The organism is Streptomyces tamarix (assembly GCF_032423885.1).
GTDB classification, from domain to species: Bacteria; Actinomycetota; Actinomycetes; order Streptomycetales; family Streptomycetaceae; genus Streptomyces; species Streptomyces tamarix.
On the sequence record NZ_JAWCTQ010000013.1, the window covers coordinates 115343 to 158277 of the forward strand.

Genomic DNA, 42935 nt, shown 5'->3' on the forward strand with positions numbered 1-42935 from the left:
GCACCCCGAGGCGGGCGTCGGGGCCGGGCCGGAAGTCGCGGACGACCGCCGGCAGGTCGTCGACGCCCTCCAGGTACTCCACGACGACGCCCTCGACGCGCAGGTCGTCGCCCCACACCTTCTCCACCAGCTCGGCGTCGTGGCGGCCCTCCACGTAGATCCGTCCCGCCCGCGCCACCCGCGCCCGCGCGTCCGGCACGGCGACCGACCCGGACGCCGTGCGGGCCGGCCGCGCCGGCGCGGGGGCGGCCGGGCGGACCAGCGTCACCGGACGGCCCTCCAGCAGGAAGCCGCGCGGCACGAGCGGGAAGACCCGGTGCCTGCCGAAGCGGTCCTCCAGCGTCACCGTGCCCGCCTCGCACCCCACCACCGCCCCGCAGAACCCGGTGGCGGCCTCCTCGACCACCAGGTCGGGCCCGGCGGGCACCTCCGGCACGGGGGCCTGCTTCTTCCACCGCGGGGTCAGGTCGGGGTCGTAGGCGCGCATGCGCCAGACGCTACGACACAGCGAACCTGCGGGCCAGCTCCTCCCGTTGGGCGCGTACGAACGCGGCGTCCACCACCGCGCCGTGCCCCGGCACGTACGCCGCGCCCTCCCCGCCCAGCTCCAGCAGCCGGTCCAGCGCGGCCGGCCAGCGCGACGGGATCGCGTCCGGGCCCGCCTGGGGCTCGCCCGACTCCTCCACCAGGTCCCCGCAGAACACCACCCCGGGCGTGCCGTCCGCCGCGCCCGGCACCAGCAGCGCCAGGTCGTGGCCGGTGTGCCCGGGGCCCGCGTTCACCAGCAGTACCTGCCGGCCGCCCAGGTCGAGCGTCCACTCGCCGCACACGAGGTGGTGCGGGTGCACCAGGACGTCCACGGCCTCGCCCGCCTCGTCCTCGGCGACGCCCTCCCGCACGGCGTCCGCCCGCAGCGCGTCCCGCTCCCGCGTCAGCACCTCGTCCAGACCCACGGCACCGAACACCTGTGCGCCCGCGAAGGCGGCGGCACCCAGCACGTGGTCGAAGTGCGAGTGGCTCAGTGCGATGTGCGTCACGCGCCGCCCGCCCAGCAGCCCCTGGACCTGGGCGCGGATCTCCGCGCCCTCCCGCAGCGTGGAACCCGCGTCGAACAGCAGGGCGGCCCCGTCCCCGACGACCAGTCCGACCGTGGCGTCCCAGCCGGGGAGCCGCCTGCGGCCCACCCCGGCCGCGAGCCGCTCCCACCCGAACTCTTCCCAACCGACGTCCATACCGCGACGCTATCGGCAATGCCCGCGGCCGGCGCGCGATACGGTGATCGGCCGCCGGGCACCGCCGCGCTCCCCACGCCGCCCTTGCCAGGCATTGACCTCGGCGCCGTACACTGGCCGCGGGGATGATTGGCACTCGGACACGGCGAGTGCCAGCAGACGTCAGCCGACCGGAGCCAGCTGGAGGTGCGCGCCGTGCTCAGTGAACGCAGACTCGAGGTGCTGCGCGCGATCGTTCAGGACTACGTCGGTACGGAGGAGCCCGTCGGCTCCAAGGCGCTCACCGAGCGCCACAACCTGGGCGTGTCGCCGGCCACCGTGCGCAACGACATGGCGGTGCTGGAGGAGGAGGGGTTCATCGCCCAGCCCCACACCAGCGCCGGACGCATCCCCACGGACAAGGGCTACCGCCTCTTCGTCGACAAGCTCGCCGGAGTCAAGCCGCTGTCGCCGCCTGAGCGCCGGGCCATCCAGAACTTCCTGGACGGCGCGGTGGACCTGGACGACGTCGTGGGGCGCACGGTCCGGCTACTGGCCCAGCTGACCCGCCAGGTCGCGGTCGTGCAGTACCCGTCGCTGACCCGGTCGACCGTGCGCCACGTCGAGCTGCTGTCGCTGGCCCCGGCCCGGCTGATGCTCGTCCTGATCACGGACACCGGGCGGGTGGAGCAGCGCATGGTCGACTGCCCCGCCCCGTTCGGCGAGACCTCCGTCGCCGACCTGCGCGCCCGGCTGAACAGCCAGGTCGCCGGCCGGCGGTTCGCCGACGTGCCGCAGTTGGTGCAGGACCTCCCGGAGTCCTTCGACCCGGAGGACCGCGGGACGGTCTCCACGGTGCTCTCCACGCTGCTGGAGACGCTGGTGGAGGAGACCGAGGAGCGCCTGGTGATCGGCGGGACCGCCAATCTCACGCGCTTCGGACACGACTTCCCGCTCACCATCCGGCCCGTGCTGGAGGCGCTGGAGGAGCAGGTCGTGCTCCTCAAGCTGCTCGGTGAGGCGACGGACCCGGCCATGACCGTGCGCATCGGCCACGAGAACGCCCACGAGGGGCTGAACTCCACGTCCGTCGTCGCGGTCGGCTACGGTTCGGGCGACGAGGCGGTCGCCAAACTCGGCGTGGTCGGACCGACCCGCATGGACTACCCCGGAACGATGGGAGCGGTACGCGCAGTGGCACGTTACGTCGGACAGATCCTGGCGGAGTCGTAAGTGGCCACGGACTACTACGCCGTACTCGGCGTGCGCCGCGACGCGTCCCAGGACGAGATCAAGAAGGCATTCCGGCGGCTCGCCCGCGAGCTGCACCCGGATGTCAACCCCGATCCGAAGACGCAGGAGCGGTTCAAGGAGATCAACGCCGCGTACGAGGTGTTGTCGGACCCGCAGAAGAAGCAGGTCTACGACCTCGGCGGCGACCCCCTGTCGTCGTCCGGCGGGGCCGGCGCGGGCGCGGGCTTCGGCGCGGGCGGCTTCGGGAACTTCTCCGACATCATGGACGCCTTCTTCGGCACGGCGTCCCAGCGCGGCCCGCGGTCGCGCACCCGCCGCGGCCAGGACGCGATGATCCGGCTGGAGGTCGAGCTCGACGAGGCGGCCTTCGGCACGACGAAGGAGATCCAGGTCGACACGGCCGTCGTGTGCGCGACGTGCTCGGGTGAGGGCGCCGCGCCGGGCACCTCGGCGCAGACGTGCGACATGTGCCGCGGCCGCGGCGAGGTGTCGCAGGTGACGCGGTCCTTCCTGGGCCAGGTCATGACGTCCCGCCCGTGCCCGCAGTGCCAGGGCTTCGGGACGGTCGTGCCGACGCCGTGCCCCGAGTGCGCGGGCGACGGCCGGGTGCGGTCCCGGCGGACGCTCACGGTCAAGATCCCGGCCGGCGTCGACAACGGCACGCGCATCCAGCTCGCCGGCGAGGGCGAGGTCGGCCCCGGCGGCGGCCCGGCGGGCGACCTGTACGTGGAGATCCACGAGCTGCCGCACCCGGTGTTCCAGCGGCGCGGCGACGACCTGCACTGCACGGTGACGATCCCGATGACGGCGGGCGCGCTCGGCACGAAGGTGCCGCTGGAGACGCTCGACGGCATGGAGGAGGTCGACATCCGGCCCGGTACGCAGTCGGGCCAGTCGATCCCGCTGCACGGCCGCGGTGTCACGCACCTGCGCGGCGGCGGGCGCGGCGACCTGATCGTCCACGTCGAGGTCCAGACGCCCACGAAGCTGGACGCGGAGCAGGAGCGCCTGCTGCGCGACCTGGCGAAGCTGCGCGGCGAGGAACGGCCCACGGGCCAGTTCGCGCCGGGCCAGCAGGGGCTGTTCTCGCGGCTGAAGGACGCGTTCAACGGCCGTTAGCGGCCCCCGGCGGCGCGCCGCCGGATCCGGCCCCGACCCTCGGGGCCGGGGGTTCGACGGGGGCGCGGAGCGTGACACCATGCGTGCATGCCCTCCGCGCTGACCGATCTCTGCCGCTACCCGATCGTGCAGGCCCCCATGGCGGGCGGCGCCTCGTGCCCGCAGCTCGCGGCGGCCGTGTCCGAGGCCGGTGGCCTCGGCTTCCTGGCCGCCGGGTACAAGACGGCCGACGGCATGTACCAGGAGGTCCAGCAGCTCCGGAGCCTCACCGCGCGGCCCTTCGGCGTGAACCTGTTCATACCGCAGCCGGGCCAGGCGGACGCTGCCGCCGTCGAGGTGTACCGCCAGCAGCTCGCCGGTGAGGCCGCCTGGTACGAGACGCCGCTCGGCGACCCCGACGCCGGCCGGGACGACGGCTACGACGCGAAGCTGGCGATCCTCCTCGACGACCCGGTGCCGGTCGTGTCCTTCACGTTCGGCTGCCCCGCGCCCGACACGGTGGCGGCCCTCGCGCGCGTGGGCACCCGGACCGTCGTGACGGTCACCGGCCCCGACGAGGCGCGGGCCGCCGAGCGGGCCGGCGCCGACGCCGTGTGCGTGCAGGGCGTCGAGGCCGGCGGCCACCAGGGCACGCACCGGGACGACCCGGAGACCGAGTGCTCCGGCACCGGGCTGCTGGCGCTGATCACCCAGGTCCGCGAGGCCGTGGGGCTGCCGATGCTCGCCGCGGGCGGCCTGATGCGCGGCGGCCAGATCGCCGCCGTCCTCGCGGCGGGCGCCGAGGCCGCGCAGCTCGGCACCGCCTTCCTGGTCTGCCCGGAGTCCGGCGCCGACCCCCTGCACAAGCGGGCCGTGACGGACCCGCTGTTCACCCACACCGAGCTGACCCGCGCCTTCTCCGGCCGCCCCGCCCGGGGCCTGGTCAACCGGTTCGTGCGGGAGCACGGGCCGTACGCCCCGGCCGCGTACCCCGAGGTGCACCACCTGACCAGCGGGCTGCGCAAGGCCGCGGCCAGGGCGAAGGACCCGCAGGGCATGGCCCTGTGGGCCGGCCAGGGCCACCGGCTGGCCCGGGAGCTGCCCGCCGGGCAGCTCGTCGAAGTACTCCGTTCCGAACTCCGGTCGGCCCTTGAGGCGCCGGCCCTGAGAGGTGTGTCATGACCGCCCCCGTCTTCGTCGCCGACGACCTGACGGCCGCCGCGCCCGGCGCGGTGCTCACCCTGGACGGGCCGGAGGGGCGGCACGCCGTGTCGGTGCGCCGGCTGCGGACCGGCGAGGAGGTCGTCCTCACGGACGGCGCCGGGCGCGGCGCGTACGGCACCGTCGCCGCCGTGGAGGGCAAGGACCGCCTCGACGTGGCCGTCGCGGAGGTGCGGGACGAGCCCGTGCCCACGCCCCGCATCACCGTCGTCCAGGCACTCCCCAAGGGCGACCGGGGCGAACTGGCGGTCGAGACGATGACCGAGACCGGTGTCGACGCGGTCGTGCCGTGGGCGGCGTCGCGGTGCGTCACGCAGTGGAGGGGCGAGCGCGGGCTGAAGGCGCTGGCGAAGTGGCGGGCCACCGCCCGCGAGGCGGGCAAGCAGTCCCGCAGGCTCCGCTTCCCCGACGTCGCCGACGCGGCCGGCACCAAGGCGGTGGCCCGGCTGCTCGCTGACGCCGACTTCGCGGCCGTGCTGCACGAGGAGGGCGCCGAGCCGCTCGCCACCGCCCCGCTGCCCGCGACCGGTGAGATCGTGCTGGTCGTCGGCCCCGAGGGCGGCGTCGCGCCCGACGAGCTCGCCGTGTTCGCGGAGGCCGGCGCCAGGCCGTACCGGCTCGGGCGGAGCGTCCTGCGCACCTCCACGGCCGGCACGGCGGCGGCGGCGCTCCTCCTCGGGCGCACCGGACGGTGGTCCTGATCCGGCCCGACGGGCGGCGATAGGGTACGGACGTATCTGCCGTCCGAGTCGAGAGAGGGCTGCCAGCATGGCCGGAGAGCCGCGCAGCGACTGCCTGTTCTGCAAGATCGTGGCGGGGGAGGTGCCCGCCACCGTCGTCCGCGAGACGGAGACCACCGTCGCGTTCCGCGACATCAACCCCCAGGCACCCACCCACGTGCTGGTCATCCCCAAGGAGCACCACCCCGACGCCGCCGCGCTCGCCGCCGCCGCGCCGGAGGTCGCCGCCGACGTGCTGCGCGAGGCGGGGGAGGTCGCCGCGCAGGAGAAGATCGACGACGCCGGCTACCGGATCGTCCTCAACACGGGCGCGGGGGCCGGCCAGACCGTCTTCCACGCGCACGCCCACGTCCTCGGCGGCCGCGGCCTCGAGTGGCCCCCCGGGTAGACCGCGTGTCCGTACGAGAGCTCGTCGTGCTGGGCACCGCAAGCCAGGTGCCCACACGCCACCGGAACCACAACGGCTACCTGCTCCGCTGGGACGGCGAGGGGATCCTCTTCGACCCGGGCGAGGGCACCCAGCGCCAGATGCTGCGCGCCGGGGTCGCCGCGCACGACATCGACCGGATCTGCGTCACGCACTTCCACGGCGACCACTCCCTCGGCCTCGCCGGGGTCGTCCAGCGCATCAACCTCGACCAGGTCCCGCACCCCGTCACCGCCCACTACCCGGCGTCCGGGCAGCGGTTCTTCGAGCGGCTGCGGTACGCCACCGCCTACCGCGAGCGCGCCGACATCGTGGAGGCGCCCGTCGCCGCCGACGGGCCCGTCGCGCGGACGCCCGGGTACGTGCTGGAGGCACGCCGCCTGTCGCACCCCGTGGAGTCGTTCGGCTACCGGCTGACGGAGCCGGACGGGCGCCGCATGCTGCCCGAGCGGCTCGCGGCGCACGGCATCGAGGGTCCCGACGTGGGCGTCCTCCAGCGGGAGGGCGCCCTGCGCGGGGTACGGCTGGAGGACGTCAGCGAGGTACGGCCCGGCCAGCGCTTCGCCTTCGTCATGGACACCCGCCTCTGCGACGGCGTCCACGCGCTCGCCGAGGGCTGCGACCTGCTCGTCATCGAGTCGACGTTCCTCGACGAGGACACGGACCTCGCCGTCGAGCACGGCCACCTGACCGCGGGGCAGGCCGCCGCCGCGGCCCGCGACGCGGGCGTCCGGCACCTCGTCCTCACCCACTTCTCGCAGCGGTACGGCGACCCGTCCGCCTTCGAGCGGCAGGCCCGCGCGGCCGGGTTCGACGGCGAGCTGACCGTCGCCCAGGACCTCATCCGCGTCCCCCTCCCCAAGCGCCCCTAGGACCACCCCCGATGAACCTCCCCGAAGACCTCCCCAAGGCGGAACTCCACCTCCACATCGAGGGCACCCTCGAACCCGAGCTGGCCTTCGCCCTCGCCGCCCGCAACGGCGTCGACCTGCCCTACGCCTCCGCGGAGGAGCTGCGCCGGGCGTACCGGTTCGACGACCTCCAGTCGTTCCTCGACCTGTACTACGCGCTCATGGCCGTCCTGCGCACCGCGGACGACTTCGCCGAGCTAGCCGACGCCTACCTCGCGCGGGCCGCCGCGCAGGGCGTCCGGCACGCCGAGATCTTCTTCGACCCGCAGGCCCACACCGACCGTGGCGTCCCCCTCGGCACGGTCGTCGAGGGCCTCGCCGGGGCGCTGGAGCGCAGCGAGGAGCGGCACGGCGTCACCACGCAGCTGATCATGTGCTTCCTGCGGGACCGGTCCGCCGAGTCCGCGCGGGAGACCCTCGACGCCGCGCGGCCGTACCTGGACCGCATCGCCGGCGTCGGGCTCGACTCGGCGGAGGTCGGCCACCCGCCCGCCAAGTTCCGCGAGGTGTACGAGGCGGCCGGCGCGCTGGGCCTGCGGAGGGTCGCCCACGCCGGCGAGGAGGGCCCGCCGTCGTACGTCCGCGAGGCCCTGGACGTCCTCGGCGTCGAGCGGATCGACCACGGGCTGCGCGCCATGGAGGACCCGGAGCTGGTGCGGCGGCTGGTACGGGACCGGGTGCCGCTCACGCTGTGCCCGCTGTCCAACGTCCGGCTGCGCGCCGTGGACCTCCTGGAGGACCACCCGCTGAAGGCGATGATGGACGCCGGGCTGCTGGTCACCGTCAACTCCGACGACCCCGCGTACTTCGGCGGATACGTGGGCGACACCTTCCACGCCGTCCGTGAGGCCCTCGCCCTCACCGAGGACGATTTGCGCCGGCTCGCCCGCAATTCCTTCGAGGCGGCGTTCCTCGACCACGACGAGGACCTGCGCGCGCGGTACCTGGCCGAGGTCGACGCCTACACCTTCGACTGAGGGACGGGGACGGACCGGGACCGGGGGCGCGGCGGATCGGGCAGACTGGCGGGAGTCAGCGCCGCGCGACCGGGAGCCCGCCGTGACCACACCCGACCCCTTCAAAGGACAGCAGCACGAGCACACCGCCGGTGTCGACCCGCTCGGCACGCTGCGCACCCCCGCGGACCCCGACTGCGACGTGTTCCTGACCGGCACGGTCTTCCTCGACATCATCTTCACCGGCCTCGACAGCGCCCCGGCGAAGGGCACGGAGACCTGGGCGCGCGGCATGGGGTCCAGCCCCGGCGGCGTCGCCAACATGGCGACCGCGCTGACCCGGCTGGGGCTGCGCACCTCCCTCGCCGCCGCGTTCGGCGACGACCACTACGGCGAGTACTGCTGGGACGCGCTCGAACAGGGCGAGGGCATCGACCTGTCCCGGTCGCGCGTCGTGCCCGGCTGGCACTCGCCGGTGACGGTGTCCATGGCGTACGACGGCGAGCGCACGATGGTGTCGCACGGCCACGAGGCGCCGCCCCCCGAGGGCTCCGTCCCCGCCTGCCCGCCCCGCGCGCGTGCCGCCGTCGCCTCCCTCGCGCCCGGCCGCTCCGAGGAGTGGGTGGCGCAGGCGGCCCGCCGCGAGACGCGGATCTTCGCGGACGTGGGGTGGGACGAGACCGGCCGGTGGGACCTGGCCGCCCTGCCCGACCTGGACCACTGCGAGGCGTTCCTGCCCAACGCCGAGGAGGCCGTGCGCTACACCCGTACCGACTGCCCGCGCGCCGCCGCCCGCGCCCTCGCCGACAAGGTGCCGCTCGCGGTGGTGACGCTCGGCGCGGAGGGGGCGTACGCCGTGGACGGCCGCACGGGCGAGACGGCCGAGGTGCCGGCCATCGAGGTCGCCGCGCTGGACCCGACCGGCGCGGGGGACGTGTTCGTGGCCGGGTTCGTCACCGGCACGCTCGCCGGGTGGCCGCTCGCCGACCGGCTGGCCTTCGCCGGGCTGACGGCCGCGCTGTCGGTGCAGGAGTTCGGCGGGTCGCTGTCCGCGCCCGGCTGGGTCGAGGTCGCCGCCTGGTGGCAGTACGTGCAGGGCTGCCCCGGCCAGGACCCGGCCGCGCTGCGCCGGTACGGGTTCCTCGACGCGCTGCTGCCCCCGCCCACCCGGACGTGGCCGCTGCGCCGCGCGGTGCCGACCATCGGGTTCCGCCGGTCCGCCTGAGGCCGGGGAAAAGCCTTCTGGGTTGTCAGCCGTACGCCGTACCCTGGACCGTACAGAGGTTGTCGAGTGGCGAGAACCCTGCAACAGGAGGTATGCGCAGGCCAGAGAGCCGGCCCATGACTCAGCTACCCACAGACCAGGTACGAGCCCACTTCACCGTACCCGCCAAGCATCCGATGGTGACCGTGCTCGGCTCGGGCGACGCCCTGCTCCGTGTGATCGAGCGGGCGTTCCCCCGCGCCGACATCCACGTCCGGGGCAATGAGATCAGTGCCGTGGGAGAGGCCGCCGAGGTGGCCCTCATCCAGCGGCTGTTCGACGAGATGATGCTGGTGCTGCGCACGGGGCAGCCCATGACGGAGGACGCGGTGGAACGCTCGATCGCCATGCTCAAGGAGGAGACCGGGGGAGGGGCCGCCGAGACGCCGTCCGAGGTCCTCACCCAGAACATCCTCTCCAGCCGTGGCCGGACCATCCGCCCCAAGACGCTCAACCAGAAGCGGTACGTCGACGCCATCGACAAGCACACGGTCGTCTTCGGCATCGGCCCGGCCGGTACCGGGAAGACCTACCTCGCGATGGCGAAGGCGGTCCAGGCCCTGCAGTCCAAGCAGGTCAACCGGATCATCCTGACCCGGCCCGCCGTCGAGGCGGGCGAGCGGCTCGGCTTCCTGCCGGGCACGCTCTACGAGAAGATCGACCCGTACCTGCGGCCGCTGTACGACGCGCTGCACGACATGCTCGACCCCGACTCGATCCCCCGCCTGATGGCGGCGGGCACGATCGAGGTCGCGCCGCTGGCGTACATGCGCGGCCGGACGCTCAACGACGCGTTCATCATCCTCGACGAGGCGCAGAACACGAACCCCGAGCAGATGAAGATGTTCCTGACCCGGCTCGGCTTCGAATCGAAGATCGTCATCACCGGTGACGTGACCCAGGTCGACCTGCCCAACGGCACCAAGAGCGGTCTGCGGCAGGTGCAGGACATCCTCGACGGCGTCCCGGACGTCCACTTCTCCCGCCTCACGTCGCACGACGTCGTACGGCACAAGCTGGTCGGCCGTATCGTCGACGCGTACGAGAAGTACGACACCCGGAACGGGCGCTGACCATCCGAAGCGAGAGACCGAACAGCACCATGTCGATCGACGTCAACAACGAGTCCGGCACCGAGGTCGACGAGCAGGCGATCCTCGACGTCGCCCGCTACGCGCTCGCGCGGATGCGCATCCACCCCCTGTCCGAGCTGTCGGTGATCGTCGTGGACGCCGAGGCGATGGAGCAGCTCCACATCCAGTGGATGGACCTGCCGGGCCCGACGGATGTCATGTCCTTCCCGATGGACGAGCTGCGTCCGCCGTCGAAGGACGACGAGGAGCCCCCGCAGGGGCTCCTCGGTGACATCGTGCTCTGCCCCGAGGTGGCCGAGCGGCAGGGCCGCGAGGCGCCCACGCAGCACTCCATGGACGAGGAGCTCCAGCTCCTCACCGTCCACGGGGTGCTCCACCTCCTCGGCTACGACCACGAGGAGCCCGACGAGAAGGCCGAGATGTTCGGGCTCCAGGCGGCGATCGTCGACGGCTGGCGGGCGGAGAAGGGCCTGACCGGCCCCTCCCCGGCGCCGACCGTCTCATGAGCGGACCACTCGTCGTGGGGGCGGTCGCGCTGATCGTGGTGGCGTGGCTCGCCGCGTGCGCGGAGGCGGGCCTCGCACGCGTCTCCGGCTTCCGGGCCGCCGAGGCGGTGCGGTCCGGGCGGCGCGGCGCGGCCAAGCTCGTCCAGGTGGCCTCCGACCCCACCCGGTACCTGAACGTGGCGCTGCTCGTCCGGGTCGCCTGCGAGACGGCCGCCGGCGTGCTCGTCACGTACGCCTGCCTGGAGGAGTTCCGGGAGACGTGGAGCGCGCTGGTCGTGGCGATCGGCGTGATGGTGCTCGTCTCGTACGTCGCCGTCGGCGTCTCGCCGCGCACGATCGGCCGCCAGCACCCGCTGAACACGGCGACGGCGGCGGCGTACGTGCTGCTGCCGCTGGCCCGCGTCATGGGGCCGGTGCCGCAGTTGCTGATCCTCATCGGCAACGCGCTCACCCCCGGCAAGGGCTTCCGCAAGGGGCCGTTCGCGTCCGAGGCGGAGCTGCGCGCCATGGTCGACCTGGCGGAGCAGGAGTCCCTCATCGAGGACGAGGAGCGCCGCATGGTGCACTCCGTCTTCGAGCTGGGCGACACGCTGGTCCGCGAGGTGATGGTGCCGCGCACGGACCTGGTGTCGATCGAGCGGTACAAGACCGTCCGGCAGGCCCTCACCCTCGCGCTGCGCTCGGGCTTCTCGCGCATCCCGGTCACCGGGGAGAGCGAGGACGACGTGGTCGGCATCGTGTACCTGAAGGACCTGGTCCGCAAGACGCACATCAACCGGGAGGCGGAGTCCGACCTGGTGTCCACGGCGATGCGGGCGGCGACGTTCGTGCCGGACACCAAGAACGCCGGCGACCTGCTGCGCGAGATGCAGCAGGAGCGCAACCACTGCGCGGTGGTCATCGACGAGTACGGGGGCACGGCCGGGATCGTCACCATCGAGGACATCCTGGAGGAGATCGTCGGTGAGATCACCGACGAGTACGACCGCGAGCTGCCGCCCGTCGAGGAGCTCGGCGAGGGCCGCTACCGGGTGACGGCCCGCCTCGACATCGGCGACCTCGGCGAGCTGTTCGGGCTCGACGCGTACGACGACGAGGACGTGGAGACGGTCGGCGGGCTCCTCGCCAAGGCGCTCGGCCGCGTCCCGATCGCCGGGGCGACGGCCGTGGTCGACCTGCCCGACGGGCGGGCGCTGCGGCTGACGGCCGAGTCCCCGGCGGGCCGCCGCAACAAGATCGTGACCGTGCTGGCGGAGCCGGTGTCGCCGGAGGAGCCGGAGGAGCCGGAGGACGAGGCCGCGTGACCCCGGAGCAACTCAGGGCGTTCTGCCTGGGCTTCGAGGCCGCGGTGGAGGAGTTCCCCTTCGGCCCGGAGACCTCGGTCTTCAAGGTCGCGGGGAAGATGTTCGCGCTCAGCGCGCTCGACGCCCGGCCGCTCGCCGTGAACCTCAAGTGCGAGCCGGAGAACGCGGTCCGCCTGCGCGCCGAGCACCCGGACGCCGTCGCCCCCGGCTACCACATGAACAAGCGCCACTGGAACACGGTCACGGTCCCCGCCCTCCCCGCCGCCCTGGTCCGCGAACTGGTCGAGGACTCCTACGACCTGGTCGTCGCCGGCCTCCCCAGGGCCGCGCGCCTGCGCCTGGACCGCCCGTAAAGATATATCGGCGGCCGAATCCCGCCGGTGGGGGCTATCCTCACTGCGGCCCGCGAGGGTGGGGAGGGGGGGAAACCGTTTGCTCCCCGGAATCACTACTGATGGGGAGTCACGCTCTCATGCGTATCCGTATGCACCGTGGCGCCGTGGTGGCGCTCACCACGTCCGCCCTGTTCCTGACCGCCGCGTGCGGCGGCTCGTCCGAGAAGGACGACAAGCCGAAGGCCGCCGAGAGCGGCAGCAGCGCCGAGCAGAAGCCCGCGGTCCCGCTGACCGAGGCGCAGATGAAGGCGGGCCTCCTGGAGGTCGCCGACCTGCCGGCCGGCTGGAAGGTCGAGGCGACCGCCGCCTCGGAGGACCAGCCGAAGGCGGAGAAGCCCGAGTGCCAGCCGCTGGCGCTGCTGATGTCCGACAAGATCGAGGGCGCCACGATGGGCGGGAACCGCGACTTCGCCCGCGAGGGCGACAGCGCGGCCCTCGCCCAGCAGATCTTCACCTACTCCGACGGCGCCGCCGCGACGGCGTTCGTGAAGAGCGTGGCCGACGCCGTCGGCCCGTGCGCGACCTTCACGACCGTCCAGGACGGCGAGAAGATGACGATCACCACCGAGAAGCTGACCGTCCCGCAGGTCGGCGAGGAGGCCGTCGGCCTTCGGCTCGTCATGGACATCCCGCAGATCGGCATGAAGCTGGAGTCCGACGTGCTGGTCGCCCGCCAGGGCGCCGGCATGACGCGCCTGGCGTACGTCCCGATGGGCGAGAAGCCGGACCACTCGGCCTTCGAGGACCTGGCCGAGCGCGGCGGCGACAAGTTCGCCAAGGGCGCCCAGGGCTGAGGCTCCTGACGCACGGGGCGGCCGGGGTGTCCCCGGCCGCCCTGCTTATGCTCGGGGCATGACGCAGAGCACCGAACTCGACGCCGAGGACCGCAAGATCATCACGCTGGCGCGCAGCGCCCGTGCCCGCAACGGCGTGCCCGAGGGCGCGGCGGTGCGGGACGAGACCGGGCGGACGTACGTCGCCGGGACGGTCGCGCTGGAGTCGCTCCGGCTGAGCGCGCTGCAGACCGCCGTGGCGATGGCCGTGGCGAGCGGGGCGAAGTCCCTGGAGGCGGCGGCCGTCGTCTCCGAGGCCGCGGACGTCTCCGACGCCGACCGCGCCGCCGTGCGCGACCTGGGCGGCCCGGCCACCCCGGTCCTCCTCGCCGGGCCCGACGCGACGGTCCGCGCCCGGGTGACGGCGGGCTGACGGCGGCCCCGGCGGGCGCCGGACCCCGGCGCGGTACGTGACCCGTGCCGGGATCGGGGAGAATGGCCCCCATGAGCGTTCGTAAACCAGAAACCGAAGCGACCCACCGCGCGGGCTTCGCCTGCTTCGTCGGCCGTCCCAATGCCGGCAAGTCCACCCTCACGAACGCTCTGGTCGGTCAGAAGGTGGCCATCACCTCCAACCGGCCCCAGACGACCCGGCACACCGTGCGCGGCATCGTGCACCGGCCCGAGGCGCAGCTCGTGCTGGTCGACACGCCGGGCCTGCACAAGCCGCGCACCCTCCTGGGCGAGCGGCTCAACGACATCGTCCGGACGACGTGGGCGGAGGTCGACGTGATCGGCTTCTGCCTGCCCGCCGACCAGAAGGTCGGGCCCGGCGACCGGTTCATCGCCAAGGAGCTCGCGGGGATCAAGAAGACCCCGAAGATCGCGATCGTCACGAAGACCGACCTCGTCGACTCCAAGACGCTCGCCGAGCAGCTCGTCGCCGTCGACCGGATCGGCCAGGAGCTGGGCATCGAGTGGGCGGAGATCGTCCCGGTGTCGGCCGTCGGGGACAAGCAGGTCCAGCTCCTCGCCGACCTGATCGTCCCGCTGCTGCCCGAGGGCCCGGCGCTCTACCCCGAGGGCGACCTCACCGACGAGCCCGAGCAGGTCATGGTCGCCGAGCTGATCCGCGAGGCCGCGCTGGAAGGCGTACGGGACGAGCTGCCGCACTCCATCGCGGTGGTCGTTGAGGAGATGCTCCCCCGCGAGGACCGCCCCGCCGACAAGCCGCTGCTGGACATCCACGCCAACGTCTACATCGAGCGCCCCAGCCAGAAGGGCATCATCATCGGCCCCAAGGGCAAGCGCCTGAAGGAGGTCGGCATCAAGTCCCGCAAGCACATCGAGGCCCTGCTGGGCACGCCGGTCTTCCTCGACCTGCACGTCAAGGTCGCGAAGGACTGGCAGCGCGACCCGCGGCAGCTCCGGAAGCTCGGGTTCTGACGGGCTCCGGGCCGGCGGCCGGGAGGGCGCGCGTCAGGCGCCCTCCCGCAGCACGCGGGAGACCAGCTCCCGCTGCGCCCCGGTCAGGTGCGGCTCCGCGCAGCGGACCGTGCGGCCGTCGACCGTGATCTCGTAGCCGAAGCCGTCCGGCACCCCGGGCGCGCCCCGCGCCGCGCCCTCCGCTTCCTCTTCCGGGGCCGCCTCGGCCAGGACCGCCTCGGCCAGGGCCTGCCAGGCGTCCGCGTCGGGCCGGGCGGCGGTGTCCACCTCCGCCCGGCGTTCGATGCCCGCGAAGCCACCCGTACGCCGCACCTCGATACGCATGGCTCCTGTCTACCCCCTGGTGGGCACCCCCACCGTCGACCACGCCTTGAGCACCGCCTCGGCCTCCGCGCCGCCGTCGCCGAACCGCTCGCGCGCCGCCGCGACCGTCAGCCGGGCGAACGCCGCGAAGTCGGCCGTCTCCTTGAGCTTGCCGCCCGTCAGCACGTCGTACCAGATCTGCCCGGCCCGTTCCCAGGCGTGCCCGCCCAGCGCCGTGGCCACCAGGTAGAAGGCGTGGTTGGGGATGCCCGAGTTGATATGGACCCCGCCGTTGTCGGCGGCCGTGTCGACGTAGTCGTCCATCTTCGCGGGCTGCGGGTCCTTGCCGAGGACGTCGTCGTCGTACGCCGTGCCGGGGGCCTTCATGGAGCGCAGCGCCACGCCCTGCACCTGGTCCGTCAGCAGGCCCGCGCCGATCAGCCAGTCCGCCTCCTCGGCGGTCTGGCCCAGCGCGTACTGCTTGACCAGCGACCCGAAGACGTCCGACACGGACTCGTTCAGCGCGCCCGGCTGGCTGAAGTAGGCGAGGTTCGCGGTGTACTGCGTGACGCCGTGGGCCAGCTCGTGGCCGATCACGTCGACCGGGAGGGTGAAGTCCTTGAAGACCTCGCCGTCCCCGTCGCCGAACACCATCTGCTCGCCGTTCCAGAAGGCGTTGCCGTACTCCTTGCCGTAGTGCACCGTCGCGTCCAGCGCCAGCCCGGCGCCGTCGATGGAGTCCCGCCCGTAGGCGCGGAGGAACAGCTCGAACGTTGCTCCGAGTCCGGCGTACGCGCGGTTGACCGTCGCGTCCCCCGTGGGCTTCTCGCCCTCGCCGCGGACCTTCCTGCCGGGCAGGCGGGTGCGGCGCTCGGCGTCGAAGACCGTGCGGCGCGGCGTGCCCGGGGCCGCCGGCGCGTCGCGCGGGGCGGGGCGGACGCCGGTGACCGTGGTGAGGCGGCGGGCCGTGCGGTTCGCCTCGTCGGCGACGAGGGTGCGGCGGGCGGCCTCGGCGACGGCGGGATTGGCGGAGCGGGCCAGGTGGTCGAGGAGGTGCGGGGGGACGATCGCGCAGAACACCGGAGCGGTGGAGTGGGACGCAGTCATGTGTGGCAATGTGGCAGCGCGTCACCATCGTGTCACTGCTTGCGACGGGGATTGACGAAAAGGAGTGATTACTCACTGTTCGGTGGTTAACGGTCGGGGATCCCGCATACTGAAACGGCACCGCCGCCTCCGCCGCCCCTGGGCTACGCTGCTGCGCATCATGCGTTTCGGGCTGCTTCTCCTTAGCTGCCGCGGCGAGGGCCTGTAAGTCGTAGGCCGACCCCCTCCCCGCGGAGTCTGGTGCTGCTTCGAACCCGTCGGCCGTCCCTTCGCTGGACCCGAGGAGCCCTACGCAATGTCCCAGCCCACCGCTCAGCCCGTCGGCCGTCGCACGCCGGTCACCAACGCGACGCACGCGCAGAAGCCGTCCGGAATGCCGATCCACAAGTACGGCCCGTACGAGGCCGTCGACATCCCCGACCGCACCTGGCCCGACCGGCGGATCACCAAGGCGCCGCGCTGGCTGTCGACCGACCTGCGGGACGGCAACCAGGCGCTGATCGACCCGATGTCCCCGGCCCGCAAGCGCGCCATGTTCGACCTGCTGGTCCGCATGGGCTACAAGGAGATCGAGGTCGGCTTCCCGTCCTCCGGCGAGACCGACTTCGCGTTCGTCCGCTCCATCATCGAGGAGGGCGCGATCCCGGAGGACGTGACGATCTCCGTACTGACCCAGGCCCGCGAGGACCTGATCGAGCGGACCGTCGAGTCCCTGCGCGGCGCGCACCGGGCGACCGTGCACCTGTACAACGCGACGGCGCCGGTCTTCCGCCGGGTCGTCTTCCGCGGCTCCAAGGACGACATCCGGCAGATCGCCGTGGACGGCACGCGCCTGGTGATGGAGTACGCCGACAAGATCCTCGGCGACGAGACGGTCTTCGGCTACCAGTACAGCCCGGAGATCTTCACCGACACCGAGCTGGACTTCGCGCTGGAGGTCTGCGAGGGCGTCATGGACGTCTGGCAGCCCGAGGAGGGCCGCGAGATCATCCTGAACCTGCCCGCGACGGTGGAGCGTTCCACGCCGTCCACGCACGCGGACCGGTTCGAGTGGATGTCCCGCAACCTGTCCCGCCGCGAGTTCGTCTGCCTGTCCGTGCACCCGCACAACGACCGCGGCACGGCAGTCGCGGCGGCGGAGCTGGCCCTCATGGCCGGCGCCGACCGCATCGAGGGCTGCCTGTTCGGGCAGGGCGAGCGCACGGGCAACGTCGACCTGGTCACCCTGGGCATGAACCTGTTCAGCCAGGGCGTCGACCCGCAGATCGACTTCTCGCAGATCGACGAGATCCGCCGGACCTCCGAGTACTGCAACCAGATGGAGGTCCACCCGCGCCACCCCTACGCGGGGGACCTGGTCTACACGGCCTTCTCCGGCTCCCACCAGGACGCCATCAAGAAGGGCTTCGACGCGATGGAGGCCGACGCCGCGGCCGCCGGCAAGACCGTCGACGAGATCGAGTGGGCCGTTCCGTACCTGCCGATCGACCCGAAGGACGTCGGCCGGTCCTACGAGGCGGTCATCCGGGTCAACTCGCAGTCCGGCAAGGGCGGCATCGCGTACGTCCTGAAGAACGACCACAAGCTGGACCTGCCGCGCCGGATGCAGATCGAGTTCTCGAAGATCATCCAGGCGAAGACCGACGCCGAGGGCGGCGAGGTCACCCCGGCCGACATCTGGGCCGTCTTCCGGGACGAGTACCTGCCCAACCCGGACAACCCGTGGGGCCGCATCCAGCTGCGGTCCGGGCAGACCACCACGGACAAGGACGGCACGGACACGCTCACCGTCGAGGCCGTCGTCGACGGCGCCGACACGGTGCTGACCGGCTCCGGCAACGGCCCGATCTCCGCGTTCTTCGACGCGCTGAACACCATCGGGGTCGACGCCCGGCTGCTGGACTACCAGGAGCACACGATGAGCGAGGGCGCCTCCGCCCAGGCCGCCTCGTACATCGAATGCGCCATCGACGGCAAGGTGCTGTGGGGCATCGGCATCGACGCCAACACCACCCGCGCCTCGCTGAAGGCGGTCATCTCGGCCGTCAACCGCTCCGCGCGCTGACCCGGCCCGCCCCGGCCCGCCGAACCCCGTCCGCCCGCCGTGGACGGGGTTCGGCCATGTCCGTGGCGTTCTCATGACGAGGTGCTGACGCCGCATCACCGATGTGGCTAACATCACGTCAACGTCGGCAAGGTGGCCGAGGCGTCAGGAGGTACGACGTGCTGCCAGCGCGGGGATCACGCGAATCGAGTGGCCGGAAACTCCGCATGTGGTCCATCAACATCTCGTGGCACACCATCGGCGACGGCGAGTTCTTCTGCCCCGGCTGCGGCGGCGACCGCAACTACCGGCGCCGCACGGGCCGCCGCCGCCTCACCGTCCTCGGCGTGCCGGTGCTGCCGCGCGGACTGGCGGGCCCCGTCGTCGAGTGCGCCGCCTGCCACGACCGGTTCGGCACGGAGGTGCTGGACCACCCCACGACGGCGCGGTTCTCGGCGATGCTCCGCGACGCCGTGCACACCGTGGCCCTCGCGGTCCTCGCCGCCGGCGGCACGACGTCGGCCACGGCCGTGCGGACCGCCGTCTGCGCCGTGCGGGCCGCCGGGTACGAGGACTGCACGGCCGACAGCCTCACCGGCCTCGTCGAGGCGCTCGCCGCCGACACGGGCCGCTACCTCGCGGACGTCGACGGGCCCTGCGGCGTCGCCCTCGCCATCGAGCTGCACGAGGCGCTGGAACCGCTCGCCCCGCACCTGGCGGCGGCCGGGCGGGAGTCGATCCTCCTCCAGGGCGCCCGCATCGCCCTGGCGGACGGCGCGTACATCCAGGCCGAGCGGGACGTGCTCACCACCGTGGGCAGCGCCCTGCTCCTCCGGCCCGACGACACGGCCCGGCTCATGGAAGCGGCGCGCACCCCGTTCTGAGCGCCCCGCCGTGGCGGGGGCGTCAGGACGGGGCGCGCGCCCGCGGTCCCCGGGCCGCCCCGTGGCGGTCCGGGTCAGACCTCGACGCCGCTCGCCCGCAGCATCTCCTCGCGCTCCACGATCTTCACGCGCTCACGGCCCTCGGCCTCGCCGCGGGCCCGCTCGGCCGCGTCCAGCCGGTACCAGCCCTCCCACGTCGTGTACGCGACGCCCCGGCCCTCCAGGAACTCCACCACGGCGTCCTCGCCCGGCGCGTCCGGCACGTGCAGCCGGCCCTCGCGGTGGTCCTCCAGCAGGTTCGCGACGGTCTCGTTGGCGTCGCCCTTGGTGTGGCCGATCAGGCCGATCGGGCCGCGCCGGATCCAGCCGGTCACGTACGTGGACGTGACGTGCTCACCGCCCTGCACGACGCGACCGCCCTCGTCCGGGACGGTGCCGGAGGCGGGGTCCCACGGCAGCTTGGGCAGCTCCTCGGAGAGGTAGCCGACCGCGCGGTACACGGCCTGGACGTCCCAGGTGGTGAACTCGCCGGTGCCCCTCACGTTGCCGGTGCCGTCCAGTTCGGTGCGCTCGGTGCGCAGGCCGACGACCCTGCCGTCCTCGCCGAGGATCTCGGCGGGCGACTCGAAGAAGTGCAGGTACAGCTTGTGCGGCCGGTCGCCGACGTCGCGTATCGCCCAGTTCTCCAGGGTCTTGGCGACCATGTCGACCTGCTTGTTGGAGCGCCGCGCCTCGATGGACCCCTGGTCGTAGTCGATGTCCTCGGGGTTGACGATGACCTCGATGTTCGGGGAGTGGTCCAGCTCGCGCAGCTCCATGGGGCTGAACTTCGCCTGGGCCGGGCCGCGGCGGCCGAAGACGTGGACCTCCAGCGCCTTGTTGGCCTTCAGCCCCTCGTAGACGTTGGGCGGGATCTCGGTCGGCAGCAGCTCGTCGGCGGTCTTGGCGAGGACGCGGGCCACGTCCAGGGCGACGTTGCCGACGCCCAGCACCGCGACCTTCTCGGCCTCCAGGGGCCAGGTGCGCGGCACGTCGGGGTGGCCGTCGTACCAGGAGACGAAGTCGGCGGCGCCGTACGAGCCGTCGAGGTCGACACCGGGGACGTCCAGGTCCCGGTCGGCGTCGGCGCCCGTGGAGAAGACCACGGCGTCGTAGAAGGCGCGCAGGTCGTCCAGGGTGATGTCGGACGGGTAGGCGACGTTGCCGAAGAGGCGGACCTGCGGCTTGTCCAGGACCTGGTGGAGGGCGGTGACGATGCCCTTGATCCGCGGGTGGTCGGGGGCGACGCCGTAGCGGATGAGGCCGAACGGCGCCGGCATCCGCTCGAACAGGTCGATGGAGACACCCGGGTCGTTGGCGGCCTCGGACTTCAGCAGGGCGTCGGCGGCGTAGATGCCGGCCGGGCCGGCACCGACGATCGCGACCCGCAGGGGGCGGGGCATGGCAGGTTCCCTTCGACAATCAGCACTTCTCACCCGCCAGCCTCACAAGCACAGGGGTGGAGCGGTACCCGCTTCGGAGCTATGGCCACATAAGGCAGGCTTATGGGTAACCGAAGTCGGGGTTGGGGCACGCGGCCCGGTCGGGCCGTGTTCACCACCTTATGGGGCCCCGCCCGGAACCCCGCCCCGGGGTCCGGCGCCCGGCCGGCCCGGGACCGGCGGCGGCGTGCGGCGCGGCGCGGCGGGCCGGGACGGGCGGTCCGCCCGGTACGGGACAATGGGGCCATGAGTCTGTTCCGGGATGACGGCGTCGTACTGCGTACGCAGAAACTGGGCGAGGCCGACCGGATCATCACGTTCCTCACCCGCGGCCACGGGCGCGTGCGGGCCGTCGCGCGCGGGGTGCGCCGCACCAAGTCGAAGTTCGGCGCCCGGCTCGAACCCTTCTCGCACGTGGACGTCCAGTTCTTCGCCCGCGGCTCCGAGCTCGTCGGGCGCGGCCTGCCGCTGTGCACGCAGACGGAGACCATCGCCGCGTACGGCGGCGGCATCGTCACCGACTACGCCCGCTACACGGCCGGCACGGCCATGCTGGAGACCGCCGAGCGGTTCACCGACCACGAGGGCGAGCCCGCCGTCCAGCAATACCTGCTGCTCGTCGGCGCCCTGCGGACCCTCGCGCGCGGCGAGCACGCCCCGCACCTCGTCCTCGACGCCTTCCTGCTGCGCTCGCTCGCCGTCAACGGCTACGCGCCCTCCTTCGAGGACTGCGCCCGCTGCGGCATCCACGGGCCGAACCGCTTCTTCTCGGTCGCGGCGGGCGGCGTGGTCTGCGGCGACTGCCGGGTGCCCGGCAGCGTCGTACCCTCGGCGGAGGCCGTCGGTCTGCTCAGCGCGCTGCTGACCGGCGACTGGGAGACGGCGGACGCGTGCGAACCGCGCCACGTCAGGGAGGGGAGCGGACTCGTGTCCGCCTATCTGCACTGGCACCTGGAGCGCGGGCTGCGCTCGCTCCGCTACGTGGAGAAGTAGAGAACTAGGAGATGTGAGCCGCATGGCCATGGCACGACGCGGAATCCTCGGGCGCTCCAGGCGCCAGTACAAGGACCCCGAGCCGCATCCGTCCGGCGCGCGCCCGCCGAAGATCCCCGGCGAGATGGTGCCCGACCACGTGGCGATCGTCATGGACGGCAACGGCCGCTGGGCCAAGGACCGCGGCCTGCCCCGCACCGAGGGCCACAAGGTCGGCGCGGAGCGCGTCCTGGACGTGCTCCAGGGCGCGATCGAGATGGGCGTCGGCAGCATCTCCCTGTACGCGTTCTCCACCGAGAACTGGCGGCGCTCCCCCGACGAGGTGCGCTTCCTGATGAACTTCAACCGGGACTTCATCCGCAAGACCCGCGACCAGCTCGACGAGCTCGGCATCCGGGTCCGCTGGGTCGGCCGGATGCCCAAGCTGTGGAAGTCGGTCGCCCAGGAGCTCCAGATCGCCCAGGAGCAGACCAAGGGCAACGACCGCCTCACGCTGTACTTCTGCATGAACTACGGCGGCCGGGCCGAGATCGCGGACGCGGCGCAGGCCCTCGCGGCGGACGTGAAGGCGGGCAGGCTGGACCCGGCGAAGGTCACCGAGAAGACCTTCGCGAAGTACCTGTACTACGCGGACATGCCGGACGTGGACCTCTTCCTGCGGCCGAGCGGCGAGCAGCGCACCTCCAACTACCTGCTGTGGCAGAGCGCGTACGCCGAGATGGTCTTCCAGGACGTGCTGTGGCCCGACTTCGACCGCCGCGACCTGTGGCGGGCCTGCCTGGAGTACGCCCAGCGCGACCGCCGCTTCGGCGGTGCCGTGCCGAACGAGCAGCTCCTCGCGATGGAGGCCGCGATGCGCGGCGACGGGGTCCCCGCCGCCGCGGACTGACCCCGGCCCGGCCGCCGTGCGCGCGAAGGGCGCGGCTCCCCGGGAGCCGCGCCCTCCTCCACGTGCGTGTGCCGGCGGTCAGTCCCGGGCCGCCGCCGCCGCGCAGTCCGCGCACGTGCCGAAGATCTCGACCGTGTGCGCCACGTTCACGAAGCCGTGCTCGGCGGCGACGGACTCGGCCCACTCCTCGACGGCCGGGCCCTCCACCTCGACGGCCTTGCCGCAGCCGCGGCACACCAGGTGGTGGTGGTGCTCGCCGGACGAGCAGCGGCGGTAGACGGCCTCGCCGTCGCTGGTGCGCAGCACGTCGACCTCGCCCGCGTCGGCGAGCGACTGCAGCGTGCGGTAGACCGTCGTGAGGCCCACGGAGTCACCGCGGTGCTTGAGCATGTCGTGCAGCTCCTGCGCGCTGCGGAACTCGTCCACCTCGTTCAGTGCCGCCGCGACGGCGGCGCGCTGCCGGGTCGACCGTGCGCGTACGCCGGATCCTGCCGTCGCCACAGGTGCCTCCTTGCCCTCGGCCCGCTCACTCGTACGTCTCGTGCATCCGCTTACGTCGGGCCATTGTGCCAGGCCCCGCGCCGGGACCCCGCAGCCGTGACGCCGTCGTGCGACCGGATTCAGACCTTGACGTCGTCCGCCGTCCCCGGGGACGGCCGTACGCCGCCGTACGCCCCCGCACCGGTCCCGGCCGCCCGCGCGCGGCGCCGGGCCAGCGGCGCGGCCAGCGCGGCGAACACGACGAACACGGCGATGGCCAGCAGCACGATCGTCGCGCCGGGCGGGACGTCCTGGTAGTACGTGGTGACGGTGCCGGCCAGCGTCACCGCCGTACCGATGAGCACCGCCACCGCGAAGGTGGCGCGGAAGCTCCGCGTGAGCTGCTGGGCCGCCGCCACGGGCACCACCATCAGGGCGCTGACCAGCAGCAGCCCGACGACGCGCATGGCGACGGTCACGGTCACCGCGGCCGTCACGGCGACGAGCAGGTTCAACGCCCGCACCGGCAGGCCGGTCACCCGCGCGAACTCCTCGTCCTGGCTGACGGCGAACAACTGGCGGCGCAGTCCCAGCGAGACCGCCAGCACGAACGCCGCGAGCACGCCGATCGCGACCACGTCCTCCTGGGACACCGTCGCCAGCGAGCCGAACAGGTAGCTGACCAGGTTCGCGTTGGAGCCGTCCGGGGAGAGGCTGGTCAGCAGCACGCCGCCGGCCATGCCGCCGTAGAAGAGGAGGGCGAGCGCGAGGTCGCCGCGCGTGCGCCCGTACATGCGGATCAGCTCCATCAGGACGGCGCCGGCGATCGAGACGAGCCCGGCCACCCACACGGGGTTGGCCGACATCAGGAAGCCGAGGCCGACACCGGTCATGGCGACATGGCCGATTCCGTCGCCCATCAGGGCCTGCCGCCGCTGCACCAGGTGGATGCCGACGGCGGGCGCGGTGATGCCGACCAGGACGGCGGCGACGATCGCCCGCTGCATGAACGCGTGGTCGAGGAATTCCATGGTCAGGTCAGCAGTCCCGTGCGGAGCGGCTCGTCGGCCGCGTGCGGATGTACGTGGTCGTGGCCGGGCAGCGCGTGCTGGCCGACGGCCTCCGGCGGCGGCCCGTCGTGGACGACGCACCCGTCGCGCAGGACGACCGCGCGGTTGATCAGCGGCTCCAGCGGCCCCAGCTCGTGCAGGACGAGCAGCACGGTCGTGCCGTTCGCGACCTGCTCGCGCAGGGTCGCGGCGAGCACCTCCTGGCTGGCCAGGTCGACCCCCGCCATCGGCTCGTCCATGATCAGCAGCTCCGGCTCGGAGGCGAGGGCCCGGGCGATCAGCACCCGCTGGTGCTGGCCGCCGGAGAGCGCCCACACGGAGTCCTTCGCCCGGTCGGCGAGCCCGACCAGTTCGATGGCCCGGTCCACGGCCGCGCGGTCCGCCCTGGACAGCCGGCGCAGCCTCGCGCGCGAGAGGCGGCCGGACGACACGACCTCGCGGACCGTCGCCGGGACGCCGCTGGCGGCCGTGGTGCGCTGCGGTACGTAGCCGACGCGCGCCCAGTCGCGGAAGCGGCGCAGGTCGGTGCCGAAGAGGGAGACCGCGCCGCCGGTGAGCGGCACCTGGCCGATGACGGAGCGGACGGCGGTGGACTTGCCGGAGCCGTTGGCGCCGAGCAGCGCGACGACCTCGCCGCGCCGGACGGCGAAGTCGACGCCGCGCAGCACGGGGCGGGAGCCCAGCGTGGCCGTGGCCGCCCGGACGGAGATGACGGGCTCGCTGCTCACCGTGCCTCCAGGGGGTGTGGGAGAGGGGAGGGGACGGGTCACTTCGCGCCGAGGGCCTTCTGGAGGGCCGCCAGGTTGGACTCCATGACCTCCAGGTAGTCAGTGCCCTTGGAGCGCTCGGTGATTCCCTCCAGCGGGTCCAGGACGTCGGTCTTCAGGCCCGTGTCCTTCGCGAGGGTCCTGGCGGTCCGGTCGCTGGCGAGGGTCTCGAAGAAGACGGTGGTGACCTTCTCCTTCTTCGCGATGGCCTGGAGCTCCTTGACGCGGGCCGGGCTGGGCTCCGACTCGGGGTCGACGCCGGAGATGCCCTCCTGGTCCAGGCCGTACCGCTCGGCGAGGTAGCCGAAGGCGGAGTGGGTGGTGATGAAGGTGCGGGTGGAGGTGTTCTTCAGGCCGTCGCGGAACCGGGTGTCCAGGGCGCCCAGCTTCTTCACCAGCGCGTCGGTGTTCTTCCCGTACACCGCGGCGTTGTCCGGGTCGGCCTCGGCGAGGCGGTCGCCCACGCCCTTGGCGATCTCCGCGTACTTCACCGGGTCCAGCCAGACGTGCGGGTCGCCGCCGGCCTCGGTCTCGTGGTGGTGCTCCTCGTGGTGGTGCTCCCCGGCGTGGGACTCCTCGGCGTGGGCCTCGCCCTCGTGGCCGGTGTGGTCCTCGTGCGTGCCGTGCGCCTCCAGCGTGGTCAGGGTGGCCGCGTCCACCGTGTTCTCGACGCCGGCCTGCTTGATCGCGTCGTCGACGGCGGGCTGGAGGCCCTTGAGGTAGAGGATGAAGCCGGCGTCGCCGAGTTCGGCGATCTGGCGCGGCTTGAGTTCCAGGTCGTGCGGCTCGACACCGGGCTGTGTGAGCGTGGTCACGGAGACCTTGTCGCCGCCGATCTGTTCGGCGAGGAACTGCATCGGGTAGAACGACGCCACGACGTCCAGTTTGCCGTCTTTGCTCTTCTCCGCGCCCCCGGAGGAACCGGAACAGGCGGAGAGCGTGACCAGGCCGAGGACGGCGGCGCCGGCGACGGCGGTGGTGGATATGGAGCGTCGTACGTTCATGACACTCATTTTCAACTTTTCTGGAAACGATTGTCAACAAAGGGGCCAAGTGGTCCCCGCCACCCACCGATTTGATCCCAGGGGCTCGCGCGCCGCTAATCTGAGGCATTCGCCGTTCGTCATCGTCGTATGAAGAGAGCACCGTGGCCGCCGACAAGATCGACACCATCGTCAGCCTGAGCAAGCGCCGTGGCTTCGTCTACCCCTGCAGCGAGATCTACGGCGGCCAGAAGGCCGCCTGGGACTACGGGCCGCTCGGTGTGGAGCTGAAGGAGAACATCAAGCGCCAGTGGTGGCGCTACATGGTCACGTCCCGCGAGGACGTCGTCGGCCTCGACTCGTCGGTGATCCTGGCCTCCGAGGTCTGGGAGGCGTCCGGTCACGTCGCGACCTTCACCGACCCGCTCACCGAGTGCACCTCCTGCCACAAGCGCTTCCGCGCCGACCACCTGGAGGAGGCGTACGAGGAGAAGCACGGCCGCCTGCCCGCGAACGGCCTGGCCGACCTGAACTGCCCGAACTGCGGCAACAAGGGCCAGTTCACCGAGCCCAAGCAGTTCTCCGGCCTGCTCTCCACGCACCTCGGCCCGACCCAGGACACCGGCTCCGTCGCCTACCTGCGCCCCGAGACCGCGCAGGGCATCTTCACCAACTTCGCCCAGGTGCAGCAGACCTCGCGCAAGAAGCCGCCGTTCGGCATCGCGCAGATGGGCAAGTCCTTCCGGAACGAGATCACTCCGGGCAACTTCATCTTCCGCACCCGCGAGTTCGAGCAGATGGAGATGGAGTTCTTCGTCAAGCCGGGCGAGGACGAGACGTGGCACGAGTACTGGATGGAGCAGCGCTGGAACTGGTACACGGGCCTGGGCCTGCGTGAGGAGAACATGCGCTGGTACGAGCACCCGAAGGAGAAGCTCTCCCACTACGCGAAGCGCACCGCCGACATCGAGTACCGCTTCCGGTTCGGCGGCAGCGAGTGGGGCGAGCTGGAGGGCGTCGCCAACCGCACCGACTACGACCTGACCGCGCACTCCCGCGCCTCCGGCGCCGACCTGTCGTACTTCGACCAGGAGGCCGGCGAGCGCTGGACCCCGTACGTGATCGAGCCGGCCGCCGGCGTGGGCCGCACGATGCTGGCCTTCCTGCTCGACGCGTACGTCGAGGACGAGGCGCCCAACGCCAAGGGCAAGATGGAGAAGCGCACCTCGCTGCGGCTCGACCCGCGCCTCGCGCCGGTCAAGGTCGCGGTCCTGCCGCTCTCCCGCAACCCGGAGCTGTCCCCGAAGGCCAAGGGCCTCGCCGCGGACCTCCGCAAGAACTGGAACATCGAGTTCGACGACGCGGGCGCCATCGGCCGCCGCTACCGCCGCCAGGACGAGATCGGCACGCCGTTCTGCGTCACCGTCGACTTCGACACCCTCGAGGACAACGCGGTGACCGTCCGCGAGCGCGACTCGATGAAGCAGGAGCGCGTCTCCCTCGACCAGATCCAGGGCTACCTCGCCACCCGTCTGATCGGCTGCTGACGCCCGCCCGCCCGATCGGCCGCCGGCGCGTCCCGGCACGGCACGGCGAAGCCCCCGGCCCCCTCGGCGGGACCGGGGGCTTCGCCGTGCCGCCGACGGGCCGGGCGGGATATTGGGATGCCCGCCCGTGCCCCGCCCGGTACGGTCGTCCCCATGTCCTCCTTCCTCCCGATCTACGAGTGAGAGTGCGCCGGGCCCCGACGCCCGCGCCGCCCCACCCGACACCCCGGACACCCCGGACGACTTCTCACCCCTGAGGGAGACCCCATGGCCAAGAGCCGCAACAACCTGCTCGGTGTGGGCGGGCAGCGCAAGAAGCTGTCCCGCCTCGAACGGCAGGGTTCCGCGCCCCACGGCGCCGGGCGCGCGGCGGACGCCGCCGACGCCAAGCAGGAACTGCTGCGCAGGATGCGCGAGCGCACCCGCCCGCAGCAGCAGGAGCAGGAGACGCCGGAGACGCAGGAGCGGGACCGGCAGAGCTGATCCCCCGCGGCACCAGGGGCCCGGTCGCCTTCCCGGCGGCCGGGCCCCCGCGTGCCCGGGGGAGCGCGCGCGGTACGGGACAATGGGGGGCATGACCGCGTTCAGTCCCCTCCCCATCGGCCCGCACACCGTGCAGCCGCCGGTGGTGCTCGCCCCGATGGCCGGTATCACCAACGCACCGTTCCGCACGCTCTGCCGTGAGTTCTCCGGCGGCAAGGGCCTGTTCGTGAGCGAGATGATCACCACCCGGGCCCTGGTCGAACGCAATGAGAAGACCATGCAGCTCATCCACTTCGACGCGTCCGAGACGCCGCGCTCGATCCAGTTGTACGGAGTGGACCCCGTCACGGTCGGCAAGGCCGTCCGCATGATCGTGGACGAGGACCTCGCGGACCACATCGACCTGAACTTCGGCTGCCCCGTCCCCAAGGTCACCCGCAAGGGCGGCGGCTCGGCGCTGCCGTTCAAGCGGCCCCTGCTGCGGGCGATCCTCCACGAGGCGGTGGCCAACGCCGGGGACCTGCCGGTCACGATGAAGATGCGCAAGGGCATCGACGACGACCACATCACGTACCTCGACGCGGGCCGCATCGCCGTCGAGGAGGGCGTCACGGCGATCGCCCTGCACGGCCGCACGGCCGCCCAGCACTACGGCGGCACGGCCGACTGGGACGCGATCGCCCGGCTGAAGGAGCACGTCCCGGAGATACCGGTGCTCGGCAACGGCGACATCTGGTCCGCGGACGACGCGCTGCGGATGATGCGCGAGACCGGCTGCGACGGGGTCGTCGTGGGCCGCGGCTGCCTGGGGCGCCCCTGGCTGTTCGGGGACCTCGTGGCGGCGTTCGAGGGCACGGGCGGGGCGGCGGCCCCCACGCTGCGCGAGGTCGCGGACGTCATGGTGCGCCACGCCCGGCTGCTGGGGGAGTGGATCGGCGACGAGTCGCGGGGCGTCGTCGACTTCCGCAAGCACGTCGCCTGGTACCTGAAGGGGTTCGCCGTCGGCTCCGAGATGCGCAAGCGGCTGGCGGTCACGTCGTCCCTGGACGAGCTGAGCGCTCAGTTGAGCGAGCTGGACCTGGACCAGCCGTGGCCGGCGGGCGCCGACGGGCCGCGGGGCCGGACGTCCGGGAACAACCGGGTCGTCCTGCCGGACGGCTGGCTGAAGGACCCGTACGACTGCGCCTCGGTCAGCGCGGACGCCGAGTTGGACACGTCCGGCGGCTGACCGGCGGGTGGACTCCGGACGTCCGGATCGTGGAATCGCGGGCCGTACGACAGCGTGATTCTCGCCACCCCTGATCGGGTGAGTGCTCAGATGAGCATGTTTCACGTGGCTGTACTTCTCAAAGGGTGGCACTGAGTGCCACCCTTTCTGTCTTCAAGAAGTGAAGGCAAGTGTGAAGGGTGGCTGCTCACATGAGCGGTCCTTGGGTGGTTTTTGACCATGACGCTTCAAGGGGTGAATCGTTCCCGCCCGGAGAAGAAACCGTTGCGTAACTTTCGATCTGCTGGCGGACGGGTGGTTAAGGCCGTACGACGGTTAGGCATAGCTCCTCAGGTGCCTTCGATCTGGGTATGTTCCTCGCCGTCAGGGCAGCCACGTCGTCCTCGAGGAGTCGAGACCCGTGTCGGAAAACAAAGATCAGAAGTTCGTGTACGACTTCACCGAGGGCAACAAGGACCTCAAGGACCTTCTCGGGGGCAAGGGCGCCAACCTCGCCGAGATGACCAACCTCGGTCTCCCGGTGCCTCCGGGCTTCACGATCACCACCGAAGCGTGCAAGGTCTACCTGGAGAGCGGCGCCGAGCCGCCCGCGCTCCGCGACGAGGTGAGCGCGCACCTCGACGCGCTCGAACGGAAGATGGGCAAGAAGCTCGGCCAGGCCGACGACCCGCTCCTCGTCTCCGTACGCTCCGGTGCCAAGTTCTCCATGCCCGGCATGATGGACACGGTCCTCAACATCGGTCTGTCCGACACGTCCGTCGAGGGCCTCGCCCGGCAGTCCGGCGACGAGCGCTTCGCGTGGGACTCCTACCGGCGCCTCATCCAGATGTTCGGCAAGACCGTCCTCGGCGTCGACGGCGACCTCTTCGAGGAGGCGCTCGACGAGGCGAAGGAGGCCAAGGAGGCCGCGGTCGACACCGACCTGGAGGCCGCGGACCTCAAGAAGCTCGTCGAGCGGTTCAAGAAGATCGTCAAGGACGAGGCCGGCCGCGACTTCCCGCAGGACCCGCGCGAGCAGATGGACCTCGCCATCAAGGCCGTCTTCGACTCCTGGAACGGCGACCGCGCCAAGCTGTACCGCCGCCAGGAGCGCATCCCGCACGACCTCGGCACCGCCGTCAACGTCTGCTCGATGGTCTTCGGCAACCTCGGCCCGGACTCCGGCACCGGCGTCGCCTTCACCCGCGACCCCGCCTCCGGCCACCAGGGCGTCTACGGCGACTACCTGCAGAACGCGCAGGGAGAGGACGTCGTCGCCGGCATCCGCAACACCGTGCCGCTCGCCGAGCTGGAGTCGATCGACAAGAAGTCGTACGACCGGCTCATGGGCATCATGGAGACGCTGGAGAACCACTACAAGGACCTCTGCGACATCGAGTTCACCATCGAGCGCGGCCAGCTGTGGATGCTCCAGACCCGCGTCGGCAAGCGCACCGCCGCGGCGGCCTTCCGGATCGCCACCCAGCTCGTCGACCAGGGCCTCATCGACGAGGCCGAGGCGCTCCAGCGCGTCAACGGCGCGCAGCTCGCCCAGCTGATGTTCCCGCGCTTCGACGAGGGCGCGAAGGTCGAGCAGATCGGCCGCGGCATCGCCGCCTCGCCGGGCGCCGCCGTCGGCAAGGCCGTCTTCGACTCGTACACCGCCGTCAAGTGGTCCCGCTCCGGCGAGAAGGTCATCCTCATCCGCCGCGAGACCAACCCGGACGACCTGGACGGCATGATCGCCGCCGAGGGCATCCTCACCTCGCGCGGCGGCAAGACCTCGCACGCCGCCGTCGTCGCCCGCGGCATGGGCAAGACCTGTGTCTGCGGCGCCGAGGAGCTGGAGGTCGACACGAAGCGCCGCCGGATGACCGTGCCGGGCGGCCACGTCGTCGAGGAGGGCGACGTCGTCTCCATCGACGGCTCCACCGGCAAGGTGTACCTGGGCGAGGTGCCCGTCGTGCCGTCGCCGGTCGTCGAGTACTTCGAGGGCCGGATGCACGCCGGCGCCGACGACGCCGACGAGCTGGTCCAGGCCGTCCACCGGATCATGGCGTACGCGGACCGCGTCCGCCGGCTGCGGGTCCGCGCCAACGCCGACAACGCCGAGGACGCCCTGCGCGCCCGCCGGTTCGGCGCCCAGGGCATCGGCCTGTGCCGCACCGAGCACATGTTCCTCGGCGACCGCCGCCAGTACGTCGAGCGGCTGATCCTCGCGGACACGGACGCCGAGCGCGAGGAGGCCCTGGAGGCGCTGCTGCCGCTGCAGAAGGACGACTTCGTCGAGCTGTTCGAGGCGATGGACGGGCTGCCCGTCACCGTCCGCCTGCTCGACCCGCCGCTCCACGAGTTCCTGCCCGACATCACCGAGCTGTCGGTGCGCGTCGCGCTCGCGGAGGCCCGCAAGGAACCGCACGAGAACGAGCTGCGCCTGCTCCAGGCCGTGCACCGGCTGCACGAGCAGAACCCGATGCTGGGTCTGCGCGGCGTCCGCCTCGGCCTGGTCATCCCCGGTCTGTTCACGATGCAGGTGCGGGCCATCGCGGAGGCGGCCGCCCAGCGCGTCGAGGCCAAGGGCGACCCGCGCGCCGAGATCATGATCCCGCTCGTCGGCACCGTGCAGGAGCTGGAGCTGGTCCGCGACGAGGCCGAGCAGGTCATCGCCGAGGTGCAGCGGCGCACCGGCGTGGACCTGCGGCTGGCGCTCGGCACGATGATCGAGCTGCCGCGCGCCGCCGTCACCGCCGGGCAGATCGCGGAGTGCGCCGAGTTCTTCTCCTTCGGCACCAACGACCTCACGCAGACCGTCTGGGGCTTCTCCCGCGACGACGTGGAGGCCAGCTTCTTCACCGCGTACCTGGAGAAGGGCATCTTCGGGGTGTCGCCGTTCGAGACGATCGACAAGGACGGCGTCGGCGCCCTCGTGCGGCACGCCGTGGAGGCCGGCCGGTCCACCCGCCCGGACATCAAGCTCGGCGTGTGCGGCGAGCACGGCGGCGACCCGGAGTCGGTGCACTTCTTCCACGAGGTGGGTCTGGACTACGTCTCCTGCTCGCCGTTCCGGATCCCGGTCGCCCGCCTGGAGGCCGGCCGGGCCGCGGCCCAGTCGGACGGCAGCGACAGCCGCTGACCCACCCGGTCCCGCCGCGGCGCCCCGCGGCGGGACCCCGCAGGCACCGGAGCCGCCGTCTGTCACCCGACCCTCACCGATCGGCGGCGGCTCCGGGTCGCAGGGATACGGGGCGGACACCTTTGTGCGGAGGTGTCCGCCCCGTACTGTTTCCTTGGTGTTCGTCCATCCGTACAGGTACGTGTCCGGTGAATTGAGACCGGTTGAATTCTGCTCCGGTTGAAGCACGGACCATTTACGGGAGATTGACTTCACGTCAATTCTGCGGCCCCGGCGGGCAAACAAACGGGCGGAGCGCGGCCACCGGATCCCCACCCGCCGACCGCGCCCCATTACCCCTGCCAGACAGGAGAGCCGCAACCTTTCAGTCCCGCCGCCGGGCGCGAGAAGCCCCCCACGGTCTTCCGACGCGCCACCTCGGTCCTGAAGGTTTCCCGTCTGACGGCGTACAGCTTTTCGGTTCCCGGCCCTCGTCCGCGACGCGTTTCAACTGTGGCTGAAATGCCGTGGTAACAACCTGTGATGGCATGCATACTCCTTGGTGGGGGGTGATTGCGCATGCAACAGGTGGGGGTTCAGTGCTTCGTATACATTTCACCGGCGCGGATCTCGCGGGGCTCCGGATGGCGGCCCGGCCCGACGCGCTGTGGGAAGCGATCCTCAGCTTTCACCGTTTGCGGGACAGGCGGGGCGCCCTGGTCTACGGGGAATGGCGCTCCGAAACCCGGACGCGGTTGAACGGTGAAACAAGACTGCTGGGCGCGCTCGTCCCCGCACGGGGGTATTTCCCGGACTTCCTGACCCCGCCGGAAGGGCTCCAGGGCCTCGACGCGGCGCTGGAGGCCGTACGCGCCACGCCGCCCGCCCGGCTCCACGCGGAGCTGTCCGTGCTCGCCTCGGAGCGCGCGGCCGCGACCCCCCTGCCCTCCTGGACGGGGGACCTCGCGGAAGGGCGCCCGGAGGCCCTGTGCCGGCTCCTGGGAGCGCTGCGCGGCTACCACCGGGCCGCCGTCGAGCCGTACTGGACGTACATCCAGGCGCGGGTGGAGGCGGACCGGGCGGTGCGGGGCCGGGCGCTGCTCGACGGCGGCGCCGAGGAGCTGCTGGCCTCCCTGCCGCCGATGCTGCGCTGGCGCGCGCCGGTCCTGGAGGCGGACTACCCGGTCGACCGCGACGTGCGGCTCGGCGGGCGCGGGCTGCTGCTCCAGCCGTCGTACTTCTGCCGGGGCACGGCCGTGATGTACCGGAACCCCGAGCTGCCGCCGGTGCTCGTCTACCCGGTGACGCACGCGGACGCCCCCGCCGCGGCCGGCGAGCAGGGCGGGGCGCCGCTGGGGCGGCTGGTGGGCCACACCCGCTCCGCCGTCCTCAAGGCCATCGGGCAGGGCGGCACGACCAGCGAGCTGGCCCGCCGCGCCGGGGTGTCCCTCGCCTCGGCGAGCCAGCACGCGGGCGTCCTGCGCGACGCCGGACTGGTGGTGACCCTGCGCCAGGGCAGCTCCGTGCTGCACACCCTGACGCCGCTGGGCGCCGCCCTGCTGCACGGCGGCGCCCAGCCGGTGCGGGAGCGCCACCGCTACGCGCGGAACGGCCCCGTCACCTCGTAGGTGATGCCGCCGGACGAGCTGCCCGTCGTGCCGCGCTGGCTGGAGAAGTACAGCCGCCGGCCGTCGGGCGAGAACGCCGGGCCGCAGATCTCCGACCCGGACTGGCCGAGGATCCGCACGAACGGCGCGACCACGTCGTCCGGCGTGATCAGGCAGATCTCCATGTTGCCGCCGTCCTCGGCGACGTACAGGTCGCCCGAGGACGTGCCGGTGATGTTGTCGACCCCCGTCAGCGGGGCGCCGCCGGAGACGAGCGAGTCGTCGTACGCCAGCGCGTAGGTGTTCGCCGCCAGGTCGAGCTGCCACACGCGGCCGTCGCCCTTGGTGGTGAACCAGACGGTGCCGTTGGCGTAGTGGCAGCCCTCGCCGCCGTTGAACCGCTTCGCGCCGGACACCTGGTTGCGGGTGGCGGTGGGGGAGCCGTCCGGGTCGGGGACGGTCGCCCAGGTGAAGGAGCCCGACGTGGCCGTGCCGGCCTTCAGCACCTGGAGGGTGCCCGACGACAGGTCGCCCCAGGTGTTCGGCACGAACCGGTAGAAGCAGCCGTCCGACGCGTCCTCCGTCAGGTAGACGACCCTGCGGACCGGGTCGGCCGCGGCGGCCTCGTGGTTGAAGCGGCCCATCGCGGCGTGGCGGACCGCGGCCTTCACGCCCCACGGGTCGGTCTCGTACACGTACCCCGTGCTGACCTCCTCGCAGGACAGCCAGGTGTTCCACGGGGTGGCGCCGCCCGCGCAGTTGCGGTTGGTGTTGGACAGGATGCGGTACGCGCTCGTGACGTTGCCCGACGCGTCGAAGCGGATGGCGCTCGCACCGCCCGTGCTGGAGACCTCGGAGTTGGAGACGTAGATCCAGCCGCTCCCGTCGGCGAAGCAGGCGCCGCCGTCCGGGGCGGCGTGCCAGACGTAGGAGGTGGCGCCGACCCGCTGCCCCGACCGGGCGACGACCCGGCTGGTGAAGCCGGCCGGGAGCTGGAGGCCGTTCGCGTCGGCCGTGCCGAGCGCTCCGTACGGGCCGGGGCCGGGCTGGGCCGGGGCCGCGTAGGCCGCGCCCCGCATCAGCGTGTAGCCGAAGGCCGCGGCCGCGCCGCCCGCGACCGCTCCGCGCAGGAAACTGCGACGTTCCACTTCATCACTCCACTGGGGTGGTGACCGCCCCGTCGCACCGGTCGGCGACGGGGTCGCGCGTGCCGGAACCTAGGGGTCCCGGGTTGACAGTGCATCAACAAGCGGTGAAGGGGAAGGAGCGTTCGGCGGTCGGCTCTCCGGGACGCCCCGGGCGCGGCCGGCCGGAAAAAAATGTGCGCGGCGGCGATGAGTTCCGCCGGGGACGGCGGTCTACCCCTCCGTAACGGCCACAGAGGCCACATCGGACACCGCAGCCACATCGGATGGAGAACCCGCCATGGGACAGATGATCTTCGTGAACCTGCCGGTCAAGGACCTCGACGCGGCCAAGGGCTTCTGGACGGAGCTCGGCTACTCCTTCAACCCGCAGTTCACCGACGAGAACGCGGCCTGCCTGGTCTTCAGCGACACGATCTTCGCGATGCTGCTCACGGAGCCGTTCTTCAAGAACTTCACGAAGAAGGAGGTCGCCGACGCGTCCGCCACCACGGAGACGATCATCGCGCTGAGCGCCGAGAGCCGCGCCCAGGTCGACGAGCTCGTCGACAGGGCGCTGGCCGCCGGCGCGACCCCGGCCAACGAGCCGCTGGAGTACGGCGACGCCATGTACAGCCGCTCCTTCGAGGACCTCGACCACCACATCTGGGAGGTCGTGTGGACGGACGTCGAGAAGATGCGGGCGCAGGGCTGAGCCGGGCGCGCACGCGCCGACGGCGACGGGGACCGCGGTCGTCACGGTCCCCGTCGCCGCCCGCCCGGCGGGCCGGCCCCCGTACCGTCAGCTCGTGCGCACCGGGTACACCGCCACCGACACCTCGTCGTCGTCCAGGCAGCGGCCGGTCTCCAGGTCGAAGCGCTGCTTCAGCAGCGGCGACGCGACGAACGTGCGCCCGTTCGCCGAGCCGATCAGGCCCCGCGACAGCACCTGGGCGCCGGTGAACGGGTCCCGGTTGTCGATCGCGTACAGCCGCCCCGACCGGTCCCGGAACAGCGCCGCCTGCCGGCCGTCCGGCAGCAGGGCGGCCATGCCCCGGCCCGGCGTCAGCACGGTCGTGTCGCAGATCGGCAGCCAGTCGTCGTCGTGCGAGAGCTCCAGCTTCATCGGGCGGACACACCTTCCAGGGTGAGGATCGTCAGGTCGGGCTTGATCTGGCCCCGCTCCGGCACGAACCGCACCGACGGGTCCGGCGCGTCGGGGGCGTTCACGAAGGACACGAACCGGGCCAGCCGCTCCGGGTCCGCGAGGGTCTCGGACCACTCGTCGCGGTAGCCGGCCACGTGCCGGGACATCAGCTCGTCGAGCTCCTCGCCGATGCCCAGCGAGTCCTCGACCACGACCTCCCGGACGTGGTCGAGACCGATCCGCTCCACCCACGGGGCGGTGCGCTCCAGCCGCTCGGCGGTGCGGATGTAGTACATCAGGAACCGGTCGATCAGCTTGATCAGCTCGGCGTCCGACAGGTCCTTCGCCAGCAGGTCGGCGTGGCGCGGCGTCGCGCCGCCGTTGCCGCCGACGTACAGGTTCCAGCCGTTCGCCGTGGCGATGACGCCGAAGTCCTTCGACTGGGCCTCGGCGCACTCGCGCTGGCAGCCCGACACCGCCGACTTCAGCTTGTGCGGCGCCCGCAGGCCGCGGTAGCGCAGCTCCAGGTCGATCGCCATGCGCACCGAGTCCTGCACGCCGTACCGGCACCAGGTCTGCCCCACGCAGGACTTCACGGTCCGCAGCGCCTTGCCGTACGCGTGCCCCGACTCGAAGCCCGCGTCCACCAGCCGCGCCCAGATCGCCGGGAGCTGCTCGACGCGCGCGCCGAACAGGTCGATCCGCTGACCGCCCGTGATCTTCGTGTAGAGCCCGAAGTCCCGCGCCACCTCGCCGATGACGATCAGCTTCTCCGGGGTGATCTCCCCGCCGGGGATGCGCGGCACGATCGAGTACGAGCCGTTGCGCTGCATGTTGGCGAGGAAGTGGTCGTTGGTGTCCTGGAGCGCGGCCTGCTCGCCGTCGAGGACGTAGCCGTGGGAGAGGGACGCCAGGATCGAGGCGACGGTCGGCTTGCAGATCTCGCACCCCTCGCCGCCCTTGGCCTCCTCCCGCCCGTAGCGGTCGAGGAGCTCCGTGTACGAGGTGATCCGCAGCACCTGCACGATCTCGTACAGGTCCTGGCGGGTCTGCGGGAAGCAGCCGCACAGCCCGCCGTCGCCGGTCTTCGGCAGCAACTGCTGGATGACCTTGACGCAACTGCCGCAGCCCGTGCCGGCCTTGGTGCACTTCTTCACCTCGGGCAGCGTGGTGTGCTCGCAGATCGCGCCCTTGGTGACGTTGTGGCAGGAGCAGATCACCGCGTCGTCCGGCAGCGACTCCGGCCCCAGCGCGACCGGCGCGCCCGCGCCCGCCGGGAGGACCAGCTGCTCGGGGGAGACGGGCGGCACCGAACCGGTCAGCGGCCGCAGCATCCCGTACGAGTCGGCGTCACCGACCAGGACGCCGCCGAGCAGACGGCCGTCCGCGTCGACGACGAGCTTCTTGTACACGCCGGCCCGCGAGTCCGCGTACACGACGTCCAGGCAGCCCTCGGCCGTGCCGTGCGCGTCGCCGAACGACGCCACGTCCACGCCGAGCAGCTTCAGCTTCGTGGAGGTGTCCGCTCCGGTGAACGAGGACTCCCGCCCGGCGATGGCGTCCGCGGCCGTCAGCGCCATCTCGTTGCCCGGCGCCACCAGGCCGTACACCCTGCCGTCCGCCGCGAGGGCGCACTCGCCGATCGCGTAGACCGCCGGGTCGGACGTGCGGCACCGCTCGTCGACCGCGATGCCGCCGCGCTCGCCGACCTCCAGGCCGCAGTCGCGGGCGAGCTGGTCGCGGGGGCGGACGCCGGCGGAGAAGACGACCATGTCCGCGGCGAGCTCCGAGCCGTCCGACAGCTTCATGCCGGTGACCGCGCCGTCGTCCCCGACGGTGACCGCCTGCGTGCCGACGCCCGTGTGGACGGACAGGCCCATGCCCTCGATGGTGCGCAGCAGCGCGGCGCCGCCGCCCTCGTCGACCTGGACCGGCATCAGCCGGGGCGCGAACTCCACGACGTGGGTCTCCAGCCCGAGGCCCTTGAGCGCGCCCGCCGCCTCCAGGCCCAGCAGGCCGCCGCCGACGACCGCGCCGGTCTTCGAGGTCCTGGCGTACTCCTCGATGGCGAGGAGGTCCTCGATCGTGCGGTAGACGAAGCAGCCCTTCGCGTCCTTGCCGGGGACCGGTGGCACGAACGGGTACGAGCCGGTCGCCAGGACCAGCGTGTCGTACGCGACGGTCAGCCCGGACCGCGCGGTGACCGTGCGGGCCTCCCGGTCGATCGCGACCGCCGGGTCGCCGGTGTGCAGCTCGATGCCGTGCTCCGCCATGAAGCCGTCGGGCACCATCGACAGGTCCTCGGGCGTGCGGCCGGAGAAGTACGAGGTCAGCTGGACCCGGTCGTACGCGGGGCGGGGCTCCTCGCACAGGACGACCACACGGGCCCGCCCGGTCACGCCGCGCTCGGCGAGGGCCTCCAGGAAGCGCTGGCCGACCATGCCGTGGCCGACGAGGACGATGGTGGGCGTGTGCGCCGCCCCGGGCGTGTTCGGCATGTCAGGAGCCTCCGTCATGGGTGAGCAGGTGAAGCAGGGGCGCGTCGGGGAGGGCTTCGTCGCCCTCCCACGCCCGGGCGAGCGTCCCGACCGCGCCGAGGTCGCCGATCAGGACGCCGCCGACGAGCCGGTCGCCCCGGACGACGACCTTCCGGTACGCGCTGCGCGTGGCGTCGGCGAGCCGCACGGTGTCGTCGCCGGCCCGGGGCACGGGCTCGCCGAACGCGGCCAGTTCGAGGGCGTCCAGGCTGAGCCGGGTCAGCGCCCGCGTGCCCCGGTAGGCGGCGTCGCCCCCGGCCAGGACGGTCGCGAGCACGTCGGCCTGCTCCAGGGCGGCGCCGGCCAGCCCGTAGAGCCGGCCGTCGTGCTCGGCGCAGTCGCCCACGGCGTGGATGTACGGGTCGGAGGTGCGCAGTTGGTCGTCGACGACGATCCCGCGCCGCACGTCCAGCCCCGCCTCCAGGGCGAGCCCGACGCGCGGCCGGACCCCGCAGGCGAGGACGACCAGGTCGGCGTCGAGTACGAACCCGTCGGCCAGCTCGACGGCGGTCACCGCGCCCGACGCGGCCCTCAGACCGCGCACCCGGCACTCGGTGTGCACCTCCACGCCGAGCCCCGCCAGGTGGCGGCGCAGCAGCCCGGAGGCGTCGGCGTCCAACTGGCGCTCCATGAGGTGCTCGCCCTGCTGGGCCAGCACCACCTCGGCGCCCCGGGCCGCCAGCGCGCGGGCGGCGGACACCCCGAGCAGGCCGCCGCCGATGACCACGGCGCGCGCGCCGGGCCCCACCTGTGCGTCCAGCGCCAGGCAGTCGTCGAGCGTCCGGAACGCGTGCACCCCGGCGGGCATCCGGTCACCGCCCGCGAGGCCGCGCAGCGGCGGCAGCACCGGGTTCGAGCCGGTGGCCAGAACCAGCCGGTCGTATGCGACGCGGGTGCCGTCCGCGCAGTGCACCTCGCGGGCGTCCCGGTCGATGCCGGTGACGCGGACACCGCGTCGCGCCGGCTCGCCCCGGGGCGCGGGCAGGGCGATCACCTCGGGCCCGTACCTGCCGGCCAGGACGTCCGCGAGCAGCACCCGGTTGTACGGGGCGTGCGGCTCCTCGCCGAGCAGGGTGACGGGCAGCCGTTCGGCGAGGCGCGCCCCCGCCGTACCACCGCCGACCACCACGATCCGTGAACTCATGTCCAGCAGCGTGCGTCGGCGGTGTTTCCCGTCGGGATCCCGTTTGTTTCGCGCGCGGAAAGCTGACCTCAGCGGGGACGCCCGCCGGCGGTGAGGGGAGCGGCGGCCCTCCCGCCGGGGCCGTCCGGGGGCGCTCCCGGGGCTGACGGGTCCGCTCCCGGGGCCGTCCGGGGTCCGGCGGGGGCGGGAGAGGGGCACCACATAGGGTCATGTGCATGCCGGACATCTCGCTGACCTCCCTCGTTCTGCTCTGTCTCGCCGCACTGCTGGCGGGCTGGATCGACGCGGTGGTGGGCGGCGGCGGGCTGCTGCTCCTGCCGGCGATGCTGCTCGGCGTGCCGCACGTGCCGGCCGCGCAGTGCCTGGGGACGAACAAGGCGGTGGCCATCGTCGGCACGGCCGGCGCGGCCGTGACGTACGTGCGCCGGGCGCCCGTGGCCGTCCTGACGGCCGTCCGGATCGGCCTGGCCGCGCTCGCCGGCTCGATGGGCGGGGCGTTCTTCGCGGCGGGGGTCAGCAGCGACGTGCTGCGCCCGGCGATCCTCGTCGTGCTGGTGGGCGTCGCGGTGTTCGTGCTGCTGCGGCCGTCGTTCGGGACCGGGCCGGCGGCCCGGGGGCCGGTGGGGCGGGCCCGGCTCGTCACCGCGATCGTGCTGGTGGGCGGCGGGGTGGGCTTCTACGACGGGCTGTTCGGGCCCGGCACCGGCACGTTCCTGGTGCTGGCGCTCACGGCGGTGCTGCACCTGGACCTGGTGACCGCCTCGGCCACCGCGAAGGTCGTCAACGTCTGCACGAACGGCGGCGCGCTGGCGATGTTCGCGTACCAGGGGAACGTCATGTGGCGGCTGGCGGCGCTGATGGCGGTGTTCAACCTGGCGGGCGGCATGCTGGGGGCGCGGATGGCGCTGCGGAAGGGCGCGGGGTTCGTGCGCGGGGTGCTGCTGGCCGTGGTGTTCTCGCTCGTCGCGAAGCTGGCGTTCGACCAGTGGGCGTGACGGCGGCGCGGGCCGGGCGCGGCGGGGCTGGGGCGGCGGTCAGCGCGCGCCGATGAGGTGGGCGTACACGACGACGTTGCCCTGGTAGCCGGTCTCCGGGGAGAAGGCGCCGCCGCAGGTGATGACGCGCAGCTCGGCGTGGTCCGACCGGCCGTACACCTTGGCGTCGGGGAAGGCGTCGTTGTCGTACACCTCCACGGCGTCGACGGTGAAGACGGCGGTCCGCCCGTCCAGGCGGGCCACCTCCACGCGGTCGCCCTTCCTCAGCGCGCCCAGCGCGTAGAACACCGCGGGGCCCTCGTCGTTGTCGACGTGGCCCGCCACGATCGCCGTGCCGCGGGCGCCGGGCGGGGGGCCGCCCCCGTACCAGCCGGCCAGGTTGCGGTCCCCGGCCGGCGGCACGTCGAGGCTGCCGTCCGCCCCGAGGCCGAGCCGGACGACGGGCGCGTCGACGCCGATGCGCGGGATGCGGACGCGCACCGGCGCGGACGGCGGCATCGGATCGGCGGCCGCGGGGGTGTGCCAGCCCGGCCCGGCCGCGAACGCCTCGGCGGCGGACGGGACGGGCGGTCCCGCCCCGTCGGAGCCGCTCTGCACCAGCCACAGGCCGACGCAGGCGGCGACGGCTATGCCCCAGCCCTTGCCGCGGGCCTTGGCCTCGGTGGGGCTGCTCATGGGGTGAGACCTCCAGGTGCGGGGCCTCCTCGCGGGGCGAGGTCCGTGCCGGGGCCCGCGGACGAGGGGCCCCGAGGGTGAGGGGCCCCGAGGGGGAGGGGCCCCGCCCCCGCCGCGGTCTCGGGGCCGCGCGGCGGGGGCGGGGGCCGGGGGGACGGGCGGCCGCCGGTGCGCGGCGGCGGCCGTCCGCCGGGGAGGAGCGCCCCGCCGAGGGGCGGGCGGGGCGCCCGGTTCGCGGGGCGGGTCAGCCGTGGCCGCCGTTCGTGCGGCGGCGCAGCGCCCAGGTGCCGGCCGCGGCGGCGCCGACCAGGAGCGCCGCGCCCGCCGCGATCCGCGCGGTGTCGGGGCCGGTGCTGCCGCCCACGCCCGTCTTCACGTGGCCGCGCGGGCCCTCGTGGGTGGGGTAGGGGGTGGGGACGGGGCTGGGGATGGGGCTGGGGAGGGGCGGCGGCGTCGGGTGGTGGGTGGGGCCGCCGTGCCGGACCACCAGGTCGCCCGTGGCCGTCCTGCCGTTGTCGCAGACCACCCCGATGCCGTAGGTGCCCGGCTTGACGCCCTCCGGGACGCGGAACGTGCCGACCGCGAGGTCCTTGTGGGCGCCGGGGCGCAGCTTGAACTCGCCCGCGCCGAGCGCCCGCGCGTCGCCCACGCCGTGCCCGTTCGGCCCGCAGGCGCGGGTGCTGGCGGTGACGCTCGTGCCCGGGGCGGCGGTGGCGGGGGACAGCTCCAGGATCCCGAAGTCACCGGCGTGTGCCCCGGGGACGGCGAGGGCGCCGAGGCAGACGGCCGCGAGCGCGGTACCGGTCAGCGAGCGGGCAGTGGTGCGCATGGGGGTCCTCCGGGCAGCGCTTCGGGCTGGTGTCCTGTCTTCGAGGTAAGTCTGGAGCCGCCGCCCGCGCCTGCTGACGCCCTGTCACTTCGGGCCGTTCGGGATGGTGTCTTCGCAGGTCGGAGGGGTGAATTGGCGCTGTATGGCGAGACGTTCCGAACGGGTGAAGAAATCGCCGCTTGACCTGAAGTCTGGTTGAGGTGTGAGGCTTCCCGCATGGACCTCACCACGGAAACCACCCCGCGTCCCGCTTCCTCCGAGGAGCCCCTGAAGCTGGCCGTCATCGTCGGCAGCAACCGCGAGGGCCGCTTCGCCCCGGTCGTCACCGACTGGTTCGTCTCCCGCGTCCGGGAGCGCGCCGACTTCACCGTCGACATCGTCGACCTCGCCCAGGTGGAGCTGCCGACCAACCTCTCCTACGACCCGCCGCCCGCCGTCCGCGCCGAACTGGCGAAGGTCAGCCCCCAGCTCGGCGCGGCCGACGCGTTCGTCGTCCTCACCCCGGAGTACAACCACTCCTACCCGGCCTCCCTGAAGGCCCTCGTCGACTGGCACTTCATGGAGTGGCAGGCGAAGCCCATCGCCTTCGTCTCGTACGGCGGGGTCTCCGGCGGCCTGCGCGCCGTCGAGCACCTGCGCCAGGTCTTCGCCGAGCTGCACGCCGTCACCGTCCGCGACACGGTCTCCTTCTCCAACGCGGGCGACCTCTTCAACGAGGACGGCGGGCTCAAGGACTCCGCCGGGCCCGACGGGGCCGCGAAGAAGATGCTCGACCAGCTCGGCTGGTGGGGCCGCGCCCTGCGCACCGCCCGCGACGCGCACCCCTACGAGGGCTGAGGCGGCGGCCCCGCCGCGCCCGCATCCGCCCGTACCGGCGGACGCCCGACCGCGTGACGGCGGCGCCCCGGCCGCCGTCACGCGCCCCGG

At 72.8% G+C, this 42935-nt stretch carries 42 protein-coding genes (1 of these 42 cut by a window edge); 27 read left to right on the top strand and 15 right to left on the bottom strand.

The window, feature by feature from the left end; translation table 11 throughout:
• Both RND61_RS13145 and RND61_RS13150 read right to left on the bottom strand, forming a co-directional pair.
• Window positions 1–487, bottom strand: partial view of a DUF3097 domain-containing protein gene (locus RND61_RS13145; RefSeq protein ID WP_315878080.1) — the 5' portion only. It extends 317 nt beyond the left edge of the window; only the first 487 of its 804 coding nucleotides appear in the window; the start codon lies at window positions 485–487; its stop codon lies off the left edge, out of view.
• 10 nt (window positions 488–497) lie between these two features.
• Window positions 498–1232 carry an MBL fold metallo-hydrolase gene (locus tag RND61_RS13150; protein WP_315878081.1) on the bottom strand — a complete coding sequence of 245 codons (735 nt, stop codon included), beginning with the start codon at window positions 1230–1232 and terminating at the stop codon, window positions 498–500.
• A gap of 195 nt (window positions 1233–1427) precedes the next feature.
• Here RND61_RS13150 and hrcA point away from each other — a divergent pair, with 195 nt between their 5' ends.
• The 15 genes from hrcA to era all read left to right on the top strand — a co-directional run bounded on the left by hrcA (window position 1428) and on the right by era (window position 14600).
• Window positions 1428–2444 (top strand): heat-inducible transcriptional repressor HrcA, encoded by a 1017-nt coding sequence (gene hrcA / locus RND61_RS13155; RefSeq protein WP_315878082.1) that lies wholly within the window; start codon window positions 1428–1430, stop codon window positions 2442–2444.
• Window positions 2445–3584 (top strand): molecular chaperone DnaJ, encoded by a 1140-nt coding sequence (gene dnaJ / locus RND61_RS13160; protein ID WP_315878083.1) that lies wholly within the window; start codon window positions 2445–2447, stop codon window positions 3582–3584. It begins immediately after the preceding gene.
• A gap of 87 nt (window positions 3585–3671) precedes the next feature.
• Window positions 3672–4745, top strand: a complete 1074-nt coding sequence (locus RND61_RS13165; protein WP_315878084.1) for a nitronate monooxygenase — start codon at window positions 3672–3674, stop codon at window positions 4743–4745.
• Window positions 4742–5485: a 16S rRNA (uracil(1498)-N(3))-methyltransferase gene (locus RND61_RS13170; RefSeq protein WP_315878085.1), complete on the top strand. Its 744-nt coding sequence runs from the start codon at window positions 4742–4744 to the stop codon at window positions 5483–5485. The genes RND61_RS13165 and RND61_RS13170 overlap by 4 nt, the downstream gene beginning before the upstream one ends.
• A gap of 67 nt (window positions 5486–5552) precedes the next feature.
• Window positions 5553–5912, top strand: a complete 360-nt coding sequence (locus RND61_RS13175; protein ID WP_315878086.1) for a histidine triad nucleotide-binding protein — start codon at window positions 5553–5555, stop codon at window positions 5910–5912.
• 5 nt (window positions 5913–5917) lie between these two features.
• Window positions 5918–6823: a ribonuclease Z gene (locus RND61_RS13180; protein WP_315878087.1), complete on the top strand. Its 906-nt coding sequence runs from the start codon at window positions 5918–5920 to the stop codon at window positions 6821–6823.
• Between the two features lie 11 nt (window positions 6824–6834).
• A complete protein-coding gene (locus RND61_RS13185) occupies window positions 6835–7839 on the top strand; it encodes an adenosine deaminase (RefSeq protein WP_315878088.1) in 1005 nt (334 codons plus the stop codon).
• A gap of 82 nt (window positions 7840–7921) precedes the next feature.
• Window positions 7922–9043, top strand: coding sequence for a carbohydrate kinase family protein (locus RND61_RS13190; RefSeq protein WP_315878089.1), 1122 nt, complete (start codon window positions 7922–7924; stop codon window positions 9041–9043).
• A gap of 116 nt (window positions 9044–9159) precedes the next feature.
• Window positions 9160–10155, top strand: a complete 996-nt coding sequence (locus RND61_RS13195; protein ID WP_315878090.1) for a PhoH family protein — start codon at window positions 9160–9162, stop codon at window positions 10153–10155.
• A gap of 29 nt (window positions 10156–10184) precedes the next feature.
• On the top strand, window positions 10185–10682 hold the full coding sequence (ybeY, locus tag RND61_RS13200) for an rRNA maturation RNase YbeY (RefSeq protein ID WP_315878091.1): 498 nt from the start codon (window positions 10185–10187) through the stop codon (window positions 10680–10682).
• On the top strand, window positions 10679–11986 hold the full coding sequence (locus RND61_RS13205; protein ID WP_315878092.1) for a hemolysin family protein: 1308 nt from the start codon (window positions 10679–10681) through the stop codon (window positions 11984–11986). Before ybeY ends, RND61_RS13205 begins: the two co-directional genes overlap by 4 nt.
• Complete coding sequence (locus tag RND61_RS13210; RefSeq protein ID WP_315878093.1) at window positions 11983–12339, top strand: MmcQ/YjbR family DNA-binding protein; 357 nt, start codon at window positions 11983–11985, stop codon at window positions 12337–12339. Before RND61_RS13205 ends, RND61_RS13210 begins: the two co-directional genes overlap by 4 nt.
• Window positions 12340–12458: 119 nt before the next feature.
• On the top strand, window positions 12459–13175 hold the full coding sequence (locus RND61_RS13215) for a hypothetical protein (RefSeq protein ID WP_315878094.1): 717 nt from the start codon (window positions 12459–12461) through the stop codon (window positions 13173–13175).
• A 58-nt stretch (window positions 13176–13233) separates the two neighbouring features.
• Window positions 13234–13587 (top strand): cytidine deaminase, encoded by a 354-nt coding sequence (locus RND61_RS13220; RefSeq protein WP_315878095.1) that lies wholly within the window; start codon window positions 13234–13236, stop codon window positions 13585–13587.
• A gap of 62 nt (window positions 13588–13649) precedes the next feature.
• Window positions 13650–14600: a GTPase Era gene (gene era / locus RND61_RS13225; protein ID WP_391653381.1), complete on the top strand. Its 951-nt coding sequence runs from the start codon at window positions 13650–13652 to the stop codon at window positions 14598–14600.
• A gap of 33 nt (window positions 14601–14633) precedes the next feature.
• Here the strand turns inward: era and RND61_RS13230 are convergent, their stop codons facing one another.
• Window positions 14634–14924, bottom strand: coding sequence for a protealysin inhibitor emfourin (locus tag RND61_RS13230; RefSeq protein WP_315878097.1), 291 nt, complete (start codon window positions 14922–14924; stop codon window positions 14634–14636).
• A 9-nt stretch (window positions 14925–14933) separates the two neighbouring features.
• Entirely contained in the window at window positions 14934–16010 is a 1077-nt protein-coding gene (locus RND61_RS13235) for a M4 family metallopeptidase (protein ID WP_315878098.1), read from the bottom strand.
• A 295-nt stretch (window positions 16011–16305) separates the two neighbouring features.
• On the opposite strand from RND61_RS13235, the gene leuA reads away from it, so the two are divergent.
• Both leuA and RND61_RS13245 read left to right on the top strand, forming a co-directional pair.
• Window positions 16306–18075: a 2-isopropylmalate synthase gene (gene leuA, locus RND61_RS13240; protein ID WP_315878099.1), complete on the top strand. Its 1770-nt coding sequence runs from the start codon at window positions 16306–16308 to the stop codon at window positions 18073–18075.
• A gap of 158 nt (window positions 18076–18233) precedes the next feature.
• Window positions 18234–18938 (top strand): TerB family tellurite resistance protein, encoded by a 705-nt coding sequence (locus RND61_RS13245; protein ID WP_391653384.1) that lies wholly within the window; start codon window positions 18234–18236, stop codon window positions 18936–18938.
• A gap of 74 nt (window positions 18939–19012) precedes the next feature.
• On the opposite strand, the gene RND61_RS13250 is transcribed toward RND61_RS13245, so the two are convergent.
• Window positions 19013–20380, bottom strand: coding sequence for an FAD-dependent oxidoreductase (locus RND61_RS13250; RefSeq protein ID WP_315878101.1), 1368 nt, complete (start codon window positions 20378–20380; stop codon window positions 19013–19015).
• 285 nt (window positions 20381–20665) lie between these two features.
• Here RND61_RS13250 and recO point away from each other — a divergent pair, with 285 nt between their 5' ends.
• Window positions 20666–21412 (top strand): DNA repair protein RecO, encoded by a 747-nt coding sequence (gene recO, locus RND61_RS13255; RefSeq protein ID WP_315878102.1) that lies wholly within the window; start codon window positions 20666–20668, stop codon window positions 21410–21412.
• A 28-nt stretch (window positions 21413–21440) separates the two neighbouring features.
• The gene (locus RND61_RS13260; protein ID WP_315878128.1) at window positions 21441–22301 is read left to right on the top strand and encodes an isoprenyl transferase; all 861 of its coding nucleotides are present in this window, start codon (window positions 21441–21443) and stop codon (window positions 22299–22301) included.
• 78 nt (window positions 22302–22379) lie between these two features.
• Here the strand turns inward: RND61_RS13260 and RND61_RS13265 are convergent, their stop codons facing one another.
• From RND61_RS13265 to RND61_RS13280, 4 genes are all read right to left on the bottom strand, one after another.
• The gene (locus RND61_RS13265; RefSeq protein ID WP_315878103.1) at window positions 22380–22802 is read right to left on the bottom strand and encodes a Fur family transcriptional regulator; all 423 of its coding nucleotides are present in this window, start codon (window positions 22800–22802) and stop codon (window positions 22380–22382) included.
• A gap of 119 nt (window positions 22803–22921) precedes the next feature.
• Window positions 22922–23812 (bottom strand): metal ABC transporter permease, encoded by an 891-nt coding sequence (locus RND61_RS13270; protein WP_315878104.1) that lies wholly within the window; start codon window positions 23810–23812, stop codon window positions 22922–22924.
• A gap of 2 nt (window positions 23813–23814) precedes the next feature.
• Window positions 23815–24579, bottom strand: a complete 765-nt coding sequence (locus RND61_RS13275; protein ID WP_315878105.1) for a metal ABC transporter ATP-binding protein — start codon at window positions 24577–24579, stop codon at window positions 23815–23817.
• Window positions 24580–24617: 38 nt separating this feature from the next.
• Window positions 24618–25622, bottom strand: a complete 1005-nt coding sequence (locus RND61_RS13280) for a metal ABC transporter substrate-binding protein (RefSeq protein ID WP_315878106.1) — start codon at window positions 25620–25622, stop codon at window positions 24618–24620.
• A 143-nt stretch (window positions 25623–25765) separates the two neighbouring features.
• Between RND61_RS13280 and RND61_RS13285 the strand changes: the two genes are divergently transcribed.
• The 5 genes from RND61_RS13285 (at window position 25766) to RND61_RS13305 (ending at window position 33578) form a co-directional block, all read left to right on the top strand.
• The gene (locus tag RND61_RS13285; protein ID WP_315878107.1) at window positions 25766–27148 is read left to right on the top strand and encodes a glycine--tRNA ligase; all 1383 of its coding nucleotides are present in this window, start codon (window positions 25766–25768) and stop codon (window positions 27146–27148) included.
• 267 nt (window positions 27149–27415) lie between these two features.
• On the top strand, window positions 27416–27631 hold the full coding sequence (locus tag RND61_RS13290) for a DUF6243 family protein (protein WP_315878108.1): 216 nt from the start codon (window positions 27416–27418) through the stop codon (window positions 27629–27631).
• A gap of 91 nt (window positions 27632–27722) precedes the next feature.
• Window positions 27723–28859 carry a tRNA dihydrouridine synthase DusB gene (gene dusB / locus RND61_RS13295; RefSeq protein ID WP_315878109.1) on the top strand — a complete coding sequence of 379 codons (1137 nt, stop codon included), beginning with the start codon at window positions 27723–27725 and terminating at the stop codon, window positions 28857–28859.
• Between the two features lie 400 nt (window positions 28860–29259).
• Window positions 29260–31971, top strand: a complete 2712-nt coding sequence (gene ppdK / locus RND61_RS13300; protein WP_315878110.1) for a pyruvate, phosphate dikinase — start codon at window positions 29260–29262, stop codon at window positions 31969–31971.
• A gap of 578 nt (window positions 31972–32549) precedes the next feature.
• Window positions 32550–33578 carry an ArsR/SmtB family transcription factor gene (locus RND61_RS13305; protein ID WP_315878111.1) on the top strand — a complete coding sequence of 343 codons (1029 nt, stop codon included), beginning with the start codon at window positions 32550–32552 and terminating at the stop codon, window positions 33576–33578.
• Here the strand turns inward: RND61_RS13305 and RND61_RS13310 are convergent.
• The gene (locus RND61_RS13310) at window positions 33548–34705 is read right to left on the bottom strand and encodes an alkaline phosphatase PhoX (RefSeq protein WP_315878112.1); all 1158 of its coding nucleotides are present in this window, start codon (window positions 34703–34705) and stop codon (window positions 33548–33550) included. The genes RND61_RS13305 and RND61_RS13310 overlap by 31 nt on opposite strands.
• A gap of 277 nt (window positions 34706–34982) precedes the next feature.
• Between RND61_RS13310 and RND61_RS13315 the strand changes: the two genes are divergently transcribed.
• Complete coding sequence (locus RND61_RS13315) at window positions 34983–35396, top strand: VOC family protein (protein WP_315878113.1); 414 nt, start codon at window positions 34983–34985, stop codon at window positions 35394–35396.
• A gap of 87 nt (window positions 35397–35483) precedes the next feature.
• On the opposite strand, the gene nirD is transcribed toward RND61_RS13315, so the two are convergent.
• The 3 genes from nirD to RND61_RS13330 are packed head-to-tail and all read right to left on the bottom strand — an operon-like array spanning window position 35484 to window position 39509.
• Window positions 35484–35807 carry a nitrite reductase small subunit NirD gene (nirD, locus tag RND61_RS13320; protein ID WP_315878114.1) on the bottom strand — a complete coding sequence of 108 codons (324 nt, stop codon included), beginning with the start codon at window positions 35805–35807 and terminating at the stop codon, window positions 35484–35486.
• Window positions 35804–38326 (bottom strand): nitrite reductase large subunit NirB, encoded by a 2523-nt coding sequence (gene nirB, locus RND61_RS13325; RefSeq protein ID WP_315878115.1) that lies wholly within the window; start codon window positions 38324–38326, stop codon window positions 35804–35806. Before nirB ends, nirD begins: the two co-directional genes overlap by 4 nt.
• 1 nt (window position 38327) lies before the next feature.
• Window positions 38328–39509 carry an NAD(P)/FAD-dependent oxidoreductase gene (locus tag RND61_RS13330; protein ID WP_315878116.1) on the bottom strand — a complete coding sequence of 394 codons (1182 nt, stop codon included), beginning with the start codon at window positions 39507–39509 and terminating at the stop codon, window positions 38328–38330.
• Between the two features lie 215 nt (window positions 39510–39724).
• Here RND61_RS13330 and RND61_RS13335 point away from each other — a divergent pair, with 215 nt between their 5' ends.
• Complete coding sequence (locus RND61_RS13335; RefSeq protein WP_315878117.1) at window positions 39725–40504, top strand: sulfite exporter TauE/SafE family protein; 780 nt, start codon at window positions 39725–39727, stop codon at window positions 40502–40504.
• A 39-nt stretch (window positions 40505–40543) separates the two neighbouring features.
• Here the strand turns inward: RND61_RS13335 and RND61_RS13340 are convergent, their stop codons facing one another.
• Both RND61_RS13340 and RND61_RS13345 read right to left on the bottom strand, forming a co-directional pair.
• Complete coding sequence (locus tag RND61_RS13340; protein ID WP_315878118.1) at window positions 40544–41179, bottom strand: class F sortase; 636 nt, start codon at window positions 41177–41179, stop codon at window positions 40544–40546.
• A 244-nt stretch (window positions 41180–41423) separates the two neighbouring features.
• Window positions 41424–42008 carry a hypothetical protein gene (locus tag RND61_RS13345; RefSeq protein WP_315878119.1) on the bottom strand — a complete coding sequence of 195 codons (585 nt, stop codon included), beginning with the start codon at window positions 42006–42008 and terminating at the stop codon, window positions 41424–41426.
• A 216-nt stretch (window positions 42009–42224) separates the two neighbouring features.
• On the opposite strand from RND61_RS13345, the gene RND61_RS13350 reads away from it, so the two are divergent.
• Complete coding sequence (locus tag RND61_RS13350) at window positions 42225–42845, top strand: NADPH-dependent FMN reductase (protein WP_315878120.1); 621 nt, start codon at window positions 42225–42227, stop codon at window positions 42843–42845.
• Window positions 42846–42935: the final 90 nt, after the last annotated feature.

Bases quoted from the DNA above. Each gene is read 5' to 3' on its own strand.
- dusB (WP_315878109.1), top strand. From the start codon at position 27,723: ATGACCGCGTTCAGTCCCCTCCCCATCGGCCCGCACACCGTGCAGCCG.
- RND61_RS13220 (WP_315878095.1), top strand. From the start codon at position 13,234: ATGACGCAGAGCACCGAACTCGACGCCGAGGACCGCAAGATCATCACG.
- RND61_RS13170 (WP_315878085.1), top strand. From the start codon at position 4,742: ATGACCGCCCCCGTCTTCGTCGCCGACGACCTGACGGCCGCCGCGCCC.
- RND61_RS13270 (WP_315878104.1), bottom strand. From the start codon at position 23,812: ATGGAATTCCTCGACCACGCGTTCATGCAGCGGGCGATCGTCGCCGCC.
- RND61_RS13260 (WP_315878128.1), top strand. From the start codon at position 21,441: ATGGCACGACGCGGAATCCTCGGGCGCTCCAGGCGCCAGTACAAGGAC.
- RND61_RS13185 (WP_315878088.1), top strand. From the start codon at position 6,835: ATGAACCTCCCCGAAGACCTCCCCAAGGCGGAACTCCACCTCCACATC.
- ybeY (WP_315878091.1), top strand. From the start codon at position 10,185: ATGTCGATCGACGTCAACAACGAGTCCGGCACCGAGGTCGACGAGCAG.
- RND61_RS13290 (WP_315878108.1), top strand. From the start codon at position 27,416: ATGGCCAAGAGCCGCAACAACCTGCTCGGTGTGGGCGGGCAGCGCAAG.
- nirB (WP_315878115.1), bottom strand. From the start codon at position 38,326: ATGCCGAACACGCCCGGGGCGGCGCACACGCCCACCATCGTCCTCGTC.
- RND61_RS13280 (WP_315878106.1), bottom strand. From the start codon at position 25,622: ATGAACGTACGACGCTCCATATCCACCACCGCCGTCGCCGGCGCCGCC.
- RND61_RS13345 (WP_315878119.1), bottom strand. From the start codon at position 42,008: ATGCGCACCACTGCCCGCTCGCTGACCGGTACCGCGCTCGCGGCCGTC.
- RND61_RS13350 (WP_315878120.1), top strand. From the start codon at position 42,225: ATGGACCTCACCACGGAAACCACCCCGCGTCCCGCTTCCTCCGAGGAG.
- RND61_RS13175 (WP_315878086.1), top strand. From the start codon at position 5,553: ATGGCCGGAGAGCCGCGCAGCGACTGCCTGTTCTGCAAGATCGTGGCG.
- RND61_RS13230 (WP_315878097.1), bottom strand. From the start codon at position 14,924: ATGCGTATCGAGGTGCGGCGTACGGGTGGCTTCGCGGGCATCGAACGC.
- era (WP_391653381.1), top strand. From the start codon at position 13,650: ATGGCCCCCATGAGCGTTCGTAAACCAGAAACCGAAGCGACCCACCGC.
- RND61_RS13315 (WP_315878113.1), top strand. From the start codon at position 34,983: ATGGGACAGATGATCTTCGTGAACCTGCCGGTCAAGGACCTCGACGCG.
- RND61_RS13250 (WP_315878101.1), bottom strand. From the start codon at position 20,380: ATGCCCCGCCCCCTGCGGGTCGCGATCGTCGGTGCCGGCCCGGCCGGC.
- RND61_RS13235 (WP_315878098.1), bottom strand. From the start codon at position 16,010: ATGACTGCGTCCCACTCCACCGCTCCGGTGTTCTGCGCGATCGTCCCC.
- recO (WP_315878102.1), top strand. From the start codon at position 20,666: ATGAGTCTGTTCCGGGATGACGGCGTCGTACTGCGTACGCAGAAACTG.
- RND61_RS13195 (WP_315878090.1), top strand. From the start codon at position 9,160: ATGACTCAGCTACCCACAGACCAGGTACGAGCCCACTTCACCGTACCC.
- RND61_RS13330 (WP_315878116.1), bottom strand. From the start codon at position 39,509: ATGAGTTCACGGATCGTGGTGGTCGGCGGTGGTACGGCGGGGGCGCGC.
- RND61_RS13205 (WP_315878092.1), top strand. From the start codon at position 10,679: ATGAGCGGACCACTCGTCGTGGGGGCGGTCGCGCTGATCGTGGTGGCG.
- leuA (WP_315878099.1), top strand. From the start codon at position 16,306: ATGTCCCAGCCCACCGCTCAGCCCGTCGGCCGTCGCACGCCGGTCACC.
- RND61_RS13335 (WP_315878117.1), top strand. From the start codon at position 39,725: ATGCCGGACATCTCGCTGACCTCCCTCGTTCTGCTCTGTCTCGCCGCA.
- RND61_RS13215 (WP_315878094.1), top strand. From the start codon at position 12,459: ATGCGTATCCGTATGCACCGTGGCGCCGTGGTGGCGCTCACCACGTCC.
- RND61_RS13340 (WP_315878118.1), bottom strand. From the start codon at position 41,179: ATGAGCAGCCCCACCGAGGCCAAGGCCCGCGGCAAGGGCTGGGGCATA.
- nirD (WP_315878114.1), bottom strand. From the start codon at position 35,807: ATGAAGCTGGAGCTCTCGCACGACGACGACTGGCTGCCGATCTGCGAC.
- RND61_RS13150 (WP_315878081.1), bottom strand. From the start codon at position 1,232: ATGGACGTCGGTTGGGAAGAGTTCGGGTGGGAGCGGCTCGCGGCCGGG.
- RND61_RS13165 (WP_315878084.1), top strand. From the start codon at position 3,672: ATGCCCTCCGCGCTGACCGATCTCTGCCGCTACCCGATCGTGCAGGCC.